Consider the following 57671-nt stretch of genomic DNA (forward strand, 5'->3'; position numbering starts at 1 on the left):
GTCGCCGTGGCGACGGACCAGAACAGCGCCTGGGCGAGGGCGGTCACCAGGCGGGTGCCGGCCAGTACGGCGTACGTCGGCGCGAGCGCGGCGGCGGCGTTCGCGGCGGCGAACAGGAGCATCGTGACGCCGAGCAGGTGCCGCCGGGGGATCCGCTGGGTCAGTCGGGTCAGCGGCACGGACGCCAGCACCACCACGATTGCGTACCCACTGACCAGCAGGCCCACCTGTGAGCGGGACCGGTCCAGATCGGGCGCGATGCGGGTCAGCAGACCGACGGGCAGCAGTTCGGTCGTGATGAACGCGAACGCGGCCAGGGAGAGCGTGACGAGCACGGCCCTTGCCCTTCGTGGCGACATCTCCGGTGCCATGATCCACCCCCCATTTCAGGGGGTCACCGTAATCGAGGGCCCGGCCCCGCTCCGCTCGCGGGTCTCGGCGGCCGGGCGAAATCGGCTGGCCGGGCCGGTCTCCGTGGTCGGCCGCCGGGCCCTTCGATCAGGATCGCGTCCGGAACGGGGCAAGGACGGCGCGGATCTGCTCGGCCGCGCCCCAGTCGTCGTCGAACTGAGCCAGCACGGCGAGGTGTTGTCGCAGCTGGATGACCGGCATCCGGGCCTCCCAGTCGGCGTCGAGCGAGGTCAGCTCCGCGTAGACGTCGAACATCCGTCGTGCCTCGGGCGGAGGCGAGGTGGACCACACGTGCGCGAGGTCGACCTCGGCCCACAGGTACGACACGGCCGGGTCGATCAGCGCAGGCTCTCCGTCCGTGGTGGCCAGGACGTTCTGTGCCCACAGGTCGCCGTGCGTCAGGCACGCCGGACGCTCCGGCAGCAGGTCGGGCAGCCGGTCGCAGAGCCGTTCCAGCGCCGACCGGTCCTCCGCGTCGAGCGCCGCCCCGACGCGGGGCTCGTCGAGCCAACGCAGCAGCCGGTGCTCGGCGAAGAAGGCGAAGCCGTCGTCGTTCCACGTGTTGACCTGACGGCGACGGCCCAGCCAGTTGTCGTGGTGCCAGCCGAAACGGGGATGGGTCGTGCTCAGGTGCAGGCGGGCGAGCAGGTGTGCGAACTGCTCCCAGAAGGTCTCGCTGCGCGGCCTCTCGCTCAACACCGACAACACCAGTACGTCCCGATCCGCCAGGATCACCTCGGGTGTCGCCACGCCGCCCAGGTCGCGCAGTGCGGTCAGCCCTTCGGCCTCGGCGACGAAGACGTCGTCCGCCGGCGGGTCGGCGAACGCCTTGACGAACACCGGCGGGGCATCCCGGCGGGTGGCGATGCCCGCGAGAGCCGCCAGCCCGCCGGTCACCGGCCGCACAGCGACGACCTCGCGCATACCGGCCAGGTGCAGACGTTCCAGCAGGGTCACGGGGACGCTCCTCATCTCCGGCGTACGAGGTCGCCCGATCCTATGTGGCTGATCACGGCTGGCCCGGCCGGCGGCCGGGGTGTTGGACACTGCTGGGCATGGGTGATGTGGCGGTGGATCAGCAACGGCTGGAGCGGACCCTCCAGGAGTTCGGTGTTCGGTGGACCAGAGACGCCGTCGACATCGAGACCTACCTGGCCGCACAGGTCGCCGACGCGAGCCACCGTGAGGTCGTCGGCCCGCTGCGGGCCGCCAGTGGGGCCAGTGGTGTCGTCCGGGTCGGCGGTCGGGAGGTCGCGGCCTGGGGCGACCCGGACGTCCCGGAGATGGCGTTCAGCGTCACCAAGTCGGTCGTGTCGGTGGTGGCCGGCCTGGCCTTCGACGACGGGCTGCTGGTGCCGGACCAACCGGTGCACCAGGTCGTCGACGTACCCGAGTTCCGGGGACCGCACAACGAGCGGATCACCTGGCGTCATCTGCTGCAACAGTCGAGCCAGTGGGAGGGCGAGCTGTGGGGTAAGCCGACGAGCGTCGACGCGCAGAGCTTCCGCGAGCGGACCGAGGTGCACGGCACACCCCCGGGCCAGGGGTGGGCGTACAACGACGTACGGATGAACCTGCTCGCGTACGCGCTGACGCTGCTGTTGCGCAGGGCGCTGCCGGAGGTGCTGCGGGAGCGGGTCATGGACCCGGTGGGCGCCTCGGACCGGTGGTCGTGGCACGGGTACCGGACGAGCGTCGTCGATCTCGACGGTCGCCGGGTCGAGGTGGTCTCCGGCGGCGCGCACTGGGGCGGGGGACTGATCGTCCCGGCCCGGGACCTGGCCCTGATCGGGCAGCTCTTCCTGGACCGCGGGACCCATGCGGGGACCCGGCTGCTCAGCGCCGAATGGGTCGACCAGTCCTGGGCCCCGTGCCCGGTGAAACGGGAGTACGGCTACCTGTGGTGGCTCAACGATGAGCAGGTGCCCTGGCCCGGAGCCCCGTCGACCGGCCGCAGTGCCCGGGGCAACGGCGGGCGACACCTGCTGTGGGTCGATCCGGCCCGGGAACTCGTCCTCGCCTCCCACTGGACCGAGGAACCGCTCGATCTGATCCGAGAAGTCTCTCGTACCGTCACGGTTGCGCAGCTTGACGAGGGTTGAACTGCGTGGGGACCGTATCGGTCAGGGTCGGTTGTGGACGAACCAGGCGTCACCGGCCGGCAGGGCGACGGCCACCTCCCATCGGCTCAGTTCGAGGTTCGGAGCGAGGGCCTTGAGCTGACCGGCGGCAGCCCACGCCTCGTCGCCCGGCGTCGGGCGACGACCCACGTGAAACTGAAGCATGGTGCCCCACGATGCGACCAGGCGGGCGTCCCACCGGTGCCGCCACTGGGCCAGCACCTCGGCGAGTTGCTGCTGATCCTCCTGGGTGAGCGCACCGTAGAAGTCCACCCAGTACGCCGAGCCGCGGACGTCGCTGGGGGGCAGCAACATGAGCAGGACGCTGTCCGGCGTGTACCAGTACTCGGCCTGCGTCACGAGCCGCACGTTGCCAAGCACCTCGGCGTGCAGGTCGGCGTCGGCGAGCAGCCGGTCGTACAGCGCCCGCTCCAGCACCGAGACTGGTGTCGGCAGCACCGCGTCCGGCACCAGGTCGGTCAGATCGACGCCGGTCGTACCCCGCGCGTAGAACCCGATCTCGTCCTCGTCGACCTGTTGGTCCTCGCTGTAGTGGCGGTAGGTCAGCCAGGGCTCGGAAGACGCCGCCGCCTCGACGAACGTGCGCAGCTCCGACTCCGACGGGCCCTGCTCGGGCTCGGACCGGATCGTCAGCGCGTCGTCGAAATCGTCGGTAACCAGGACGGGCCGGCGTCCGATGACCGGGACCAGCGCCTCAGCAGCCTGCCAGACCTCGTGCAGACGGTCGGGGTCGACGTCGGCGACGAGGATGGTGCCCGACGGGCCGTGCCCGATCGGCAGGCCGGCCAGGGGTGTGCCCCGGAAGGCCGCTTCGATCTGGTTGAGGTCGTCTCGCAGGCCGGCAGCTTTGCCGATCACCCGAACTGGTCGGCAAGCTTCGTCAGCTTGCTGACATACGCCGGCCAGTCGTAGTCGTCGGGGATGTTGCTGTTGTTCCGCCCGAGGCCGACCACCGTGTCGTGCTGTTCGCGCATGATGTCGGCGTGCCCGGCGTGGCGGGCGAGGTCGCAGGTCACGTGGATGATGATCCGCTGTAGCGTCACGTCCTGCCGACCTGGCTGCCACCACGGCACCTGCCCCGGCGCGTCGAGCGGCAGCTGCTCGATCGTCTGGTCGGCGAACGCCCCGACCCGGCGGTACAGGTCGATCAGCCCGTCCTTCGTCTCGTCCTCACGGGCGTACCAGTCGGCCTGCGGGTCCTCGTCGAACGCCGCCAGCGGGACCAGCTCGTCGGGCGTCGGGAACTCGCGGCCGAAGGTGGGCCCGAAGTAGCCGGCCTCGACGTTGAGGCAGTGCTTGGCCACGCCCAGCAGGTTGTTTCCGGTCGCCGTGCGGGGCAGCCTGACCTCCCGTTCGCTGAGCCCGTCGAGCTTCCAGATGAGGTCTTCGCGGTTGCCCCGGAGGTAGTGGTGCAGGGCGGCCTTCGCATCGCTCAGATCAGCCATGCGCGCCAGTCTTCCCTATCCGCTGAGCCTCGGCGGGCCGGTGCCGGTGCACCGGCACCGGCCCGCCGAACGACTCGACGTGTCCGGGTGTCAGCTTCCGGCGCAACTCGCTGTGGTTCCGCTGCCGCTGCCGGTGCCCTGGAAGCCGAAACTGGTGGCCTGACCTGCGGCCAGTCGCCCGTTGTAGCTCTGGTTGGCGACCGTGATGGTTCCGCTGGTGCCGCTGCTGACCCCGTTCCAGAGCGAGCTGACCGACGCGCCGCCCGGCAGGGTGAGTGTGACCCGCCAGCCGGTCAGTGGGGCGTTCCCCGCGGTGACGCTGACGTTGGCGACGAAGCCGCCGTTCCACTGGTCCTGGACAGCGAAGACAGCGGTGCAGCCAGGCGTGCCGGTCGGCGGCGGCGTCGTGGGCGGCGGCGTGGTGGGCGGGGGCGTGGTGGGTGGCGTGCCGTCGTCGAGCGTCAGGTTCTTCTGCTGGACGCTCCACTGGGTGCCGCACAGACCGCAGTCGGCGCCGACGAAGGTGCGGCCGGCGGTGGTGTCACCCTTCAGGCGCCACTTGAAGTAGAGGGTCGCCACCCGGCCGAACTCCCCGCCGTTGGCCTGGTCGTAGGTGCCGCCGTGCCCGACGTTCAGGTTGCCCATGAAGGCGGGCAGGCCGGCGGGCAGCTTGCCCCAGTCGTCCATGGCGTTCGGGTAGGCGATGTCGCTGGGCCCGCCGACGAAGTAGGCGATCGGCTTGGTCAGTCTCCTGAGCTGGTAGTCGTCGGCGTCGTTGAGCAGACCACTGCTGAAGATGCCGGTCGTGGTGACGCGCGGGTCGTTCGAGACGGCGTACGCCTCCACGCCTCCACAGGAGAAGCCCGCGACGGCGACCTTGCTCGTGTCGATCTTGTTGTAGTACTTGCTGCCCTGCCGGGAATTCTCCGTGACCGCCCAGTCGATGGACTGGGTGAGCATCTGGGAGTTGGTGGAGCCGGATCCGTTCGGGGCTCCGTTGGCGATGGCGAGGAAGCCGTGGGAGGCGATCTCGCGGAGGAAGTTGCCCTGGGAGAGCCCGTTGGCCGAGCAGCCGCCGTTGCCCCACACGACGATGGGCAGGCGTTCGGAGGGGAGGGTCTGCGGCCGGAAGATGGTGTGGTTGGCCAGGGTGGCTGAGGTTTCGTAGTCGGCAGGGTAGGGGCCGGAACCGCCGATGGCGGCGGACGCCGGTGTCCCGCCGAGCGCCATGATCACCGAGGTGACCGGGACGATGGCGGCCGCCAGTCCCGCGTAGATCTTTGCTCGCCTTCTCATTGAGTCCTCCAGGAACAGTCACGGTGGCGCTCCCTGCGGCGGCGGGTGTGTCACTCGCGCCCCGACGAGAGGTGGTCAGCGCTGGCCACGGGTCTGGTCGACGTGTGCGCGTCGCGGCCCGCGTGGCGGCCGTGCCCCCGGTCGCCACTGCCCGCTCATTCAGCGCCGGCGACCGCCCGGCCGCGGTCCCTACAGGCGCTCCGATGGGAGCTGTACGCAGTTACTATCACTGTCGCAGTGAAAGGTGTCAATTTCTGGTTGACTCTGATCAGACTGCCGCACCCGGATGGCCGAGGCTTGTCAGGTGAGGCGGGGCAAGGCGCTTTCCCGGGCGGGCGGAGGCACTATCGTTCTGGCGTGCAGATCCGTTTCGACGTCCCCGCCGATCCCGCCTACCCGAGCCGGGTGGCCGCGGCGCTCGGCAACGTCCGGCTACGCAGATTCGGCTACATCGGGGCGGTCCTGACGGCGGTCGGGGTCATCGGTCTCGTCGCCTCGCGAGGGCTCGGGTGGGGCGAGCGGAGTTCGCCGCTGTGGACCGCGCTCGTCGTGGGCGGCGTGCTGTCGATGCTGTACCGGCCGTGGGTGCTGGCCCGCGCCCGACGCCGTTCCGGTAACTACGCCGTCGAGGGCGCCTACGACATCACCGAAGACAACATCATGATGCGCAGCGGCTCGGAGTCCGGCGGCATCGCCTGGGACGGGGTCGCCCAGGTGCGCGAGGCCGGAGATTTCTGGGTCGTGTACGTCGGCCGAATGCCGGCGACCGTGATCCCCCGCTGGCTGATGTCCCCCGAGGATGCGGACACGTTGCGCGCGTACATGTCCGAACGAGGGCTGCTGCCCCGTCGGTGAACTCGGCTGCCGCCCCGTGTCGGCATCCCCGCCCCTGATCGCCCGTGGCTACCTATTCTCGACTGGGATGCACCAGTTCGAGTAATGGCCGTCGGTCCGGCGGCTCACAGGAGGCCGTCATGAGCACCAAGGACCGACCTGCGGGGATCAGCCCCACAGCGGTGGAGTCAGCACCAGGGCTGTGGCGGATCGATCTGCAACGGCACGACCTCAGCATCCCGGGGCGTGAGGTCATTCAGACTCGGGTGGAGTTCACGCCGGATTCGCCTCCGTTCAAGCATTTCCACCCCGGCGAGGAGATCATCTGCGTTCTTCAGGGAACGCTCGAATACCGGCTGGACGGGCAGCCACCCATGGTGTGCAATCCCGGCGACGCGCTCACGGTCCCGTACGGTGTGCACCACGAGGCCCGCAACGTTGGCGACGGAATCGCTGTCGAACTGGCCACGTACGTCGTCGAGAAGGGGAAACCACTTCTCACCAAGGTGGAGTGAGCACCCACGGTCGGTCATCGATCACCGCCGTTTGCGCGATCGGCGCGCTGGGCAGAAGGCACACCATGACGAGTGAACGGGTGAAGTCTGTCGGTCGTTACACGATGCGGATCCTCGGCGTACTGGCGATCGTCGTGGGTGTGCTGGGGGTCGTCTCCAGCCTGACCCAGAGCAACCTCGTCGGGGTGATCCTCGGCGTCATCTTCGTCGCCGGCGGAGCGGTCCTGGTCAAGCGCTCTGGCGCGGCGGCGACACCGAGGACGCGGAGCACGCACTGACGCCTGCGGGGTTCATGGTCGCCGTGGTCGTCGCGCGTATGACGTCGTCGGCGCCCCGGGTGTGATGCGCCCCCCTGGCGCCTGGGGTGAGAGCACAGCGGCGGCAGCGCGACTCATAAGGTGAGCGGATGTCGGTCAAGCAGGTACAAGTGACATTCGACTGCGCCGAGCCGGTGCGCGTCGGCCTCTTCTGGTGTGAGGTGCTGGGGTACGTCCCGCCACCGGCCCCGGAAGGGTCCGCCTCCTGGGAGGATGTCAATTCCGAGCAGGGTTCCTGGTTCGCGTGCAGTGACCCGTCCGGGGTGGGCCCGCGCCTGTACTTCCAGCGGGTGCCCGAGGGCAAGGTCGTCAAGAACCGGGTGCACCTCGACGTGCGGGTCGGCACCGGGCTGGTGGGCGAGGAGCGCCTGGCCGCCCTCGAGGCCGAATGCGCGCGGCTGATCCCGCTCGGCGCGGTACGCGGGCAGTTGTTGCTCGCCGACGGCGAGAACGAGTCGTGCCTCAACATGCAGGACGTCGAGGGCAACGAGTTCTGCCTCGACTAGTGCCGCCCGCCGCGCGTCTCCTGAGCGCGGCCGAGCCTGCCGGGGGCCGGGCGGTTCGCCCGGCCCCCACATTCGGGCTCGCTCAGCCCAGGTACTTCTCCCAAGGGCCGGTGATGGCCAGGGTGAGGCCCGGGTCCTGCATGTTGACGAAGAGCACCTTGCCGTCCGCGCTGAAGGTCGGCCCGCAGAACTCCGAGTCGTTGAGCTGGTTACGGGCGATCGCGTACGTGGGCCCGCCCGGGATCGTGCTGAGCACGTGCGACGCGCCGGACCCGTCCTCGGCGAGCACGAGGCTTCCCCACGGGGTGACCGTCACGTTGTCCGGGCCGTCGAAGGTGATGTCGGTGTACCTGACCGGCGTGCCCTCCTCGGACTGGGTCTGGTGCGGGAAGTACGTCACGAGCTGGATGGTCTGGTCCTTGAAGTTGTAGAACCAGACCATTCCGTCGTGCGGTGCCGCGTCCGCCGGCAGGTCACCCTCGTCCCAGGCGTACGAGTTGACCACGTACACGCCCTCGTCGGTGGCCCACACGCCCTCGAACTTGCGTCCGCGGGTGACCTGGCCGTCGGCGAACTGCTCGCGTACCGACCTGGTGCGCGCGTCGCGGTCCGGCACCTCGATCCAGCGGACCGGGAAGGGGCGGCCCAGCTGGGCGGAGGTCAGGTAGGCGACGTCCGGCAGCACCGAACCGTCATCCATGATGATCTGCATCGCGGCGAGGACGCCGGCGTTCGGTGCGAGGCGGGTGAGCACGCCCGGGCCCAGCTTGACGCCGTGCGGTGCCGTCCAGCGGTAGAAGAGGCCGTTGGGCTCGTCGGCGTCCTCGGAGAGGTAGACCCGGGTGCGGTCCTTATCGACGGCCACTGCCTCGTGGGAGTAGCGGCCCAGGCACTTGATCGGCTTCGGGTCGGCGCTGCCGTCGGCCCACACCTCGAAGACGTAGCCGTGGTCCTTCTGGTAGACGCCGGACCGGCTGCCCTCTTCCCACGTGTCGCCGGCGCGGTCCTCGGCCTCCTCGCAGGTCAGCCAGGTGCCCCAGGGGGTCGGCCCGCCGGCGCAGTTGGAGATGGTGCCGGAGAGCGCCACGAACTCGCCCAGGTTGCGGCCCGCGAAGTCCGTCTTGATCACGGTGCAACCGCCGGCGTCAACGGCGCCCGCGTCGTAGACAGTGCCCTTGACGTGCGGCACGCCGAACTCGGCGCCCGGGTCGATCTCGTGGTTCTGGATCAGGGTGTACCGGCCGTGACCGCCGTCGTAGACGGCCATGCCGTCATGGTCCGACGGGGTGGTGCCCTGGCCGCGGTCGAGCCGGGTGACACCGGTCCGGGTGACCACCGTGTAACGGAAGCCCTTGGGCAGGGCAAGAATCCCCTTGGGATCGTCCACGAGCGGCGGGAAGGGCACAGTGCCGGGCTTCACCGGCGGGTGCGGCCGGGCCGGGCTGGCCTGGGCCAGGGACGGCAGGCCGCCCGCGACGGCAATGCCGACGCCGGCGGCGGCGCCACTGGCGAGGAAGGTACGACGAGACGAAGGCACGTGGATCAACTCCTGGTCCAGACAAGTGCGACGACTGGCAGCCAACTCCTTCGGGTGGACAGCGACACGTCACCAGTGGGATCGGGTGGTGACATCGGAGTTAAGAGTCAGGGTCGCGCACGCGTCGCCGGGCCATCGGGCTTGACCTTGACGCTGCGTCAACCCTCCATGCTGCCGCCATGAGCAATTCGCACACAACAGCTCAGACCGAGCAGGCCGCGATCCACGTGCTTGGTCTGGAGAAGTCGTTCAAGCAGCTCAAAGTGCTGCGTGGCGTCGACATCGACGTCGCGCGGGGCAGCATCTTCGCCCTGCTCGGCTCGAACGGTGCCGGCAAGACCACGGTCGTGAGGATCCTGGCCACGCTCCTGCGGGCCGACGGCGGGACGGCCCGGGCCGCCGGCTTCGACGTGGCGACCCAGGCTGCCGAGGTACGGCAGTCGGTCAGTCTCACCGGGCAGTTCGCGGCGGTCGACGAGATCCTCACCGGGCGGGAGAACCTGATCCTGGTCGCCCGACTGCGCCACCTCAAGGAGCCCGGTTCGATCGCGGACGACCTGCTGAGGCGCTTCTCGCTGACCGAAGCGGGCACCCGGCGGGTACGGACCTACTCCGGCGGTATGCGTCGTCGCCTCGACATCGCGATGAGCCTGATCGGGAACCCGCCGGTCATCTTCCTCGACGAGCCGACGACCGGGCTGGACCCGGAGGCGCGCATCGAGGTGTGGCAGGCCGTGAAGGAACTCGCCAGTGGCGGCACGACGGTGCTGCTCACCACCCAGTACCTCGACGAGGCCGAACAACTCGCCGACCGGATCGGGATCCTCCACGAGGGACGGATCATCGTGAACGGCACCCTCGACGAGCTCAAGCAGCTCCTGCCACCCGCCGAGATCGAGTACGTCGAGAAGCAGCCGACCCTCGAGGACGTCTTCCTCACCCTCGTTGGCGCCAAGACCGAGAAGGAACAACGATGAACAGGCACTTCCTCGGCGACACCACGGTTCTGCTGGGACGCTCACTGCGCCACATCGCCCGCAGCCCGGACACCATCATCACCACCGCCGTCATGCCGATCGCCTTCATGTTGCTGTTCGTCTACGTCTTCGGCGGCGCGATCGAGACCGGCTCCGACTCGTACGTGAACTATCTGCTCCCCGGCATCCTGCTCATCACCGTCGCCTCGGGCATCTCGTACACCGCCTTCCGGCTCTTCCTGGACATGCAGGGCGGCATCTTCGAACGGTTCCAGTCCATGCCGATCGCACGATCCGCGGTGCTCTGGGCGCACGTGTTGACCTCACTGGTCGCCAACCTGATCTCGTTGGTCGTCGTCGTCCTCGTCGCCCTGCTCATGGGCTTCCGCACCGGGACGAGCGTGCTGGGGTGGCTCGCCGTGGCCGGCATCCTGGTGCTGTTCACCCTGGCGCTGACCTGGATCGCCATCATTCCCGGCCTGACCGCCCAGTCGGTGGACGGCGCGAGCGCCTTCTCGTACCCCCTGGTCTTCCTGCCGTTCGTCAGCTCGGCCTTCGTGCCCACCGCGTCGATGCCCGGCCCGGTGCGCGCCTTCGCGGAGCACCAGCCGGTGACCGCCATCGTCAACGCGATCCGCGACCTCTTCGCGCAGAAGCCTGTCGGATCGGGCATCTGGACCGCCCTCGCCTGGTGCGTCGGCATCCTCGTGGTGGCCTACCTCTTCGCCAACCTGACCTACCGTCGCAAGATCTCCTGAGCGCGATTCGAGGGGGCCGAGCGACTCGAGGGGCAGGATCAGGAGATGCTGACGATCAGCCAACTAGCGGCGTACGCCGGAGTCACGGTGCGGGCGGTACGGCACTACCACCAGATCGGCCTGCTGCCGGAGCCCGAGAGGGACGCCTCGGGCTACCGGCGGTACAGCGCAGGGGCGGTGGTGTCCCTCATCCGGATCCGAATTCTCGCCAACGCCGGCGTGCCGCTGTCCCAGATCGGTCAGATGCTGGAGGCCGACGCGTCGACCTTCGCGGCCGCGGTCGAGGAGATCGACAGGCAACTGGGCGACGAGATCGCACGACTGGAGACCAGCCGGAGGCAGATCGCGCACCTCGCCGCCGGGGATCGTCTGGCGCTCGCGCCGGAGGTGACCGCCTACCTCGACCGGCTCCGGGACATTGGCGTCTCCGAGCGGGTGGTGGCGGGTGAGCGGGACAGCTGGATCCTGATGTCGGCCCGCTGGCCCGATCGGGTCCGCGAATGGATGCCCAGCAAGATCGCGCAGCTCGACGACCCGCAACTCATTCGGCTCTATCGGATCCTGTCGGAGATCTTCGACAGCGACACCAGCGACGACGCGTCTCTGGTGGAGGCCGCCGACATCCTGGCGAGCCTCGCCGAGCAGGCATACCGCTCCGGCGAGATCGACCTCGGTGAGGTGGCGAAGGACGACCTGCCGTTCGACCTTCTGGACGCGCTGGCCGTCGAGGCGGACCCGCGGGTGAAGCGACTGCTGAGTCTGATGCGCGAGCGCGGCTGGGATGGTCTGGCGCGGCTGGAGCGGCTGGCAGAGCCGTCCACCTGATCGGCTGTCAGCGCTGTTGGTGGTTCACCGCGGGCGAACCCACAGGGCTGGTGCAGGTGTCGCGCCACCAGCGGCGGGACGCCAGCGCGGCCAGCCCAGCGCCGGCGGTAGTGCCGCCCCCGGCGGTTGGGCGGGGGCGGCACTGCCGATCAATCGTGCGATGGGTCAGCTACGGGTGGACCACTGCTGGTTGGTGCCGCCGTTGCAGGCCCAAAGAATGATTTTGGTGCCGTTGGCGGTGCCGGCGGCGTTGGCGTCGAGGCACAGCCCGGACAGCACACTGGTGATGGTGCCGTTGCTGTTGACGTTCCACTGCTGGTTGTTCTGACCGTTGCAGTCCCAGATGATCACCTGGGTGCCGTTGGTGGTGCCGCGGCCGGAGGCGTCCAGGCACTTGTTGCCGTACACCTGGAGTTGTTTGCCAGCGGTGTAGGTCCAGCGCTGCGCGGTGCTGTTGCCGATGCAGTCCCAGAGCTGGACCTGGGTGCCGTTCGTGGTGCTGGCGTTCGGCACGTCGATGCAGCGGCTGGACTGGCCGCCCACGACCTGGACGTTCTGTTGTGGGTTGCCGCCGCCGGTCGGCGCGTAGGCTGCGGCGTTGATGTTGGCCTGGACGGCGTTCTCGGTGGCCGCCGTCGGGTAGCCGGAGGTCAGTACGCCCTCGAAGAAGGTGCCGCGACCGGTGATGCTGTTGTCACCGCCGATGCCGAGCAGGATGGCGCCCTCCTTCTTCATCGGGTGGTAGCCGTTGGGGCGTGGCCCGTCGAAGTAGGTCGTCAGGCTGCCCGACTGGGCGTTGCCGCCCCGGATCGCCCAGTGGTTCGGCTCGCCCTTGACCATGGCGGTGACGAAGCGGTGGTTGATCGACGCGATGTTGTTGTAGCCAGCGTTGACGCCGGAGAACAGCCCCCACTCCAGGTCGGCCATGATCCAGGGGCCGGCCCCGGCCCCGTAGCCCCACTGCTTGTTGGCGCCGAAGTAGACGGTCTCCATGATGGCGCGTTCGTCGGCGAGGCTGTTGGTCTGCGCGTTGCCGTAGTCGAAGCAGCACCACTGGTTGTAGTGCGTGCCGTCGACGACCGCGTAGATGCCCTCGGGCTGGTCGCCGGTCGCGACACCGTTGGTGTTGTTGTTGCGGTAGCCGGTGCCGGGGGCGATGTAGACGCCGTACGCCTTCTGCCCGCCGACGGTGACCGGGGCCGCCTTCGCGTCGGCGAGGTTGTCCCAACCGCCGGGGGCGGGGCCGGCGAAGCCGCCGGGGGGCGCCTGGGTGAGGCGGTTGTTGCGGCCGGACTGGTCGTAGATGATCGTGATGACGCAGGTGGTGTTGGCGCAGAACGTGTCCTGGGTGGCGGCATTGGCGTAGCCGCCCTCGCTGAGCACGCCGACGTCCCGGGTGGTGTTGTCCGACGATCGCCGGACCTGGTAGAGCGGGCCGTTGTACGCGCCGTACAGCGCACGGGTGGTGCTGTGCGCGGCCACGCACGGCGTGCCGCCGGAGGCGTAGATGTCACACGGACCGGTGCCGGCGGCGTGGGCGACGCCAGGGGCGTCCGAGACCACATAGGCGCTGGCGCCGACGACGAGGACCAACAGGGTCCCGGCGGCGGCCATCAGGCGACCCAGCTTTCTCTGCACGTTCATCGGATCCTTTCGGGTGCGTGGTGGGGGTGGGGTGTGGCGATGGAATTGACGTCACACGTCATACCTGTGACATTAATGGTCGTCCATCTATTGACGCTAGTTGGCACACGTTGGTCATCGATCGATGAGGCTGAGGACGGATATGCTGGTCAGCGGAGCAAGGTGCGTCCCCGTGTCGGGGCAAAAGTCGATTCGAGGGCGATTGATGAACATCGGGGAGATCGCTCGCCGGGCGGGGGTGTCCCGCAGCACCGTTTCCTACGTGCTCAGCGGAAAACGCAGCGTGTCGGCGGCGACCCGGCAACGGATCCAGTCGGTCATCGACGAGTTGGACTACCGCCCGAACGCCAGCGCCCGTGCTCTCAAGGAGGGGCGCACCCGCACCCTCGGGCTGGTTATCCCGCCGGCGAGCCAGCGGTTGACCGACATGCAGCTCGGCTTCGTCGCCAGCGTCGTCGAAGCCGCCGCCCGCCACGACCTCGACGTGCTGCTGTCCCCCTCCGGTGGCGACCATGACCGGTCGTTCGAGCGGATCGTCACCGGGCGCCGGGTGGACGGCGTGGTCCTCATGGAGATCCGGTTGGCGGATGACCGGGTGACCCGGCTGACCAAGGCCGGGCTGCCGTTCGTCACCATCGGGCGGACCGCCGAGCCGCACGGGATGAGCTGGATCGACATCGACTACGCCGGGCTGATCGCCCGGTGCGTGCAGCACCTGGCCGACCTGGGGCACCGGCACGTGGCACTCGTGAACCGGTCCGCCGAGTTGGTGGCCGCCGGGTACGGCCCCAGTCATCGCGCGCTGACCGGCTTCCGTACTGCGGCGGCCGAGCGAGGGCTGACCGGCGTGGAGGTTTGCAGCGGCGACGACACCGCCTCCGGCGAGGCGTGTATGGAGCAACTGCTCGCGACGCACCCCGAGGTCACGGCGGTGGCCACCATCAACGAGGCCGCACTGCCCGGAATGCAGCGGGCGTTGACCGGCGCCGGGCTGTCCGTGCCACGCGACTTCTCCGTCACCGGAGTCGCCGCGCAGCACTGGGCGGAGGATTTCCGCCCGCCGCTGACCGCCGCCGACGTGCCGATGGTCGAGATGGGCGCCGAGGCGGTGTCGCTACTTCTGGAGATCATCGCGGCTCCCGGCGCCGTGCCACGACACCGCCTCTACAGCCCGCCCATCTCGTTGCGGTCCAGCACCGGCCCGGTCCGGGGCCGCTGATCCGACCCGGCTACCCGCCCCTGACACGCCGCTCCTCCTGGGCGGCGGCGAGGATGAGATAGCTGCTGGCGGTCCAGGTGTAGGCGCGGTCCCGCAGCCCGGTGCCGGTCTCGGCGTCGAAGTTCTCCGCGAAGCCGGACTTCTCACACAGCGCGAGGAACCGCCGACTGATGTCGTCGGCGATCCTGGTCTGCCCGGCCCGGCGCAGGCCGTCCTCGACCAGGACGGTGGAGGGCGCCCAGATTGGGCCCCGCCAGTAGCCGTCGGCGAGGTAGTGGGCCGAGTCGGTCGGCTCGGTGGCCAGACCGTGCGTGGTCAGGTGGGTCTCGACGCCGCGCGCCAGCGCGGCGGCGACCGGGGCCGGCAGGTCGGCCCCGAGCGCGACGGGCATCAGGTCGAGCAGGCTGCGGCTGGCTCGCCGGTGCCCGGTGTGGGGGTCCCGGGCGTGGAAGCGTTCGCCGTCCCACAGGTCGCGCAGCATGGCCCCGTGGATCCGGTCGGCCTCCTGCCACCAGCGGTCGGCGGGCTCACCCAGCTCGGTGGCGAGGTCGGCGAGGCAGCGAAGCTGCGAGACCAGGAACGCGGCGAGGTCGGCCGTCTCCAGGACCCGGTTCTCGTCGAAGGTGGTGGCGTTGTCCCAACCGCTGTCGTTGCCGTGCTGATAGTGCGGCAGGTCGTGGCCGGGGGCCCGCCGCGCGTCCAGCCAGAACTCGGTCCAGCGGGCGAGCCGGTCGTACGTCTGCGCCAGCGCCAGCCGGCTCGGCGGCTGGGGAAGGCGTCGGCGCAGGTGACGGAGGGCCCAGCCGTGGATGGGGGGCTTCACGTAGTTGTGCAGGACCTCGGAATGGGTGACCGAGTCGGGGAGCGCGCCGGTCTCGTCCTGGTGGTCGAAGGGCAATTGGAACTGGTGCCAGGCCAGCTCCGGCTCGCCGGCCGCCAGGGCGATCGCGTTGAAGCAGTGGTCCCAGCTCCACACCTTGTCCATCCAGTGCTTGGACATCAGGACGGCCGGCCGGGTGACGAAGCCCGCCGGGGCGACAGTGGCCGACCACAGGACGTACGCGGCCAGCTCGGCGGCCGGGGTCTCCGGGCCGCGCCAGGGCGCGATCGCGTCGACGAACGCGGTGAACTCCGCGAACCGGTCGCGGCGCAACTGCTCGAAGGTGACGGATCCGGCGTACGGGCGGCGGGCGGTGGCGTACTCCTCGATTGCGATCTCCCACGGCTGGTCGCCGGAAAGGTCAAGGGAGCGGTCGGCGGTGCCGAGCGCCTGCGCACCCCGGGTCCGCGACAGAGCGCCGGAGAGCACCGTGACCCGGTAGCGGCGACCGGTCTCGTACGAGGTGAACACATGTGATCCGTCGACCGGGTCGGCGTACAGGTAGGTGCCGCTGAACGGGGTGAGGGTGTGCGCGGCGGCGGCCACCCGCAGGCCGAGACGGTGGCCCCGGATCCGCAGGGTGTCCGGCCCGTCGTAGACGGCCTCGATCCGGTCGGCCCCGTTGTGCCAGGTCAGCAGCGCGGGCGTGGCGACGACGGTGGTGCCGGCGACAGTGGGGGTGAGTCGCAGCACGGGGTGCATCCCGGTCTGGTGGGAGACCAGGTGCAGGTCGTCGGCGTACGTCTTCTCGGCTACCACCGGGGAGATGTTGAACCAGGATCCGCGGTAGCTGAACGGGATGTCCTGGATTCCGAACTCCGGACCGGACGGGACGACGGTCATGGGTGGCGGGTGCCTTTCTGTGGTGCGGGTGGTCGGTCCTGGACCGCGGCGGTTGGTCAGTCCTTGACGGCGCCGGAGGTCACGCCCATCGAGACGTACCGCTGGGCCAGGATCAGCAGGACGGCGGCGGGGATCGAGGCGACGACGGCGGTGGCCATGATGGCGTTCCACTGCTGGTTGTTGTTGCCGATGTAGTGGTAGATGCCGAGGGTGATCGGCTGGTAGTCGCCGCCTCCGGCCAGGGTCGAGGCGAAGATGAAGTCCGACCAGGACCACAGGAACGCGAAGAGCGACACCGTGACGATCGAGTTGCGGCTGACCGGCAGCACGACCGACCAGAAGGTCCGCAGCCGACCGGCGCCGTCGACCACGGCGGCCTGGAGCAGCTCGTCGGGGATGCCGGACATGAAGGCCGTGAAGATCAGGACAGCGAACGGCACCGCGAGCGTCGTGTCGGCCAGGATCAGGCCGGGCAGCGTGTTGAGGACGCCGAGGGTGAGGTAGATGGCGTAGAAGCCCATCGCCATGATGATCCCCGGGATCATCTGCGCGATCAGCAGCAGGAAACTCAGCGCCGGGCCGCCGGGTGGCCGGAGCTTCGCCAGCGCGTAGCCGGCGGGGGCCGCCAGCGCCACGGTCAGCACCACGGTGCCGAGACCGACCAGGAAGCTGGTGCCGAGGTACGGCAGTTGCTGGTCGAGTACCGCCCGGTAGCCGTCCAGGGTGCCGTTGATGGGGAACAGGTGCGGAGGGCTGGCCCGCATGTCCTGGTCCCGGGTGAAGGACACATTGATCATCCAGTAGACGGGGAAGAGCATCAGCCCGGTCAGCACCAGGCCGACGCCGGTCTTCCACCAGGCCCGAGGCGTCGAGGTGGTCATCGCAGCTGCTGCCTCCGCTCGATCCGGATGTAGACCAGGCCGGCGATCAGCGCCAGCACGATGAGCAGGTTTCCGATGGCCGCGCCCGGGCCGAAGTCGGGCAGCAGGTTGCCGAAGCCGAGCCGGTACGACCAGGTGGCCAGCGTTGCCGAGGAGCCGGTCGGACCGCCCTTCGTCATGATCCAGATGATGTCGAAGACCTTCAGCGTGTAGATCAGCCCCAGCAGCAGCGTGATCAGGGAGACGGGACGCAGCAGCGGGAAGGTGATCCCCCAGAACCGCTGCCACCCCGTCGCGCCGTCGAGCGCGGACGCCTCGTACATCTCGGTCGGGATCGCCTGCAGGCCGCTGTAGAGCACCACCAGGTTGAACGGGATGCCGATCCAGACGTTCGCGATGATCACCGAGGTGAGTGACCAGCCCGGCGAGGTGAGCCAGTTGACCGGGTCGATCCCGACGACGCCGAGCGCCGCGTTGACCAGGCCCGAGTCGCTGTTGAGCAGCCACGACCAGGTCGACGCCGAGACGATCAGTGGCAGCAGCCACGGTACGAGGATCAGTGCCCGCAGCGTGCGTGACAGCGGGAAGTGCTGGTGGAAGAAGAGGGCCAGCGCCATGCCGATGGTGAACTGGAAGGCGAGCGAGGCCGCCGTGAAGACCACCGTGTGGGTCAGCGTCGGCCCGAAGGCCGGGTCGGTCAGGACCGTCCGGTAGTTGTCGAGGCCGGCGAAGGGCGCTCCGCCCTGCACGAACGAGCGGACTGTGTACTCGCGCAGGCTCAACTCGACGTTGCGGTAGAGCGGGTAGGCGTAGAAGGCCGCCAGGTAGATCGTCACGGGTGCCAGGAAGCCCCACGCCATCCATCGGTTGGGCCGGCGGGCACGGGACGGGGGAGGCCCGGATGGGGCGGCGGTCGCCGCCCCATCCTGGTCTCGTACGGCAGTGGTCTCGGTGGTGAAGGGCATGGTGTCGGTTCGGATCGCTTACCTGGAGGCGGCGGCGGTCTGCGCGGCGGCCAGGGCCTCCTGTGGCGACTTCCCGCCGCTGAGGGCCGACTGCACAGCGGTCCACAGCGCCTCGGAGATCTTCGGGTACTTGGTGCCGAGGTTGTCACCCGTGCGGCCCTTGGCTGCCCGGACCGCCTCCACCCAGACCTTGAGCTTGGGGTCCGCTGTGGCCTGTCGTTCCTGCACGGCGGCGACGGGTGCGACGTAGGACAGCGTGGTGTCCGTGGTGAGGAGGTTGTCAGCGTTGGTCAGGCAGGTCACGAGCTTCTGCGACGTCGCGTACCGGCCGGTCGTCTTCTGCACCGGAATGGAGACGAACTCACCGCCGGTGGGCGCCGGGGCCGGGCCGCCCGCGCTGGCCGGGATCGGGATCGTGCCGTACGAGAAGCCGAGCTTCTCCGCGTTGGCCAGCTGCCAGGTGCCGTTCTCGGCGAACGCGTAGTCGCCGGTGGCGAACTCCTGCCAACTCGTGGTCTGGGTGTTGTTGATGATGGAGTTCGGGGCGTGGCCCTGCTTGAGCCAGTCGGTCCAGAGCGTCAGCGCGGAGACCGCCTGCGGTGAGTCCAGACTCGTCAGTTGGGCGCCCGATCCCCAGAACCAGGGCAGGAACTGGAAGCTGCCCTCCTCGGTGCCGATCGCGGAGAAGGTGATGCCCTTCTTCCCCTTGGCCTTCACCTTGGTCAGTGCCGCGGTCAGTGAGGCCCAGTCCTTGACGGCGGCGGGATCGACGCCGGCGGCGGCGAGCAGATCCTTGTTGTAGTAGAGGGCGAGGGTGTTCGCCCCGATCGGCACCCCGTAGGTCTTTCCGTCGCTCTGGCCGGCGCCGAGCAGGTTCTTCTCCATCGCCGAGACGTCGAGCTTGTTGTCGTCGGTGGTGGTGAGCGCACCGGCTTCGGCCAGGGTGGAGATGACCGGGTTGTCGACGATCAGGACGTCCGGTGAGTTTCCCTGCTGGGCGGCGAGCAGCGCCTTGTTGGTCAGGTCGGTGGTGTCGTATCCGGTCCGCTCGACCGTCACCCCCGCGTCGGTGCCGCACTTCTTGAGCAGTGCCACCCACTCGGAGTCGTCGGCGAACTGTGGATACGGGTCCCAGACGAGGTAGGCGCCGCCGCTGTCGGCGGGGCCGTCGGCGGACGACGAGCAGGCGCTGCCTGTCACTGCGGCGAGAGCTATCACGGCGACGGCGGCCAGGCGCCGCCGACGACTGAATCCGGTCATGTGGTGCCTCACTTCAATCGATCGTCAGGTGGGGTGTGTCGGTTGATCGTCGCGGGTTGGAGCAGCCCAACCATGAGGCGAACCGATTCGACGAATCGGTTCGCCCGAAGATAGGTCTGGCTATGCCCGGGGGTCAAGGGCCAGTTGGGCGCGTCAGAGAGATCGCTGAGAAACACGGGCTTCACCGGGGCGTCACTTCATTGACATCGTTCAGTCCCCGGTCCTACGATCCGTGCGAATCGATTCGGAAGCGCTGCCCTCCGGAGAGCGTCCCCCGCGCCCCACCAAGGAGCCGCCCGTGAAAACCCCGTCCCCCGGCCGGTCACGACGAGCCCGCGTGTCCGTGGCCCGACTCGTCGTCGGCCTGCTCGCCGCCGCTGCCGCCGTCACCGTCGTCCCGTCCCCCGCCCAGGCCGCCGACGAGTCGATCAGCGTCAACTTCGCCACCACGAACGGTGCGCCGACCTACCGCGCCTCCGGCTGGATCTACGGCATGACCGAGAACGCCAGCGGTCCGGCCGACCACTTCTACCGGGACGTCAAGTTCCAGTACATGCGCGCCGGTGGCGCGCAGTTGCCGGGCAGTGGCTGGGTCGGTGGCACCTACGACCGTCGCTGGAACTCCACACTCGCCCAGGCACGTCGCACCACAGCCCTCGGCGGGAAGTTCATCATCCTGCCGCACGACCTCTGGGGTGCCGACGGCGCCGGGATCTCCCGCTTCCCCGGAGACAACGGCAACTGGACCGACTACGACAACTTCCTGACCCGCCTGATCAGCGACGTCCGGGCGTCCGGGCTGTCGGTGCAGTGGGACATCTGGAACGAACCCAACATCACCATCTTCTGGAACCGGCCGATCTCCCAGTACCTGGAGCTGTGGCGGCGCACCTACCAGCGCATCCGGGCGGAGTTCCCCAGTCAGCTCATCGTCGGGCCGAGCTGCGCCTGCGTACCGTCGACCAACCACGCCTTCTGGAACCAGTACCTGGACTTCGTCCGCTCGACGAACACGGTGCCGGACATCATCAGCTGGCACTCGCTGCCCGGTGACCCGGTCGCCAACGTTGCCGCCGCCAACGCCACCCTCGACCCGCGCGGCATCGCCCACCCGCGCCCGTACCAGATCAACGAGTACGGCGCGCCCGACGAGCAGAACCCGGCCGACGGCGCCTGGTACATCGCGCGCCTGGAACGGGCCCGGGCCGACGGTCTGCGGGCGAACTGGGCCAGCGGCGGCAGCCTGCACAACGACCTCGGCAACCTGCTGATCCGCAACTCGGCCGGCCAGCACCAGCCCAAGGGGGAGTGGTGGAACTACCGCTACTACGCCTCCCAGGTCGGGGAGATCGTCGCGGTGACCCCCAGTCAGTCGTACGACGCGTACGCCACGAAGACGGCCGGAGTGGCGAAGGTGCTGGTCGGCGCTGGTCGTACCACCGGGAACCTGACCGTCAACCTGCAACGCCTGGACACCACCAGCGGCATCGTGCAGAACAACCAGGTCCGGGTCGTCACCCAACGCATCCCGCACAACGGTGGCGGTGCCGTGGCGGGTCCGGTCACTGTCTCGAACAGCGTGGTCGGGGTGTCCAACAACAACGCCACGGTGACCGTGCCGTACTCCAACCAGACCGACACGTACACCGTCACGCTGCTGCCCCCCTCGGACGGTGGCTTCCAGTCGGTGGCGGTGGCCCAGCACTCGCAGCAGTGTTTGAACAACGCCGGTCTGAGCACCGCCGACGGCAACGTCCAACAGCAGAATTACTGCGACGGCGGTGACCAGCAGCTCTGGAACTTCGTCCCGGTCGCTGGCGTGGCCAACACCTACACAGTGGTCAACCAGCAGAGTGGCAAGTGTCTCGACGTCAGCGGTGTGTCCACCGCCGACGGCGCGGCGGTGCACCAGTGGACCTGCCTCAACAGCTCCAACCAGCAGTTTGCTCTGCGCAAGGTGACCTACTCGGGCAACGACTCGCACGACTACCAACTCGTCGCCCGGCACAGTGGCAAGTGCGTCGATGTCAACGCGGTCTCCACGGCGGCCGGCGCGCTGGTCCACCAGTGGACGTGCAGGGCGGTCAACCAGAACAGCCCGTTGAACCAGACCTGGCGGCTCCTGGGGCGGTAGTCGTCTCGGGGCAGGTGACGCGCTGGCTGTCGGCCCTGGCAGTCAGCGCGCCACCGGACACCACATTCATTGACATGAATTAAACAAAGGTCCTACCATTCGCAGCGATTCGCCATCGCCACCACCCGCCCGTGGCGCGTCGACGATCTCCCGCGCTTCCACGACTCCGAGGAGCCACCTCGTGCGAACCCCGTCCCGCAGTGGGTCAGGAACAGCCCGCGACCTCATCCCGAAACGCCAACGCGTCCGACGTCTGACCCTCCTGGCCGGTGCGCTGGCCGGGGTGCTCGTCGTCGTCGGCATCGGCGTCGGCACCACCCCCGCCAGTTCGCCCTTCGCCGCCAGGGCCGCCGCGGCGGCCACCATCCCACCCGGGCAGAGCACCCCCATCGTCGGCACGCCGTCCGGCCGCTGCCTCGAAGTGCCCAACTCCAGCACCACGAACGGCACCCAGACACAACTCTGGGACTGCAACGGTGCCGCCGGCCAGACCTGGACGTGGACGTCGAGCAAGCAGATCCAGGTGTACGGCAACAAGTGCCTGGACGCCTCCGGCCGCGGCACCACCAACGGCACCCAGGCGATCATCTGGGACTGCAACGGTCAGAACAACCAGCAGTGGAACGTCAACAGCAACGGCACCATCACCGGCGTGCAGTCCGGGCTGTGCCTCGACGCCAACGCCGCCGGCACCGCCAACGGCACCAAAATCATTCTTTGGGCCTGCAACGGCGGCACCAACCAGCAGTGGGCCTCGCCGACCACCACCACCCCGCCGCCGACCAACCCACCGACCGGCGCGCGCCCGTGCGACATCTACGCCTCCGGCGGCACCCCGTGCATCGCGGCGCACAGCACCACGCGGGCGCTCTACGAGGCGTACGCCGGCAACCTCTACCAGGTCCGACGCTCGTCGGACAACACGACCCGCAACATCGGGCTCACGGGCACCGGCGGCACTGCCAACGCGGCGACGCAGGACTCGTTCTGCACCGGCACGACCTGCGTGATCACGGTGGTCTTCGACCAGTCCGGGCGCGGCAACGACCTGTGGTACCAGGGGTCGAGCGTCGTTCCGGGCTCCCCGCAGAGCAAGCCGGCGATCGCCACCTCGGAGTCGCTGACAGTGGGCGGCGCGAAGGCGTACTCGCTCTACATCAACCCGGGCAACAGCTACTGGCGCGACGGGCACCTCACCGGAGTGCCGACCGGCGCGGCGCCCGAGGGCATGTACATGGTCACCAGCGGCACCCACGTCAACAGCGGGTGCTGCTTCGACTACGGCAACAGTGAGACCACCCGCAAGGCCGACGCCGCCGGGGCGATGGACGCCATCAACTTCAGCAAGCAGTGCTGGTTCGGCGGCTGCTCCGGCAGTGGTCCGTGGGTGCAGGCGGACCTGGAGTGGGGTCTCTTCCCGGGCGGCAGCAGCTCCTGGAACCCGAACCAACGCTCGTTCGCCAGCAAGTTCGTCACCGCGACGCTGAAGAACAACGGCACCACCCGGTTCGCCATCAAGGGCAGCGACGCGCAGGCCGGCAGCCTCTACACGCTGTACGACGGCTCGCTCCCGCCGGGATACAGCCCGATGAAGAAGCAGGGCGCGATCATCCTGGGCAGTGGTGGTGACTGCTGCAAGCCCGACGGCGGCGCCAACCTGAGCGCCGGCACCTTCTACGAGGGGGCGATGGTCGCCGGCTACCCGTCCGACGCGGTCGAGAACGCCGTGCAGGCCAGCGTGGTGACCGCCGGATACCGCTGATCCTGACCACGCCGTACGAGTCGTGCGCCGGTCACCACCTCGTGGTGACCGGCGCACGCTCGCGTGGACGTCGACCCGGTCTCAGGCGACGGTGCAGGTCGCGCCGTTGAGGGTGAACGAGGACGGGCGGGCGTTGTTACCGCTGTGGTTGGCCTGGAAGCCGAAGCTCACCGAGCCGTTGGCGGGGATGCCGCCGTTGTAGGCGACGTTGCGGGCTGTCACCTGCCCCGAGTTGGGCGAGTAGGTGGCGTTCCAACCCGAGGTGATGGTCTGACCGCTGGGCAGGGTGAAGACCACGGACCAGCCGTTGACGGCGCTGGTGCTGGTGTTCGTGACAGTGATGTTCTCGGTCAGGCCGGTGTTCCAGGCGTTGATGGCGACCGTCACCCGGCAGGCGCCGGAGGCCGGCGGCGGCGTGGTCGGGGGCGGCGTGGTGGGCGGCGGGGTGGTGGGCGGCGGGGTGGTCGGGGGCGGGGTCGTGGTGTTTGTCAGTCCGAAGAACGCGATGGCGGACGCGGCCATCCCTCCGGAGGGCAGGCTGTGCCCGGCACCCTGGATGCTGTACGCCTCCACCTGGACGGTGCCGCTGCTGTCGGCGTACCGCCGCCGGTTCCAGTTGGCCTGGGGCGTGTCGGTGGAGGTGGGTGTCTGGCTCAGCCCGAACACGTTGGTCCACTGCTCGATCGTCTCCTGCAACAGCGAGTACGGCACGAGCGTGTCGCTGGTGCCGTGCCACAGCTGCACCCGCGGCCGTGGCCCGGAGTAGCCGGGGTACGCCTGGCGCACCGCGTCACCCCACTGCTGGGGAGTCCGGTTCATGTTCCCGCCGGTGCACTGGCTGCTGCCGGGCGGGTAGTCCGCCGCGTTGGCGAAGCAGTTGTACGGCACGCCCATGAACGCGGCGCCGGCCTTGAACACGTCGGGATAGAGGGCCAGCATGTGGTTCGTCATCATGCCGCCGGATGAGCTGCCGGTCGCGTAGACCCGCTCCGGGTCGGCCGAGTACTGCTGTTGCACGTACCGGATCATGCTGATGATCGACACCGGGTCGCTGCCCCCACCACGCCGCTTGGCGGCGTCCGACCAGGTGTCGAAGCAGTTGCCGAAGCCGGCCTGCTGGGTCGCGGACGGGTAGATCACGATGTATCCGTACCGGTCGGCCTGGCTGGCGAACTCGCTTCCGGAGTAGAACCCGGGGCCGGACCCGCCGCAGCCGTGCATCGCCACCACGACCGCCGGCCGGGCGGGGCGGTTGTCCGGCACGTAGACGTGCATGCGCATCCGGCCCGGGTTGTCGCCGAAGCTGGTCACCTCGGTCAGTGACGCCGCGTACGCGGGCCCGACCGTGGGGGCCACCAGGCCGGCCGCGACCAGTGACGCGGCCAGCGTGAGTAGCAGTTTCCTTCTGATTTTCACCGCACGACTCCTTCGATTGCCTGTGCAGGCTGGATTGGTCGTGCGATCCGGTTGCGGGTCTGCCCGACTCCCGCGGTGATCGCACGATGCCCGCTACCTGTGGTTCGCCCAGCCCGGCTTCGGATGGCGTCGCGTGGCAATTAGTGTTCCCCCCGGACCAACAAGTGTCAATCGAGGAATCTCTATTTGCGGCGGGTCGCGCCCGTCCGTCTACAGTCGTCATACCGTCCCCGAGGAGCACGGAGCGCCTGTGGCAAGCCTCTTCGACATCGACGAGATCTATCCGGACGATGGCGACCACCCACTCCGGCTGCCCCGCCGGCAGGTCGGCAACTCACCCCAGGGCGTCGCGGTGACCCTGTTGGCCGACTACACGCTGCGGACCCGGGTCGCCCTCCCGTCCGCTGCCATCGTCGCGTTGCTCGCCGAGACCGGCGTGACGACGGCCGGAGCGCGGACCGCGATCAGCCGGTTGGCCCGCCGTGGCGTGTTGGAGGGCAGTCGACTGGGGCGACGCAGCTCCTACCGGCTCAGCCGCGCGGCCGCCGCCAATCTCTCCGCCGGAGGGCACTGGATTCTCGCCTCCACCACCTCGACGGGCCGGTGGGACGGTAGCTGGACGATCGTCGCCTTCTCGCTGCCGCAGGACCGCAGTACGCAGCGCCGGGCGCTGCGGGCGCAACTTCGGTGGCTCGGTTACGCGCCGCTGTACGACGGGCTGTGGATCTCGCCGCAGACGTTGACCCCTGCGGCTCGGGCCCAGCTCGACCAGCTCACCCTCGGCGCGGTCACGGTGTTTCGTGGGCGGCAGACCGCGATCGCCTCGACCATTCACCGTGCGCCGATCGAGGCCTGGGACATCGAGGCGATCAGCCGGAGCTACGACGCGTTCCTGCGTCGTTGGACGCCCCTGTTGCCCGCCGTGGCGTCCGGGCAGGTCGACGGTGCCGCAGCGGTGCGGGCCCGGACAGAGGTCATGGACACCTTCCGACGTTTCCCGGTCCTCGACCCGCAGCTGCCGGTGGAACTCCTTCCACGGGAGTGGCTCAGGCAGCCGGCGCGGGAGCTGTTCGAGGCCGTCTACGACGGCCTCGCCGCACCTGCCGAACGACACGTCCGGGCGGTCGTCGAGCGGTTCGCCGACGCCGCGCAGCCCGGCATCGAGGCGCACACCACCGCCGACCTCGTCGCCGGCATACGCGCCGATGCCGACCCGGCGCAGCCGTCTGCGAGTGCCACGGCCACCGGGTGTTCGTGAGCCGTTGGGCAGCCGCTGTCGGGTGACGACTGTGAGCGATAACAGGATCGCCCTCTGAAGCGGTCCCGGTGGCGCGGTGGTGAGACTCGTCAGCTGGTCGCGCGGCGGTTGAGCACTGTCACCCAGGGCGTTTGGTACCGGGCGAAACGCGGCGTTCCGGGAGATCGGCGTGAACGGCCCGTTACGTCTTGACGAACGGCATGTTATCGCTCACTCTCGATATAGAGGACGATCGCTGTCTCGGCTCACCGGGCGAGCCGCACCGATCGGCCCACCGATCACGACGTCCGCAAGGGCATGCGGACGTCACCTCGGGACCCGGCAGGCGCCGGCGACAGCCCTCTCGGACTGTGCGTGCTGATGCCGGGCGGCCAGGAGGACCGCCCCGATCAGCTGTTCCGAGCGAAGTGGCACATCACCACCACCGATGCAACCACTGAAAAGGAACGCCATGAAACCCATGAGAACGATGCTGGCGGCGGCGACCATGGCCGTCGCCCTCACCACCGGTATGACGGTGGCGCTGACCCCCGCGTCCGGTGCCGGCACGACCCTGAAGGCGGCCGCCGCCGAGAAGGGCCGCTACTTCGGCGCGGCTGTCGCCGTCGGCAAGCTGTCGACTAGCGCATACACGACGATTTTGAACCGTGAGTTCAACAGTGTCGTGGCCGAGAACGAGATGAAGTGGAGCTCCACCGAGCCGCAGCAGGGCACCTTCACCTACTCCAGTGGTGACCGCCTGGTCAGTCACGCGCAGGCCAACGGCATGAGCGTGCGGGGTCACACCCTGTTGTGGCACGCGCAGCAGCCGGGCTGGGCGCAGGGCATGTCGGGCAGCGCGTTGCGTAACGCGATGATCAACCACGTCACCCAGGTCGCCACGCACTACCGGGGAAAGATCTACGCCTGGGACGTGGTGAACGAGGCGTTCGCCGACGGTGGTTCCGGTGGGCGGCGTGACTCCAACATGCAGCGCACCGGCAACGACTGGATCGAGGCGGCGTTCCGGGCGGCGCGGGCGGCGGATCCGGGTGCGAAGTTGTGTTATAACGACTACAACACCGACGGGGTCAACGCGAAGTCGACCGGGATCTACAACATGGTGCGGGACTTCAAGTCCCGTGGCGTGCCGATCGACTGCGTGGGTTTCCAGTCGCACCTGGGCACCTCGCTGGCCGGTGACTACCAGGCCAACCTGCAGCGGTTCGCCGACCTCGGCGTGGACGTCCAGATCACCGAGCTGGACGTGATGACCGGCGGCAACCAGGCCAACATCTACGGTGCCGTCACCCGCGCTTGCCTGGCCGTCTCGCGCTGCACCGGCATCACCACCTGGGGTGTACGGGACTGCGACTCGTGGCGTGGCTCGGACAACGCGCTGCTGTTCGACTGCAACGGCAACAAGAAGGCCGCGTACACCGCCGTCCTGGACGCCCTCAACGGCGGCTCGACCCCGCCCACCACGCCCCCGCCGGGCTCCGGCGTGGACACCAGCGCCTGGTACGTGTTGTTGAACCGCAACAGCGGCAAGGCGCTGGACGTGTACGCCTCGGCCACGAACGACGGGGCGCGGATCAGCCAGTGGACGCGCAACAACGGCGTCAACCAGCAGTGGCAGTTCGTCGACTCGGGGAGTGGCTACTACCGGGTGAAGTCCCGCAACTCCAGCAAGGTGCTCGACGTCAGTGGTTTCTCCACCGCTGACGGCGGCGCGATCGTGCAGTGGTCCGACCTCAACGGCACGAACCAGCAGTTCCGACTCGCGAACTCGGCCGACGGCTACGTACGTCTGATCAACCGCAACAGCAACAAGGCGGTCGAGGTGCAGGGTTCCTCCACCGCCGACGGCGGAAACATCGTCCAGTACGCCGACTGGGGCGGCAACAACCAGCAGTGGCAACTGGTCCGGATCGGCTGACGACCGGCGCCATCGACCGGGGGAGCGGGAGCTGCCGGCTGCTCGGGATCCGGCCGGCGCCCGCCTCCGGCGAGGTGTGACCAGTGGCGGCCCGCCCCATCCGGGGCGGGCCGCCCTGACCGTCAGGTCGCCGCTTGGCGTGATCGCGCAGATCGATAGCAATCATTTGACGTATGACGTATCACCCGCTAATTTTCACCCCGCGGGCCACCCGGCCACCGGGAGCCAGGACGTCGTACCGCGCAGTTCGGCGCGGCCTGCCACGAAGCCCGGATCGTGGCATCGCCATCGACGTATGCCTTTGGCCGCGGGTTGCCCGCACACAACACCCAGACGTGCTGCCGCCACCACCAGGACGCCGGTACGCACGCCACGGCACGCGCGGGCGCCTCCGCTCGTGGGTGACCCCGATCGAAGGAGTGGACCATGAAAGCCCTCGTAGAGGCTCGTCCCGCCTCTCGGCACAGATCTCGCTGGCGCTCAGGGTTGGCCGCGGCGGCGGCCGCGGCCATGGCAGCCAGCGCACTCGTCGCGGTCAACGCGGCGCCGGCGGCCGCAGCCACAGTGGACACCAACGCCTCCTATGTGTTGGTGAACCGCAACAGCGGCAAGGCGCTGGACCTGTACGCCTCGGCCACGAACGACGGGGCGCGGATCAGCCAGTGGACGCGCAACAACGGCGTCAACCAGCAGTGGCAGTTCGTCGACTCCGGGGGTGGCTACTACCGGATCAAGTCGCGGCTCTCGGGCAAGGTGCTCGACGTCAGTGGTTTCTCCACCGCTGACGGCGGCGCGATCGTGCAGTGGTCCGACCTCAACGGGACGAACCAGCAGTTCAGGCTGGCCGACTCGGACGGCGGCTACGTTCGGCTGATCAACCGCAACAGCAACAAGGCAGTCGAGGTGCAGGGCTCTTCCACCGCCGACGGCGGAAACATCGTCCAGTACGCCGACTGGGGCGGCACCAACCAGCAGTGGCAGCTCGTCGCCGTCGGCGGTGGCACCACCCCTCCACCGTCGGGTGGCAGCGGGTGCGGCAAGGCACCGGCGCTGGCCAGCGGCACGCACACGATCCAGAGCAACGGCAAGAGCCGGACCTTCATCCTCCGGGTGCCCGCCAACTACAACAACAGCAACCCCTACCGGCTGATCTTCGCCTTCCACTGGCGGGGCGGCACCATGCAGGAGATCTCCTCCGGCGGCACCAGCGGGACCGCCTGGTCCTACTACGGGCAGCAGGAGCAGTCGAACAACAGCGCCATCCTGGTGGCGCCCCAGGGGTTCGGCAACGGCTGGGGCAACTCCGGCGGTGAGGACATCACCTTCGTCGACGACATGATCAGCCGGATCGAGAGCAGCCTCTGCGTCAACCCGAGGCAGCGGTTCGCGCTCGGCTTCAGTTGGGGTGGCGGCATGAGCTACGCCGTCGCCTGCGCCCGAGCCAACGTCTTCCGGGCCGTCGCGGTCATCTCCGGCGCGCAGATCAGCGGGTGCAGTGGCGGTACGCAGCCGATCGCGTACTTCGGGCTGCACGGCATCACTGACAACGTCCTGAACATCTCCCAGGGCAGGGCGCTGCGCGACACCTTCGTCCGCAACAACGGTTGCACCGCGCAGAGCCCGCGCGAGCCGACCGGCGGCAGCCGCACCCACATCACCACCGTCTACTCCGGCTGCAGGTCCGGGTACCCGGTGCAGTGGGCCGCGTACGACAACGGCCACATGCCCGGCCCGGTGGACGGCACCTACGCCGAGAGTGGCATCACGACCTGGACCAAGGGTGAGATCTGGAGGTTCTTCGCCCAGTTCTCGTGACTCGTGTCGGCCTCAGCTGGCGGCGCCTGCTCCCGTTCCTCGGGGGCGGGCGCCGTCCGTTGCCCGTGGCGATCAGCGTTCGAGGCGGTCGGGGCTCCCCGAGCCGCTGCGGCGGACCAGCCAGGCCTCGGTGATGTGGGTGAACATCGCCTCGGCGGCGCCGTTCGAGTCGTGGGCGGCGATGCGCTCGTAGATGCGTCGGTGACCCTGGTTGGACGCCACGCACAGCGCCCGCTCGGTCCGGCCCATGTAGCGGGCGGTGTTGATGACCTGGCTCTCCAGCGCCCGTACGACGCCCCGAGCGATGCGGTTGCCGGATGCCTGCATGATCGTGTCGTGGAAGGCCCGGTCGTGGTCGTGGTAGGTGACGTGGTCGTCGACGAGTTCGTCCATCCGGTCCACCATGGCCCGCAGCCGATCGACGGTCTCGGCGTCGGCGTGGCGGGCGGCGACGTTCGCCATGTCGGACTCCAGCACCCGCCGGGTGACGACCAGGTCGTCGAGGATGGCGAGGCTGTCGTCCACCGCGATGGTCGCCGCGAGGACCAGCTCGTCGAGCATGTCCCAGTGCGCCGGTGGGGTCACCATGGTGCCGGCGCCCTGGCGGACCTGCACCAGCCCCTTCTCCTGGAGGATCTTCACTGCTTCCCGGACGACGGTCCGGCTCACGCCGAAGGTCTCGCAGAGGATCGGCTCGGGGGGTAGGGACGACCCGGACGGGTGTACGCCGCGGACAATGCGCTCCACCAGTTCGGCGGTGACCGCCCTGGCGAGGTTGGTCGGCCGACGCACCCATGCCGGGGTCCCCGGGCTGTTCAGGGCTGTTTCCTGCGGTGGCGTCATGTCCCCCTCCGATGGCTCGCCGTGGCACGACGTCCGGATCAGTGTACGGCCGACCGTTGACGTAACACGTCATACGAGTTACCTTCCGGTCAACATTTGGCTAGCGGGGCACCCGCCGGCCACCCCCCATATAGAGGTGACAACTGATGAGACAGCGCGCAATGTGGTCGGCCGTCCTCGTTGTGGGCCTGGCCCTGGCCGGTTGTGGAAGTGCTAGCGATTCGGGCAAATCGACCAGCTCCGATGGCAAGTTGGTCGTGTGGGACTGGAAATCCGGCGAGCCATTCGCCAAATCCTATCTGGACAAGGCCAAGGCCGACTTCAAGAAGAAGCACGCCGACGTCGAGGTCGAGTTCGTCGCGCAGCCGTTCGACCAGTACTACACCCTGCTCGGCGCGGCAATTCAGTCCGGCAAGGGCCCCGACGTCATGATGTTCAACGGCGGTGGCCAGATCCGCGACCGGGTGGACGCGTTGGTGCCGATCACCGACTACGTCGCCGAGGACAAGCAGCGGCTGGCCGGATGGGACGCGTTCACCAAGGACGGCAAGGTCTACGGCAGCCCGGTGACGCTGCAGGGCTACCCGATCTACTACAACAAGGAGATCTACCGGAAGGCCGGCCTCGACCCGGCCAGCCCGGCCACCACCTGGGACAAGTTCGTCGCGGACTGCGCCGCCATCGCCAAGGCCAACTCCAAGTGCTTCGCCCTCGGCAACAAGGAAGGCGTCGGCATCCAGTTCTGGCTCTCCAGCATGGGGTCGGTGACCCTCACCGCCGCGGAGTACGACGCCTGGATCACCGGCAAGCGCGACTGGACCTCGCCCAACGTGAAGCGGATCTTCGAGCTCTGGAAGGAGACCGGAGTCAAGAAGATGAACACGGACGGGGCCAACTCGACCGCGATGTTCAACGACTCCTTCGCAGCCTTCCAGTCCGGCAAGGCCGCCCACGTCATGGGCCTCATGTCCGACGTCGGGCACTGGAAGTCCTTCAACGAGTTCCTCACCGCGGAGAAGCTCGGCGTCATGAAGGCCCCGGTCGTCACCGCCGGCACCACCCCGAGCCTGCCGTATGACGGTGGCATCGGCTACGCCGTGGCCAAGTGGACGAAGGACCCGAAGGTGGCCGCCGACCTGGTGCGCTCCCTGACCGCGGCCGACGCGTTGAAGGCGTTCTACGCTGACGCCGGCGCGATCGCCGCCGACATCACGATCGACGTCTCGCAGGCCGGCCCGGCTGCCTCCACGATCGTCGCCGAGCTGAAGACCGGCAAGCCGGCTCTGCACGTCGCGCTCGACTCGAAGACGATCGACCTGATGGGGCGCCTCTCCCAGCAGCTGCTCAGCGGTTCGATCACCGTCGACGAGGTGGTGAAGCAGTTGGCCGCTTCCGACCAGGCGGGCTGACCTCGTGCCGATCGGAAACACGCAACCGTCGGTCCGCCTGGCTTCGGCCGGGCGGGCCGGCGGCCCGGCGGCCACCTCCCCCGCGCACCGCGGTGGCACCCGTCCCCGTCGCACCCGTGGCGGCCTGGGGGCCGAACGCTACGCCCCCTACATACTGGTCGCTCCGGCCGTCCTGATCATCGTGGCGCTGCGGCTCTACCCGCTGATCCTCGGGGTCAACTTCTCCTTCACCGGCGACGGTGACCGGAACGGAGAAGCGGTCGGGTTCGGCAACTACCAGGAACTGTTCGCTGATCCGCTGTTCCGCACCGCGCTGGGCAACGTCGGCCTGTTGGTGTTGCTGCTTCCGGTGGCGGTGGCGATCCCCGGTCTCCTCGCCACGTTCATCTTCCTCCGCGTGCCGGGCCACCGCTTCTACCGCAGCGTCTACTTCTTCCCGGCGGTGCTCTCGCCGGTCATCGTCGGGGCGATCTTCAACCTGCTGCTCGCCTTCGACGGCCCCCTGAACGCCGTGCTCGGGTCGATCGGTGTCGGTCCGGTGGACTGGCTCGGGGACCCGGACGTCGCGATGTTCATGGTGGTGGGCGTGCACATCTGGGCCACCTTCGGGATGGCGCTGGTGGTGTTCCTCGCCGGCTTCGCCACGCTGGACGCCGCGCTGCTGGACGCCGCCCGGGTGGACGGCGCCTCGCTGCGCCAGGTCGTCTGGCACGTCATCATCCCGAGCCTCGCCCGGACGATCCAGTTCGTCTTCGTGACCACGATGATCGGGATGCTGACCTCGATGTTCGGGCTGCTCTTCGTGATGACCAGCGGCGGCCCGGAGGGCTCGACATACCTGCCGGAGTACTACATCTGGATCCAGCAGGGCCAGATGAACCGCCCGGCTCTCGCGTCCGCCGCGTCCACAATCCTCTTCGCGATCATGCTCGTGGTGGGAATGTTGCAGATCAAACTGCTCGAACGATCGGGAAAGGTGGACTGATGTCCCGCGTCCGACTGGGACGGTGGATGATCGCCATCCCGATGTCACTGCTCGCGGTGGCGACGATCTACCCCCTGCTCTTCACAGCGAACGTCGCGTTGAAGACCCGCCGGGACTACATCCTGGACCGGTTCGGCCTGACCAGCACTCTGCAATGGGAGAACATCAGCACGGCGTGGACCAGCGTCGGCATGGGCCGCTACTTCGTCAACTCGCTGGTCGTGGTGACGTCGTCGGTGTTGCTGCTGCTCCTGCTCGGGTCGATGGCCGGCTTCGCGCTGAGCCAGTTGCGGTTCCGTGGCTCGTCGGCGTTGTTCCTGGGCTGCCTCGCGGGGCTCTTCATCCCGTTCCAGGTCATCATGGTGCCGCTCGCCCGGATCATGGCCGACACCGCGCTGATCGACACGTACCCGGGTCTGATCCTCGTCTACGTGGCCCAGTTCCTGCCCTTCACCGTCTTCCTGATGACGAGCTACTACAAGGGCATCCCACCGGAGATCGTCGACGCCGCCCGGATCGACGGCAACACCGTGTACGGCGTGTATCGCCGGATCATGCTGCCACTGGGCACCCCGGCGCTGCTGTCGGTCGGCATCCTCAACGCCCTGTTCTGCTGGAACGACGTCCTCATGGCGTTGGTGATGATGCCCTCGGCGGAGAACCGGACGCTCATGATCGGGGTGACCTCGTTGCGAGGGCAGTACAGCGACAACATCCCCACCTTCGCGTCCGGGGTGCTGATCGCCGCCATACCCGTCCTATTGGTCTACCTGTTCCTCCAGCGCCAAATTGCCGACGGCGTCGCCGCCGGTTCCACGAAGGGTTGACATGCGGATCACGGGATATCGGACGCTCACCACGGTCCAGGAATGGGGGCGCCCCGTCGGCGACGCCAACGGCGTGTTTTCCGACGGGGTGGTCCCGGTCTCGATCGTCCTCGTCGACACCGACGAGGGCATCACGGGCGTCGGCCTCGGGCCGCACGTCGAGATCGAGCGGATCTTTCCAGCCATCGAGGGCGAAGACCCCCGTGCCGTGACGTCCCTGTATGACCGCATGTTGCGGCACACCTTCAAGGCCGGCCACGCCGGCCCGGTGTTCGGCACCATCGGCGCTCTGGACACCGCGCTGTGGGACATCAAGGCGCAGGCCGCCGGCGAGCCGCTGTGGCGACTGCTGGGCGGACGGGACCGGCGGGTCACCGCCTACGCCTCCGGCCTGGACATCGGGCTCACCGACGACGAACTCGTGGCCGAGTACGAGGTCTACGCGAGCCACGGCCTTCGGGCGGCAAAGCTCAAGGGCGGCCTCGACATCGAGCGCGACCGACACCGCCTCAGCCTGGTCAGGGAGGTTCTGACCGAGGCCGGGCACGGCCGGCGGCCCGGCCTGATGCTCGACGTCAACGAGGCGTGGACCCGCAAGCAGGCCGTCCGACACGTCTGCGAGCTGGAACGCACCCTGGACCTCATCTGGATCGAGGAGCCGGTCCGGCGCTGGGACGCCGAGGGTCTCGCCGCGGTCAGCCGAGGCGTCTCCGCGTCGGTCGCCACCGGTGAGAACCTGACCGGGCTCGAACAGTACCGTCCGCTGATCGCCGCCGGTGCTGTCGACATCGTCCAGATGGCGGCCGTCTGGGGGGTCACCCACTTCCTGCGGGCGTCCGCCCTGGCCCATGCCCACGACCTGCCGGTCAGCCCGATCGGCAACAGCCCCGTCGGGCTGCTGCACGCCGCGACCTCGGTGCCGAACCACCTGACCAGCGAGTTGCAGGACCTGCACACACCCGTTGGTGTCTCCATCGACCTGCACGTCGAGGATGGCGCCTTCATCCTCGGCGACGCACCCGGTCTCGGGGTCCGGGTGGACGAGGAGCGGATCCGGGCGGTCAACCGCCGCCCGCAGGCGCAGACGGCCGACAGCCCCAACGTCCGGCCGGAGCGGGCCGGACGACGGCTGCTGGCCGGAGTCGACGGGGTGATCCCCACCCGCCAGGTGCCTGTCGTGTCGCTGAACTCCCGCAACGAGGTGTCGCCGACCGTACGGCACTGAGCTGAGCACCAGAGAAGGAAGGGCGTGGGTGCATCGCGACGGCGATGCACCCACGACCATGCCCGGTCGGCACGACCGACGTACCGACCGTCGAGACGGAGGAACGATGAAGGCAGTCGTCTACCGGGGAGCGCGACACCTCGGAATCGAGAACCGCGACCCGGAGCCACCGGGCCCCGGCCAGGTACGGATCGAGGTGGCCTACACCGGCATCTGCGGTACGGATCTGCACATCTACCACGGGGACATGGACGCCCGGGTTGGTGACTCCGCGATCATCGGGCACGAGATGTCCGGGCGGATCGCGGCCGTCGGCGACGGCGTGACCGGCTGGAACATCGGTCAGGCCGTCACCGTGATGCCGACCCGGCCCTGCGGACGCTGCGCCGCCTGCCAGCGGGGCAACTCACACGTCTGCCACGCGATGAACTTCCTCGGCATCGACTCACCGGGTGCCATGCAGTCCTCCTGGACGGTGCCGGTGGAACTGGTCCTGCCGCTTCCCGAGGAGTTGCCCCTCGACCACGCGGCGCTCGTCGAGCCGGTGGCGGTCGCCGTGCACGACGTACGTCGGGGGAACGTGACCGCCGACGACCAGGTCGTCGTGGTCGGTGGTGGGCCGGTCGGTGTCCTCATCGCCACCGTCGCCCGGGGCCGTGGCGCGCGGGTGCTCCTCGTCGAGCCGGACCCGTTCCGACGCGAGGTGGCGGAGGGGGTCGGGATCGAGGCCGTCGACCCGCGAGCGACCGACGTCGTGGCGCTGGTCAACGAGCGTACCGATGGCGCGGGCGCCGACATCGCCTTCGAGGTGTCCGGCGCACCGGCCGGCGTCACCACTGCTGTCGACGTCCTGACCACCCGTGGGCGGCTGGTCATGGTGGCGATCCATCCTCAGCCCCGCGAGGTCAACCTGCACCGGTTCTTCTGGCGTGAGCTGGAACTCCTGGGTGCCCGGCTGTATCAGCGCGACGACATGGTGGAGGCGATCCGGTTGGTCGCCTCGGGTGCCATCCCGGCACAGCGGCTGATCTCCCGGGTCGAGCCGGTCGAGGCGGCCAGCGCGGCCTTCGAGGCGCTGGAGGGTGGCGGCGTCATGAAGGTGCTGCTCGATGTGCGGGAGGGGAACCAGTGACGGCGTTGTTCGACCTGTCCGGCCAGACCGCCGTCGTGACCGGGGCGCGGCGCGGTATCGGCCTCGCCATGGCCGAGGCACTGGCCCTGGCGGGCGCCGACATCGTGGGGGTCTCCGCCCAGCTCGAAGCGGAGGGCAGCGAGGTCGAACGCCGGGTGCGCGCCACCGGCCGCCGGTTCACCGGGCTGCGGGCGGACCTGGGCGACCGGGCGGCCGTGCACCGGTTGGCCAGTGACATCACCGCTCTCGGGCCGGTCGACATCCTGGTGAACAACGGTGGCACGATCGCCCGGACCCCGGCCGCCGAGCACCCGGACGAGATGTGGGACCAGGTGATCGAGGTCAACCTCAGCAGCCAGTTCGTCCTCAGCCGGGAGATCGGCCGGACGATGGTCGAGCGCGGCCGAGGAAAGATCATCTTCACCGCGTCGCTGTTGAGCTTCCAGGGCGGCATCACCGTCCCCGGTTACGCCGCCTCGAAGTCGGGCGTGGCCGGCCTGACCAAGGCGCTGGCGAACGAGTGGGCGGCCCACGGGGTGAACGTCAACGCCATCGCGCCCGGCTACATCGCCACCGACAACACCCAGGCGCTGCGCGACGACCCCGACCGCAACCAGGCGATCCTCGGCCGGATTCCGGCCGGGCGGTGGGGCCGGGCCGACGATCTCGGCGGTGCCACAGTGTTCCTGGCGTCGACAGCGTCGGACTACGTCAACGGCGTGGTGCTGCCCGTCGACGGCGGCTGGTTGGGCCGATGACGGGCGCGCAGGAGCACGGGCGGGCCGGGATCGTCGACGCACACCACCACCTCTGGGTCCGGGCACGGCACCCGCAGCCGTGGATCGACCCGGTGACCATGGCGGCCATCGACGCCGACTTCGAACCCACCGATCTCGCGCCGCCGGCCCGGGCGGCCGGGGTCACAGCGACAGTGGTGGTGCAGTCCATCGCCTCCGTCACGGAGACGGTCGACCTGCTGGGAGTGGCCGCCGAGGACACCCTGGTCCGTGGGGTCGTCGGCTGGGTGGACCTGACCGCGGCCGACGTCGCGGAGCACCTCGACGGTCTGCGGGCAGCCCGAGGTGGGGAACGCCTCGTCGGCATCCGCCACCTCGTGCAGTCCGAGACCGACCCGGCCTACCTGGACCGTCCCGACGTCCGTCGGGGGATCGCGGCGGTGGGCGCCGCCGGCCTCGTCTTCGACCTGCTGGTACGCCAGCACCAACTCCCCGTGGCCGCGCGTCTCACACGCGACCTGCCGGAGGTCAGCTTCGTCCTCGACCACCTCGGCAAGCCCGCGCTCGGCAGTCCGGACATGGCCGAGTGGAGCCGGGACCTGCGGTCGTTGGCGGCCTCGCCCAACACGACGGCGAAGCTCTCCGGGCTGGTGACCGAGGTGCCGCACTCGCACTGGACGCCGGCCGACCTTCGACCCGCCGTCGAGGACGCCCTCGACGCGTTCGGGCCGGAGCGACTGATGTTCGGCTCGGACTGGCCGGTCTGCCTGCTCGCCAGTTCGTACCAGCGGTGGGTCGACACCCTGGCCGAGTTGCTGGAGGGCAGGGACGGGGCCGACCAGGCGTCGGTCTGGGGTGGGACGGCACGCCGCGTCTACGGGTTGGAGCCCTCATGATGGCGCGCTCACTGCCACGCCGCCCGCAGCTACGGCTCACCGAGCTGGGCTTCGGCGCGGCCCAGGGGGGCAACCTGTACCGGGCGACGACGGACGAGGAGTTCGCCTCGGCGGTCGACGCCGCGTGGGAGGCGGGCGTCCGGTACTTCGACACCGCGCCGCACTACGGTCTCGGGCTGTCCGAACGCCGCCTCGGCGTCGCGTTGCGCCAACGGCCGCGCGACGAGTACGTGGTGTCGACGAAGGTCGGGCGACTTCTGGTGCCGTCGCCTGGGGACGCGCACCTGCGGGACTCCGACGGGTTCGACGTGCCCGCCACCCACCGGCGGGTGTGGGACTTCAGCCGCGACGGCGTGCTGCGCTCCATCGAGGCCAGCCTGGAGCGGACCGGGCTGGACCGGATCGACGTCGTCTACCTGCACGACCCGGACGACCACTGGGAGCAGGCCGCGCACGAGGCCGTACCCGCCCTGGTCGACCTGCGTGACCAGGGCGTCGTGGGCGCGATCGGCGCCGGGATGAACCAGTCGGCGATGCTGGCCCGGTTCGTCCGGGAGACCGACGTCGACGTGATGATGTGCGCCGGGCGGTACACCCTGCTCGAACAGGGCGCCGCCGCCGATCTGCTGCCGGCCGCCGAGAGCCGGGGGGTGGGCGTCGTCATCGCGGGCGTCTACAACTCGGGCCTGCTCTCGCGGGACCGGCCGCCGGCCGACGCCGTCTACAACTACGAGCAGGCCCCGGCGGCGATGATCGAGCGGGCGCGGCGGATCGCCACCGTCTGTGAGAAGTACGGGGTGACACTGCCGCAGGCGGCGCTCGTCTTCGTCCGCCGGCACCCGGCCGTGGTGTCGACGGTGGTCGGCGTCCGCACCGAGGCGCAGGTGACCGAGACGGTACGACGCTCCGATGTCGCCGTACCCGAGGAGCTGTGGGGCGCCCTGGCGGCGGCCGGGCTGCTGGACGTGCCGCCTGGTCTGCCTGCCTGATCGACGACGACGTCCCGGCCGGGACCGGCTCCGTTACTCGGATACCGGTCCCGACCGGGACGTCATCTGTTACCGCGACAGCCGCAGGTCAGAGCGCGGTGAAGCGCCACTGCTGGTTCGTCGCGTTGCTGCAGGTCCACTGCAACACCCGGGCGCCGTCGGCCGTGGACGCGCCGTTGACGTCCAGGCAGAGCCCGCTCAGCACACTCTTCACCGAGTACACGCCGGAGGTTCCGGTCGCGGTGGCGGTGAACTTCTGCTGGTTGCCGTTGTTGCAGGTGGCCTGCTGGAGGAAGGCACCCGCCGCGGTCGAGCTGCCAGTGACCTCGACGCACTTGCCGCTGTGCACCGCCTTGAGGTAGAGCGCGCCGTTACCGGCGTCGACGGCCTGCCACTTCTGGTTGTTGCCACCGGTGGACGCCCACTGGGTGATCTGGGCGCCGTCGGCGGTGGAGACACCGCTGACGTCCATCAGCTTGTTGCTGTGCTGCGCCGTGACCGTGTAGGTCTTGCCGGCCAGGCCGGTGCCGGTGCCGGTGCCGGGTGTCCCGACGCCGTTGCCGCCGAAGGTGTGCGCGTCCAGATCGAACGAGTTGTTGCTGTTCTTGAACACCATGTAGAGCGTGTGCGTACCGCCGAGGGCGGCGACGCTCACCGGCGTCGTGGACTGGTAGTTGTCCCAGCCACCCGTGCTGGGCACCGTGGTGGTGGCCAGCAGGGTGCCGGTCGGCGAGTCGGCCCGCAGCTCGATCGAGCCGCCGCCGGACGGCGACGACAGCCGGTAGCTGACCGTCGAGATCCCCGACAGGTTCATCGGGTTGAACGCGATCCAGTCGTTGCTGGAGATGTCACCGACGCGCTTGGTGCTCTCCGCGGCCGCCTGGTCGACCACCCGGATGCCGGACTGGCTGCTGAAGTACTCGGACTGCTTGTGCTTCGGTTGCAGGATCGCCTGTGCGGTGCCGGTGAGCGGGGACCCGCCACCCGAGCCGCCGTTGTCGGTGTACCGCGCGTTCAGCACGTAGAACAGGTTGGCGCCATCGGGGTGCCCACCGAGCAGGTCGGTGGAGATGGTGCCCGAGCAGCCCGGGTACTCGGTGGTCTCGTGGGCGTGGTCGTCGTGACCCAGCGCCGGGTTGAGGAACACCTTCGAGCAGTCGACGGTTCCGCCGTCCGGATCGGTCACTGTGATCTGGTACGACACCTTGTCACCGAAGGTCAGCATGCCGCCGTTGCCCGGTGTGGTGATGGTGACCACCGGGGCGCTGTTGCCGACGGTGATCGGAACGTTGGCGAAGCCGGTCTTGCCGGCGCTGTTGGTGACCTTCAACTGGGCGGTGTAGTTGCCGTTGGAGGTGTACACCTTCGACGGGTTGGCCGCCGTCGAGGTGGTGCCGTCGCCGAACGTCCACAGGTAGCTCAGCGCGTTGCCGTCCGGGTCGGACGTGCCAGCGCTGCTGAACTGGACGGTCAGCGGTGCGCTGCCGCTGGTGGGCGTGCCGGTGGCCTTGACGATCGGTGACCGGCCGCCCTGGTTGTAGTCGATCCGGTAGAGCCCGGAGTCGCTGTTGCCGCCGCCGAAGTTGGTGCCCCACTCCAGCAGGTAGAGCGAGCCGTCCTTGCCGAACTCCATGTCCATCGGCTTGTTGAACCGCACGTTGGGCAGGAACGGGTTGGTGCGGGTGACCGCCGAGGAGGAGTCGAAGTGCACCTCCTTGACGTAGTTGCGCGCCCACTCGTAGAAGAAGTGCACACCGTCGTAGTAGGGCGGGAACTTCGTCGCGGAGGGGTTCGACGCGTCGTACCGGTAGACCGGGCCACCCATCGGCGCCGAGCCGCCGGAGCCCAACTCTGTGAAGGTCGGCGAGGTGCCGTAGCCATACCAGATGTTGGGTGCGACTACCGGCTTCAGGCTGGTCAGACCGGTGTTGTTCGGCGAGTTGTTGACCGGCGAGCTGCAGTTGAACTTGGAGCCGACGACGCCGGTGTCCGGGTTGAACGGCGCGTAGGGCTGGTTGTCGCCGTGGCAGAACGGCCAGCCGTAGTTACCGGCCTGCTTGATGACGTTCAGCTCGACCAGGCCCTCGGGCCCGCGGTTGGTGGTGGGCGGGTTCCGGTCCGGGCCGTAGTCGGCCAGGTAGACCCAGCCGTTGGCCGGGTCGATGGAGAAGCGGAACGGGTTGCGGAAGCCCATCGCGTAGACCTCGGGCTTGGTCTGCGCGGTGCCCTGGGGGTAGAGGTTGCCCGACGGGATGGTGTAGCCACCGCTGGCCGAGGGCCGGATGCGCAGCAGCTTGCCGCGCAGGTCGTTGGTGTTACCGGCGCTGCGGGCGGCATCGAGGTTGGACTTGCCCGACCGCCAGTCCAGCGGGGCGTAGCCCTGCCAGTTCGGGTCCAGGTTCGGCGGTGTGTCGTCGCCGGTGCCGATGAAGAGGTTGCCGTCCGGGCCGAACTTGATGTACCCGCCGGTGTGGCCGGGCTCGGGGAACGTGCGGTCCCGGTACGCCGGAATGTCGATGATCGTCACGCCGCTCGACGTGTTCAGCGTGTCACCGCTGACCGTGTAGCGGGAGACCCGGTTGACGTCGGTGCTGCTGCTGGCCGGCGAGTGGTAGAGGTAGATGTAGCCGTTGGTGGCGAAGTTGGGGTCCAGCGCCATACCGGTGAGGCCGTCCTCACCGCCGGTGTAGACGCTGAGCGTGCCGGCGGTGACGGTGCTGTTGGTGGAGGGCTTGAAGATCTTCACCTGGCCGCCGCGCTGGACGTAGAAGACCCGGCCGTCCGGTGCCACACCCAGCGCCATCGGGTCGACTGTGTTGTCGTCGAGGGTGCGCTTCTCGAAGTTGCCCCAGACGGTGCCGCCGCAGTCACCGGCGGCGTTACCGGCCGCCCACTTGATGCCACCGAGCACGTGATTCTGGAAGTTCGCCTCGCTGTAGGAACCGATCGCGTGGCCCATCGCGGTGGCCCACACCCGCCCGCCATTGGTGTTGCGGCACCAGGAGATCGGATGATCCGGGCCCATCGCCCGGGATCCCGGGTTGTACGTGCGCTCGTCGGCGGTCACCAGCACGTGCACGTTGCCGCGCGGGTTGGCGTCGAAGTTGTACCACTCTTCGCTGCGGGTCCACCGATCCGGCAGGCTGGCCGTGGACGGGTGCTTCTTGTCGGCGACGATGGCGGTGCCCTGGAGCACGCCGGGGGAGTGCTCTGGCATGTGGGCGCCACCGTTGATGGTCTGGTCCCACCACGGGTATTCGCTCTCGATGCCCATGTCGAGGGCGTTGTGGATGCCCACGATGCCCTTGCCGCTGGCGAGGTAACCCTCCACCGCCTGGCGCTGCGCCGCCGAGGTCCAGACCATGCCGGAGGTCTGGAGCATGACGATCACGTCGAAGGTGGCCAGGTTGCTGGCCGTGAAGACGCTGGAGTCCTCGGTGGCCACCACCTCGAAGTTGTTCGCGGTGGCCTGCTGCTGGATCATGCTGATCCCGGCGGCGATCGAGTCGTGGCGGTAGCCGGTGGTCTTACTGAACACCAGGGCGCGGAAGGCGGGGGCCGCCGACGCGGGTGGGGCGAGGCCGAGCGCCAGTAACAGGCCGGCGATCACCGAGATGAGCAATGTGTTACGACGCATGCCGTCTCCTAGGTTGGGCGGGCGTAGGGATTGCGACCACGGGCCCTCCGACGCGTCAGGTTGACCCTGGACACGTGAGGGGACGCGGGCGCGCTTGTCTGCCTCATGCCGTTCGCCGCAACGGCAGTCAGACCTGCGAGACGTCACACAGCGTGATCGTGGCTGTGGTTCTCGTCCCGGGGTCCACGAGGTCAGGATGAGCTAGAGATCGATGGCTGTCAATCCGCAAAGTAACGTCCGACGTCCTGCCCGGTGGACGGCGTCCGTGCCCGGCTTCCTCACTGCGGTGCCGCCTGTCGATCCCGGCCCGACCTGGCAGTCAGGCTTGATCGAGGATTGCGGACCCGCATCCAAACATCTATCTTCATACGTGTGATGTTTCGTCGGTGTCAAGGGAATGTTTGCACCGCAAGAACGTAAGTCGTGGTTGTCGCCACGAAAGCTTGTTGTTCAGTGCCTCAAAGCCGCCGTAGTGTGGCATCTAAACGTGTCTATGACTACTGTCTGTGAGGGCTTTCGGGATGTCAGATCCGCCGCCGACGCCGCTTCTCACCCTCCGGGGCATCGGCAAGTCCTTCCTCGGAGTCCGCGTTCTCGACGGTGTCGACCTCGATGTCGCGCCGGGCGAGGTGCACGCCGTTGTCGGTGAGAACGGTGCCGGGAAGTCGACCCTCATGAAGATCGTCTCGGGCGGGCACGCCCCGGACGGTGGCACTGTCGAGTTCGCCGGTGCGACGCGTACGTTCCGTGGCCCGCGCGACGCGCAGCGGGCCGGCATCGGCATCATCCACCAGGAATTCAACCTGCTCCCGGAGCGCACCGTCGCGGAGAACGTCTACCTGGGGCACGAGCCGGTCCGACGCGGGCTCGTCGACCGTCGGGGGATGATCGACCGCACCACGCGGCTGCTCGCCTCGATCGGTGAGACCACGTTGCCGGCCGACGCCCGGGTGGGGCAGCTGGGCGTCGCGCAGCAGCAGGTCGTCGAGATCGCCAAGGCGCTCGCCCTGGACGCGCGGCTGCTCATCATGGACGAGCCGACCGCCGCGTTGGCCGACCACGAGGTCGAGCTGCTCTACGGGCTGGTGCGCCGACTCCAGGAGCGGGGCATCGGGCTGCTGTACGTCTCGCACCGGCTCGCCGAGGTCTTCGACCTGTCCGGGCGGATCACAGTGCTCAAGGACGGCCGTCACGTCACCACAGTGGACACCGCTGACACCACCGCCGACGAGTTGGTACGGCACATGGTCGGCCGGGAACTGTCCAGCTACTACCCGGACCGGGCCGCCCCCGAGGACCGGGGCCCGGTGCGGCTCAACCTTCGCGACGCGGGCAACCGGAAGCTGCGCGACATCAACCTCCAGTTGCGCGCCGGCGAGGTGCTCGGCATCGGCGGCCTCCAGGGTTCCGGGCGCTCGGCGCTGGCCCGCGCGATCTTCGGGGTGTCGCCGTTCACGACCGGCGACATCACACTCGACGACCGGCCGGTCCGCCTGCGCTCACCCCGCACCGCCATGCGGGCCGGCATCGCCTACGTCACCGAGGACCGCAAGGGCGAGGGGATCGTCCCCCGGCAGTCGGTGCTGGACAACGCGCTGCTCGCCAGCCGGGCCGTCTTCGCCGCCCGGTCCGGCCGGGCGGCGAGGACCGCCCGGGTACGCGAGTTGCTGGCCGCCGTGGAGATCCGCGGCGCCGGCGACGACCAGGAGATCCGTTTCCTGTCCGGGGGCAACCAGCAGAAGGTCGTGCTGGCCCGATGGCTCGCGCTCAACCCGCGGATCCTGCTCTTCGACGAGCCGACCCGGGGCATCGACGTGGGCGCGAAATCAGCCATCCACGATCTCGTCCGCCGCCTCGCCCGCGATGGCGCGGCCGTGCTGATGATCTCGTCCGATCTACCGGAGCTGCTGGGAATGAGTGACCGGATCGTCGTCATGCGGGACGGCCACGTCGCGGGTGAGCTGCCCGCCGGCGCGACCGAGGAGGAGGTCGTCGCGCTGGCGGTCGGCACGACACGTGAGGTTGCCGCATGAGCGCTCTGTCGCTGCTGCCGGCCCGGCGTTCCGTACCGGGCGTGTTCGTGGCCCTGACCCTGACCCTGACGATCGGTTGGCTGGTCGTCCTGCTCGACGGTGGTCAACTCTTCAACCAGTCCACGACCGTCAGTCTGCTGCATGTCGCGGCCGGCCTCGGGCTGGTCGCGGTGGGCCAGACCCTTGTCATCCTGGGAGGCTCGCTCGACCTCTCGGTGGCGTACGTGATCAGTCTCAGCACCCTCGTCGCGGCCGAGACGATGAACGGCAGCGACGGCGCGGTGCTGCCGGCGATCGGCCTGGTGCTCGTCGTCAGCGCCGGTGTCGGGTTGCTCAACGGGCTCCTCGTCACCAGGTTCCGGGTCAACGCGTTCATCGCGACCCTGGGCGTCGGGTTGCTGCTCAAGGGTTACCTCGACAACGGCTACGACGGCCCGGCCGGCACCACCGCACCCTCGCTCGTGCAGGCGCTCGGCTATCAGCGGGTCGGGCCCGTGCCGGTGTCGTTCCTGCTGTTGATAGCGGTCACCGCGGCGGCCTGGTTCGCGCTGTCGCGAACCCGCTTCGGCCACCACCTGGTCGCCGTCGGCGGGGACCCGGAGGTGGCACGGCTCTCCGGCGTCCGCAACGACCGGGTCCTCGTCACCGCCCACGTCCTGTGTTCGATGTGCGCGGGGCTGGCCGGCATCTACCTCGCCAGTCGGCTCGGCTCGGGCGCACCCCGGGTCGGCACCGAGGGCCTCTACGACCTGGAGTCGATCGCCGCGGTGGTGATCGGCGGAACCGCCCTCGCCGGTGGGCGCGGCGGCGTCATCGGCACGGTCGGCGGGGTGCTGCTGCTGGCCAGCATCGACGCCATCTTCAACCAGCTCGAGGTCGACGCCTTCTTCAAGCAGGTGATCCGGGGCGTCATCATCATCGCCGCGGTCGCCGTCTACGCCCGCCGGGCCATGCGAAAGGCGGCCTAGCCATGCAGACCGTCCAGCCCCGTTCCCTGCCACTGCGTCTGCCGCGGCTGCGTCCCGGTGGCGTCCTGCCGATCCTCGCGATCCTCGCGGTGCTGTTGGTGCTCGTCGGCATTCGTCAGCCCGACTTCCTGGCCCCGCAGTCGCTGATGTCCTTCCTCGGCCGTTCGGCCCCGATCATCCTGCTCGCCGCCGGCCAGTACTTCGTGATCGTGTCCGGCGAATTCGACCTGTCGGTCGGTTCCCTGGTCACCGCCCAGGTGGTGGTGGCCGCCCGGCTGATCGACAGCGACCCGTCGCGTACCTGGCCGGTGGTGCTGCTCCTGCTCGCCTTCGGCGCACTGGTCGGGCTGGTCAACGGCCTGATCACGACACGGCTGCGGGTGCCGTCTTTCATCACCACCCTCGGCATGTTCCTGATCCTCGTCGGCGCTGTCTACCTGTGGTCCGACGGCGCACCGAAGGGTGGGCTCTCCGAGGAGTTCCGGCGGTTCGGCCGGCGGGCCTTCGAGGACGTGCCGGTGCTGGGCCGCGTGCCGTACGCGCTGTTGGTCCTGGTGGTCCTGGCGGTGGCGGCCGTGCTGCTGATGCGCTCGGACTTCGGCCGGACGCTGGTCGCCGTCGGCGACAACCCGCGTACCGCCGAGCTCAGCGGCGTACGCGTCTGGCGTACCCGGACCTTCGCCTTCATCCTCAGCGGGCTCGCGGCGGCGGTGGCGGCAATCCTCCTGGGCGGCTACAGCGGCGTGTCGTTCCAGGCCGGCGCGGGCCTGGAGTTCGGTGCGATCACCGCTGTCGTCCTTGGTGGAGTGGCGCTCGGCGGAGGTCGCGGCGCGGTCGTCGGGGCGATGCTCGGCGCGCTGACCCTCGAACTGCTGTTCGCCCTCATGAATTTCTACGGCGTCTCCGGCGCCCTCAGGTCGACCGTCCAGGGCGCGATCATTCTGCTCGCCGTGGCGGTCTCGGCAACCCGTTCTTCGTCGAGATAAAGGGGAAACCATAGTGCGACGTTCCATGGCGGCCATTGCCGCTGTCACCCTGCTGTCCCTTGCCGCCTGTGCCACCGACGAGCCGGCCGCGAGCCCGTCGGGAAGCGCGTCCGCCGCCACTGGTTCCGGCACCGGAGACCAGTCGAAGTTCTTCGTGCAGGCCGACTACGACGCCGAGTTGGCGCTGCTCGACGCGGCACCGACGGGCCCGGCCGACAAGCCGTGGGAGCAGGTGCTCAACCCCACGATGGTCGACACCGCCAAGTTCAAGAAGAACGGCCCGCACAAGATCTGCTTCTCGAACGCGGCGCTGAACAACCCCTGGCGGCAGGTCGGGTTCAAGACCATGCAGGCCGAGGTCGAGGCGCAGAAGAGCCGCATCAAGGAGTTCGTGCACGTCGACGCCGAAGGTAAGGACCAGAAGCAGATCGCTGACATCAACGACCTGCTCGGCAAGGGCTGCGACGCGCTGATCGTCTCGCCGAACACCACCGCCACGCTCACCCCGGCCGTCGAGGCCGCCTGCAAGGCGGGGCTGCCGGTCGTCGTCTTCGACCGCGGTGTCAACACGAAGTGCCCGGTGACGTTCATCAACCCCATCGGCGGTTACGGGTTCGGCCACGTCGGGGCCGAGTTCGTCAGCCAGAAGATGAAGCCCGGTGGCAAGGTCCTCGCCCTGCGGATCCTGCCGGGCGTGGACGTCCTGGAGACCCGCTGGTCGGCGGCGAAGGTGGCGTTCGACAAGGCGAAGGTCGACGTCGTGGGCGTCGAGTTCACCGACGGTGACCCGGCCAAGACCAAGAAGATCGTCGACGACTACATCCAGCGGTACGGCACGATCGACGGTGTCTGGATGGACGCCGGGGCGACGGCCGTCGCGGCGGTCGAGGCGTTCCAGGACGCGGGCAAGCCCGTTCCGCCGATGAACGGCGAGGACCAGCTCGACTTCCTGAAGATCTGGAAGGACAAGAACCTCACCGCTATCGCACCGACCTACCCGACCTACCAGTGGCGGACGCCGATTCTGGCGGTGCTGCAGATCCTCGACGGCAAGCAGGTGTCCAGCCCGTGGAAGCTGCCACAGCCGACCGTCACGCAGGACAACCTCGACAAGTACCTCGACCCGAGCATGCCGCCGCTGCACTACGCGATGTGCGGCTGCACCGACCTGCCCGGCTACCCGCAGCGCTGGAAGTAGGAACCGATGTACGCCATCGGCGTCAACCCGTGGGTGTGGGCCTCGCCGGTCGACGACAAGGCCCTGGCCGAGCTGATCCCGCGGATCGCGTCGTTCGGCTTCGACGCGGTCGAGTTGCCGATCGAGCAGCCCGGTGACTGGGATCCGGTCCGCACCCGGGACCTGCTGGCCGAGCACGGTCTCGTCGCCGCCGGCGTCTGCGCGGTCACCCCGCCCGGACGGGACCTGGTGGACGCCGCGCCAGCGGTCGTCGAGTCGACGGTGGCGTACCTGATGAATTGTGTGGAGAACGCGGCGGCCGTCGGCGCTGGATGCGTCGGCGGCCCCGTGTACGCCTCGGTCGGCCGTACCTGGCGGATGTCGCCAACGGCCCGCGCGGCCTGCTACGCGGAATTCCGGCGGGCCCTGGCACCGGTGGCCGAGCAGGCCGGCGAGTTGGGCGTGAGCATCGGTGTCGAGGCGTTGAACCGCTACGAGACGAGCGTCGTCAACACGATCGAGCAGACGATCGAGTTGATCGACGGGCTACCGCCGAACGTCGGCATCATGATCGATACCTACCACATGAACATCGAGGAGGCCGACCCCTACGCGGCCCTCGCCGTCGCCGGCCGGCACATCAAGCACGTCCAGGTCAGCGGCACCAACCGGGGCGCTCCGGGTGCCGACCACTTCGACTGGCCCCGGTTCTTCACCGTCCTGCGGGACACCGGTTACCAGGGCTCGATCTGCATCGAGTCGTTCACCGCGGAGAACGAAACCATCGCCACCGCCGCGGCGATCTGGCGTCCGTTGGCCCCCTCGCAGGACCGTCTCGCCACGGACGGCCTGCGCTATCTCCGGGAGATCCTCGGATAACTGCCCGACCCGTCACCCCCGCGCTGGTCGAGGCCGCTCCGCCACCCCCACCCCGTTCTCATGTCAGGAGTACCGTCCCGTGTCCTCGTCCCTTTCGCCGCTGCGCCGACTGCTGGCCGGCGCCGCCGCGACAGCGGTGACCGCGCTGGTCGCGGTAACCGCCTCGGCGTCCCCGGCCTCCGCGGCCACCACCACCCTCTACGCGTCGCCCTCCGGCACCGGCACCGCGTGTTCCGCCAGCCAACCGTGTTCGCTGACCGCCGCCCAGACCGCGGTACGGGCGATCAACAGCGCGATGTCCGGTGACATCGTCGTGGAGTTGGCCAACGGGGCGTACCGGCTCTCGTCACCGCTGCGGTTCACCGCGGCCGACTCGGGCAACAACGGCTATCAGGTGATCTGGCGGGCGGCCTCCGGCGCGCGTCCGACGATCACCGGCGCCCGGGCGGTCACCGGCTGGTCGCTCGTCGACTCCGGAAAGAACATCTGGCGGGCCAACGTCGGCGCAGGGCTCGACTCCCGTCAGCTCTACGTCAACGGGACCGTCGCCACCCGGGCACGCACCGCCGTGAACCGCTCCGACTTCACCTTCACCACGTCCGGCATGCGGTTCACCAACACTGCGCTGAACTACCTGAACAACCTCGGCAACCAGAACCGGGTCGAGGTGGAGAGCGTCGGCTCGTTCACCGACCGGTACTCGCCGGTGCAGAGCATCAGCGGAAACTTCCTGACGATGCAGCAGCCAGCGTGGAACAACAACACCTTCGGGTTCGACACCCTCTCCAGCCCGCACCGCGCCGGTCCCTTCTACCTGACCAACGCGTACGAGTTCCTGGACTCGGCGGGGGAGTGGTACCTCAACCCGAGCAACGGCCAGCTCAACTACATCCCCCTCGCCGGGCAGAACATGAGCTCGGTCAGCGTCGAGTTGCCACAGCTACAGTCCCTGGTCAACGTCGGCGGCACCCTCAGCGCGCCGGCGCACCACATCTCGTTCAGCGGCATCACCTTCACCGGCACCAGCTGGCTCGGCCCGAGCAGCAGCAACGGTTTCGCCGACCAGCAGACCGGTGCCCACATCACCGGCACCTGGTCCCGGCCCTCCGACGCGCTGACCTCCTGCCAGGCCGGCTGCCCCCAGTTCGAGGCCACCCGGCCGAACTGGAACCAGATGCCCGCCGCCGTGCAGGTCTCCGCTGCCAACACCATCACCTTCAGCGACTCCCAGTTCGTCAACCTCGGGCAGACCGCGATCGGCATCGGCAACGACGCCAACGCCCACGCCAGCGGTGTCGGCCTGGGCGCCAGCGACATCACCGTCACCCGCTCCGAGATCGCCCGTAACTCCGCCGGTGGCGTCGTGGTCGGTGGCGTACGCGCCGACGCCCACCACCCCAGTGACCAGCGGATGGTCAACCGCAACATCACCATCAGCAACAACCGGGTGCACGATCTCGGCCTTGAGTACCGGGGCGTGGTCTCGATCCTGACCACCTATGTGAACACGGCGTCGGTCTCGTACAACGAGGTCTACAACATGCCGTACACCGGTCTGTCGGTCGGCTACGGCTGGGGCGCCAACGACGCCGGTGGCAGCCAGCACTACGCCAACCGGGGCCTCTACAACTACCAGCCGCGCTACACCACGGCGACCACCGCGGCCAACAACCAGGTCATCGGCAACTACGTGCACGACGTGATGCAGCAGATGACCGACGGCGGCTGCATCTACACGCTGTCGGCGAACCCGGGCGCGACCATCAACCAGAACTACTGCCTGCGGACCAACGGCTGGTTCGGGCTCTACTTCGACGAGGGCTCCCGCTACTACACCGCCCGCAACAACGTGTTCTCCTCCACCGGTACCTGGGCCACCGCCAACTACTGGTACGCGGAGAACATGGGCAACTTCACGGTCACCAACAACTGGTCGACGAACAACTCCACGAACGTGACGAACGGCGACCGCGGCAACGTGGTCAACGGCAACGTCACGGTCAGCAACGGCAGTTGGCCGTCGGGCGCGCAGACCGTGATCAACGCTGCTGGCGTGCAGAGCGGCGGCGGCACCAACCCGCAGAACGTGCAGATCGTGGGTGCACAGTCGGGCCGCTGCGCCGAGATCGGCAACTCCAGCACCACGAACGGCACGCAGGCCCAGATCTGGGACTGCATCAGTGCGGCCACCAACCAGCGGTGGACCCACACCGCCAGCCGTCAGCTCATGGTCTATGGCACCAAGTGCCTGGACGCCTCCGGCCAGGGCACCAGCAACGGCACCACGGTGGTTATCTGGGACTGCAACGGCCAGGTGAACCAGCAGTGGAACGTCAACGCCAACGGCACGATCACCGGTGTGCAGTCGGGTCTCTGCCTGGACGCCAACGGCGCCGCGACGGCGAACGGCACGAAGCTGATCCTCTGGGCCTGCTCCGGCGGCACCAACCAGCAGTGGCAGTTGCGCAGCTGATCCAGTAGCACGACACCGACAGGTCCGGGCCGGGGCGGGACGCCTCGGCCCGGACGGGTCCGGTCTACCCCGCCACGTTCGCCCGGTCCACTGTCAACCCGGTCGCGGCGTCGTAGCGGACCGGGATGGGATCGGTGAGTTCCCCGACGAATGTTCCGTCGACGTGGTCGAGGAAACCGATGAGGGACCAGTCGTCGGCGGGTCCGTGGACCAGCCGTGGCGCGTACAGGTGCGGGTGGGTGAACGGCCGGGCGGACACGATGTCCCACGGCCCGAGGGTGGTCTCGCCGGGTGCCACCCAGATCCGGTGGTCGTCGCGCCGGGCGCTACCGGTGGCGTCGGTGGAGAAGAGCAGCAGCGGCTGCCCGTCGAGCACCGCGACCTGGGGCACCTCCAGGTGACCGAAGCCGGCCGGAGTCGACAGCGGCGGCGCGACGGTCCAGGTGACGAGGTCGCTGGAGGTGGCGTGGCCGACGACGCCACGGGTGTTCGCCGGACCGGTGTTGGCGCGGGCGGTGATCAGCATGTGCCAACCCTCGCCGTCGGGGTCGGGGAAGACCCAGGGGTCACGCCACGCCTGCTCGTACCACAGCTCCTTGTCCAGCAGCTCGTACCAGGTGGGGTCGGCCTGGACGATCGGCTCGGTGCCGTGCCGGTGCCACGTCATGAGGTCGTCGGAGACGGCCAGTCCGATGCGTTGGACGAGCCCGTCCTCGGCGCGACCGACGCCGGTGTAGAACAGGTACCACCGTCCGTCCGGCCCGCGGACCGTGCAGCCCGTCCAGGTCGCCAGGTCGTCCCAGCCGGGTGCGTCGGAGGGGACCACGGCGTCGGCGACCAGGCGCCACGAGCGCAGGTCCGCCGAGACGGCGTGGCCGATGGTGGCCCGGCGGTGGCGGCGGTGCGGGTCGTGCAGGGCGCGGGACGCGCGCAGGAAGAACACGTGCCAGAGGCCGTTGTCGTCCCGCGCGTACCAGCTGTCCCACACCCAGTGGTCGGGTAGACGAAGCATGGTCGGAAACCTAGCACTAAACCGTTTTAGCGTCGGTCAGGGCCAGATCGTTGGTACGGATCGGAGGGCCGTTGCTCAGCCGGCCGGAGGCGCGAGGGACCGGCGTCGACGCAGGGGCATCGGCACCAGTGCGGGCTCGACGGCACCCCCGTCCAGGAGCAGTTCGACCGCTCGACGTCCCATCTGTTCGTGCGGCAGCGCCGTGGTGGCCAGGCTCGGACGCAACCAGGCGGCGATCGGGTCGTCGTCGAACGAGATGACCGAGATGTCCTCCGGGACGGTCAGCCCCGCCTCGCCGAGTGCCTGGTACGCGCCGAAGGCCAGCCGGTCGTTCATGCAGATGATCGCGCTGGGTCGCTCCGGCTTGCTGAGCAGGCTACGCGTGGCCGCGTACCCGTGCTCGGGCAACCACTCGGTGCAGAAACACTCGGCCAGGAGACCGACCTTCGCCTCGTCCAGCGTCTGCCGGATGCCGTGCAGGCGGGCGCGGGCGGCGAGCGAGACCTCGGGGTCGTCCTCCTTGAGCCGGTTGCGGCCGATGAGCGCGATCGCGTCGCGGTGGCCGAGCTCCAGCAGGGCGGTGGCGACGGAGCGCCCGGCCCCCTCGTCGTCGGGGACAACGCTGGGCAGGCCGTCGGGGCTGGTGGCGTTGAGCAGCACCACCGGACCGCCGAGGATGGCGGCGGGCACCGTCAGCCGTCTGGTCGCCATCGCCGCGTAGATCACCCCGTCGACCTGCCGGTCCAGGACGGCCTCGATGGCGTACTGCTCGAAGGTGGCGTCGCCCTGCGTCTCGGTGATGAGCAGGACGTGGTCCCGTTCGCGGGCCGCGTCGAGGGCGCCGCGGATGAGGTCGCCGGCGAACCGGGTGGTCGCCACGATGTCGGAGACGAACGCGATGGTGGCCGTCTTGCGGGTGCGCAGGCTGCGCGCGGCCAGGTTGGGCCGGTAGCCGAGTTCCTCGGCGGCGGCGAACACCCGCTGGTGCGCCTCGGCCGAGAGTCGGGTGCCCTCCCTGCCGTTGAGCACCATCGACGCGGCGGTCTTGGACAGCCCGGCCATCCGCGCGACGTCGGCGAGTGTTGCTCTGTTGCGGCCCATCAGTCCTCCGAATCAGGCGCGGTGCCACGGGCGCCGCTCCTGCCCATCATGATGCGTCGCCGTCCGGGATCGAGCGCCGGTCACGTCGGGTGTGGTGTGAACCCGGCGTTTCCGCACCGTTGCCAAGTTGTCCTTGACAGCTTCCCGTGCCGCGCGCATGCTCTGCTAAATCAGTTTAGCGACCACTTCTGGTGCATCCAGAGGCGCCTTCGGTGGCCGTGCCGGTTCCTTTTGTGCTGACGGTACGGGTGCCGCGCCCGCGCGACAGGTCACGACGTACGTGTCGTGGCCTCCGCCGGGTCGCGGTGGTCCCGGTGGAGCCGTCGCGTGGCCATGGGTCGCGCGACGCGTGGAGATGTCGAGGAGTCATGAAATGGCAGAATTGCTGACAAAGTTTTCGCGACGGAGAACTGTGCTCCTCGCCTCGCTGCTGGCCGTCGGGATGACCGCGACGGCCTGCAGCGCGCCGGGTGAGGACCGCTCGTCGACCCAGAAATCCGACGCCGCCGTCAAGACGGAGCTGGGCGCCGACCCGATCACCCTGGAGATGTACGCGGAGACCGGCTTCCCGCTGGCCAAGGCGTTGGCCGACGAGTTCTCCAAGCAGCACTCGAACGTCAAGTTCAACGTTCGCGAGGACCAGTTCACGGTGATCGTGGAGAACGCGCCCCGGGTGATGGCGTCGGACAACTCGCCCGACATCATCCGGCTCCCGACCATGGTCGACCTGGTCAAGGACGACCTGCTCAAGAACCTCGACCCGTACTTCACCGCGTACGGCTGGGACAAGTTCCCCGCCTCGCAGCTCATGCAGCTGCGCGTCGGCGAGAACACCCGGGGCACCGGCTCGCTGTACGGGATGGGTCTCGGCTACAGCGTCACCGGCGTCTTCTACAACAAGAAGCTGGCCACTCAGATCGGCATGACCCAGCCGCCGGCCACCGTCGCCGAGTTCGAGGAACTGCTGGCCAAGGCGAAGACCGGCGGGGTCCAGCCGATCATGCAGTTCAACAAGAACACCGCCGGCATCAACTTCCCGCACCAGGCGCTGCAGAACCAGTTCGGCGACCCGACCCAGGTCGCCGACTGGATCTTCCAGAAGCCGGGGGCCACGTTCGACACCCCGGCCGCCCTGAAGGCCACCCAGACCATTCAGAAGTGGGCCCAGGCCGGCTACTTCACCAAGGACGCCAACGCTCTGGACTATGCCGGCATGGTGGGGGAGTTCCAGAAGGGCAACGGCCTGTTCATGTTCAACGGAGACTGGGAGTCGGCCAACCTCGACAAGTCGATGCCCGGCAACGTGGGCTTCTTCCTCTTCCCCACCGAGTCCGCCGGTGGGAAGCACGTGGCGATGTCCGCCCCCAACACCTTCGGTGTCTCCGCCAAGGCCAAGAACCCGGACGCCGCCGCGTACTTCCTGAACTGGGTGCACACCAACGCCAAGGCCCGCGAGATCTCGGTGACCGTCGGCGGCTCCAGCCCCGGCGGCCCGAGTGACCTGCCGGTGCCGAGCGCCGCCCCGAACACCGTGCTGGCCGAGACCCTGAAGGCGTCACAGCAGCTCGGCGCGGAGAACGGCGCTGTGGACTTCACCGCGAACGCCACCGGCGGCATCTTCGCCGCCGCGATCACGCCGGAGATGCAGAAGCTGATCGCCGGTCAGCAGACGCCAGAGGGGTACGTGAAGGCGGTCCAGGCCGAGTACCAGAAGGAACTGTCCCGATGACGTCTGCCCTCGGCAGCGCACCAACCGGGCGCGACGATCGTCGCGCCCGCCCCACCCCCACGCGGGCCCACCGATTCCGGTGGGCCCGCGCGGCCGGGACCGGCTGGTTGTACGTCCTGCCCGCCCTGGTGATGTACGCGGTGTTCGTCCTGCGCCCGCTCGTCCTGACGCTCCAGTACTCGCTCTACGACTGGAACGGCATCGGGGTGGCCCGCTGGGTGGGCCTGGACAACTACCTCACCGTGTTCACCGACAGCGACCTGCTGAAAATCATCGGCAACGCGATCGTCCTGATCGTCTTCTTCAGCTTCATTCCCGTCGCGCTGGGGCTGTTGGTGGCGAGCATGGTCCGCCGGATCACCACCGGCGTGTTCGGCACCGTCGTCCGGACCATCCTGTTCCTGCCGCAGGTCATCCCCCTGGTGGCGGCGGGCATCGCGTGGAGCTGGCTGCTCTCGTCGAACGGTCTGGTCAACCAGGCGCTGCGCGCGGTCGGACTGGGTGGCGTCGCCCGCGCCTGGCTCGGCGACTTCGACACGGCGCTGCCAGCCGTCGGCGTCATCGGGGCCTGGGTCCTGCTCGGCCTCTGCACGATCCTGCTGGTCACCGGCATGAGCAAGATCGACCCGGCGCTGTACGAGGCCGCCCGCCTCGACGGTGCCGGTCCGGTCCGTGAGTTCCTCGCCGTGACCCTGCCCAGCCTGCGTCAGGAGATCGGCGTCTGCCTCACCGTGACGATCATCGCGGCGCTGGCGAGCTTCGACATCGTCTACATCTCCACCAGTGGCGGCCCCGGCCTCCAGACCACGGTGCCGGGCCTGGAGATCTACCGGCTGGCCTTCTCGCAGCGGCAGGTGGGGCTCGCCTCGGCGCTCGCTGTCGTACTCATGCTGCTCGTGCTGGTGTGTGTGCTGCCGATCCAGCGCCTGAGCCGAGGGGACAAGCAGTGAACTTGAGCCGTCGCGAACAGTTGACCGGACGGGTCTTCCTGATCGCCCTGATCGTCGTCACCCTGCTCCCGTTCGTGAGCATGCTCTCGGCGGCGTTGCAGCCCCGGGGCACAGTGCCCAGCGGACTCGAGTGGCCGTCCGACCCGCAGTGGGGCAACTTCGCCGACGCCTTCACCGCCGCGAACATGGGCGCCCTGCTCCGCTCCAGCCTGCTCATCGTGGCCGGTGTCGTACCGGTGTCGGTGCTGATCGCGACCATGGCCGGCTTCGGGCTCGGTCAGCTACGCGTCCCCGGTGGCCGGCTCGTCTTCGGTCTCTTCCTGCTGGGTCTGACCCTGCCGTTCGAGGCCGTGGTCACGCCGCTCTACTACCAGATGCAGGACCTCGGCCTGCTCAACACCCGCTGGGCCATCATCCTGCCGCTGATCGGGCTCTACATGCCGTTCGCGGTGTTCTGGATGCGGGCACACTTCACCAACGTGCCGGTCGAGTTGTCCGAGGCGGCCCGGGTGGACGGCAGCAGCACGTGGCAGTTGTTCTGGCGGGTCCAGGTGCCGCTCGCCCGGCCGGCGATCGCCTCGTTGACCATCCTGATGTTCCTCTGGACGTGGAACCAGTTCCTGCTCGCCATCGTCCTCGTGGACGACGCGACCAAACGCACGATGGCCGGGGCGCTCGGAGCGTTCCAGGGCCAGTGGGGCACCGATCTGGTGCTGCTGTGCGCCGGGTCGCTGCTGATCCTCACCCCGACCCTCATCGTGTTCCTGATCTTCCAGCGACAGTTCATCAAGGCCCTGATCCAAGGGTCAGTGAAGGGGTAGGCAGTGGTCACAGAGCCGCAGATCCACGGCGACGTCGACGATCGCTTCGGGCGCGTCGCCGACGTCTTCCGCGACAACTTCACCTCCCGGGGAGAGGTCGGCGCCGCGGTCACCGTCTACGTGCGGGGCCGCAAGGTCGTCGACCTGTACGGCGGGGTGGCCGACACCCGTACCGGGCGGCCCTGGGACGCGCACACGCCGGTCGTCGTCTTCTCCTGCACCAAGGGGATCCTGGCGATCTGCGCCTACCTGCTGGCCCAGCAGGGCCGGCTCGACCTCGACGCTCCCGTGACGCGCTACTGGCCGGAGTTCGGACAGCACGGCAAGGCGGACATCCCGGTGCGCTGGCTGCTCACGCACCAGGCAGGTCTGCCCGCGGTGGACCGACCGCTGACCCTCGACGAGGTGCTGGCGTGGGATCCGGTCATCAAGGCGATCGAGGCGCAGGCCCCGCTGTGGGAGCCGGGCACGGCGCACGGGTACCACTCGATGACCTACGGCTGGTTGGTCGGAGAGGTGATCCACCGCATCACCGGCCAACTACCCGGCGCGTTCTTCGCCGACACCGTCGCGGGCCCGCTCGGCCTGCGTACCTGGCTGGGGCTCCCGGCCGCCGAGAGCGACACCGTCGCCTGGGGCGTGGCACCGCCTCCGGACCCTGACCCGTTCGTGGACCCGGTCGCCGAACGGGGCATCACCATGGGCGGTGCTTTCGCCTTCCCCGCCGACGCCGACGGCCTGGTCAGCTTCAACGACGACGCCATCCGGGCCGCCGGTGTTCCCGGCGCGGGCGCGGTGAGCACCGCCGAGGGCCTCGCGCGCCTCTACGCCGCCTGTGTGTCGGAACTCCAGGGTGGGCCGCTGCTCACGGCGGCGTCGGTGGACGACGCGGTGGTGGTTCGCTCGCGTGGTCAGCAGCGGCACGGCCCGCCGGACACCGGGCAGCGCTGGGGCACCGGCTTCCTGCTGCACTCGCCACCGGCCCGGCCCCTGCTGGGTGAGCGCAGCTTCGGCCACGACGGCGCGGGCGGCAACCTGGCCTTCGCCGACGCCGAGCATCAGGTGGGCTTCGGCTATGTGGTCAACCAGATGCGCGGGATGGGCGACGAGCGCGCCAATCTGCTCACCGCCGCCCTCCGAACCTGCCTCCAGGACTGACCCCCCCGGGTTCCGCCCCCTGGGGGTGCCTCGGTCGATCATGAAGTTGTTGCCACCGTCCACGCCGTGGACGGTGGCAACAACTTCATGATCACCGGGGTGGGGCCGTCGGATCGCGGCGAGGGCGTCGCCCGGCCCCAGCCTCAG

The 57671-nt window shown here is 69.0% G+C and carries 48 protein-coding genes and 1 pseudogene (2 of these 49 running past the window's edge); 32 read left to right on the forward strand and 17 right to left on the reverse strand.

Going from position 1 to position 57671, the window contains the following annotated elements; translation table 11 throughout:
* A protein-coding gene (locus ACLQ3F_RS03150) for an MFS transporter (protein WP_425845801.1) crosses the window boundary here: on the reverse strand, window positions 1-335 show its 5' end (the start). The gene continues 832 nt to the left of window position 1, outside the view; only the first 335 of its 1167 coding nucleotides appear in the window; its start codon is at window positions 333-335; its stop codon lies beyond the left edge, outside the window.
* 163 nt (window positions 336-498) lie between these two features.
* Window positions 499-1368: a fructosamine kinase family protein gene (locus tag ACLQ3F_RS03155; RefSeq protein ID WP_425845804.1), complete on the reverse strand. Its 870-nt coding sequence runs from the start codon at window positions 1366-1368 to the stop codon at window positions 499-501.
* Between the two features lie 98 nt (window positions 1369-1466).
* Between ACLQ3F_RS03155 and ACLQ3F_RS03160 the strand changes: the two genes are divergently transcribed.
* A complete protein-coding gene (locus ACLQ3F_RS03160) occupies window positions 1467-2513 on the forward strand; it encodes a serine hydrolase domain-containing protein (protein ID WP_425845807.1) in 1047 nt (348 codons plus the stop codon).
* 21 nt (window positions 2514-2534) lie between these two features.
* On the opposite strand, the gene ACLQ3F_RS03165 is transcribed toward ACLQ3F_RS03160, so the two are convergent.
* The 3 genes from ACLQ3F_RS03165 to ACLQ3F_RS03175 all read right to left on the reverse strand — a co-directional run bounded on the left by ACLQ3F_RS03165 (window position 2535) and on the right by ACLQ3F_RS03175 (window position 5293).
* Window positions 2535-3410, reverse strand: coding sequence for a DUF4253 domain-containing protein (locus ACLQ3F_RS03165; protein WP_425845811.1), 876 nt, complete (start codon window positions 3408-3410; stop codon window positions 2535-2537).
* Window positions 3407-3997: a DinB family protein gene (locus tag ACLQ3F_RS03170; protein WP_355006956.1), complete on the reverse strand. Its 591-nt coding sequence runs from the start codon at window positions 3995-3997 to the stop codon at window positions 3407-3409. Before ACLQ3F_RS03170 ends, ACLQ3F_RS03165 begins: the two co-directional genes overlap by 4 nt.
* Before the next feature lie 90 nt (window positions 3998-4087).
* Window positions 4088-5293 carry a cellulose binding domain-containing protein gene (locus tag ACLQ3F_RS03175; RefSeq protein WP_425845815.1) on the reverse strand — a complete coding sequence of 402 codons (1206 nt, stop codon included), beginning with the start codon at window positions 5291-5293 and terminating at the stop codon, window positions 4088-4090.
* 357 nt (window positions 5294-5650) lie between these two features.
* Between ACLQ3F_RS03175 and ACLQ3F_RS03180 the strand changes: the two genes are divergently transcribed.
* From ACLQ3F_RS03180 to ACLQ3F_RS03195, 4 genes are all read left to right on the forward strand, one after another.
* The gene (locus ACLQ3F_RS03180; RefSeq protein ID WP_357262087.1) at window positions 5651-6148 is read left to right on the forward strand and encodes a YcxB family protein; all 498 of its coding nucleotides are present in this window, start codon (window positions 5651-5653) and stop codon (window positions 6146-6148) included.
* Window positions 6149-6267: 119 nt separating this feature from the next.
* Window positions 6268-6642: a cupin domain-containing protein gene (locus tag ACLQ3F_RS03185; protein ID WP_357204432.1), complete on the forward strand. Its 375-nt coding sequence runs from the start codon at window positions 6268-6270 to the stop codon at window positions 6640-6642.
* An 80-nt stretch (window positions 6643-6722) separates the two neighbouring features.
* Entirely contained in the window at window positions 6723-6920 is a 198-nt protein-coding gene (locus ACLQ3F_RS03190) for a hypothetical protein (RefSeq protein ID WP_425845820.1), read from the forward strand.
* A 128-nt stretch (window positions 6921-7048) separates the two neighbouring features.
* A complete protein-coding gene (locus tag ACLQ3F_RS03195; RefSeq protein WP_425845823.1) occupies window positions 7049-7465 on the forward strand; it encodes a VOC family protein in 417 nt (138 codons plus the stop codon).
* 82 nt (window positions 7466-7547) lie between these two features.
* On the opposite strand, the gene ACLQ3F_RS03200 is transcribed toward ACLQ3F_RS03195, so the two are convergent.
* Entirely contained in the window at window positions 7548-9002 is a 1455-nt protein-coding gene (locus ACLQ3F_RS03200) for an alkaline phosphatase PhoX (protein ID WP_425845826.1), read from the reverse strand.
* Window positions 9003-9181: 179 nt separating this feature from the next.
* Between ACLQ3F_RS03200 and ACLQ3F_RS03205 the strand changes: the two genes are divergently transcribed.
* The 3 genes from ACLQ3F_RS03205 to ACLQ3F_RS03215 are packed head-to-tail and all read left to right on the forward strand — an operon-like array spanning window position 9182 to window position 11562.
* On the forward strand, window positions 9182-9979 hold the full coding sequence (locus ACLQ3F_RS03205) for an ABC transporter ATP-binding protein (RefSeq protein WP_425845829.1): 798 nt from the start codon (window positions 9182-9184) through the stop codon (window positions 9977-9979).
* Window positions 9976-10737 carry an ABC transporter permease gene (locus ACLQ3F_RS03210; RefSeq protein ID WP_357222035.1) on the forward strand — a complete coding sequence of 254 codons (762 nt, stop codon included), beginning with the start codon at window positions 9976-9978 and terminating at the stop codon, window positions 10735-10737. Before ACLQ3F_RS03205 ends, ACLQ3F_RS03210 begins: the two co-directional genes overlap by 4 nt.
* Window positions 10738-10782: 45 nt before the next feature.
* The gene (locus tag ACLQ3F_RS03215) at window positions 10783-11562 is read left to right on the forward strand and encodes a MerR family transcriptional regulator (RefSeq protein WP_425845832.1); all 780 of its coding nucleotides are present in this window, start codon (window positions 10783-10785) and stop codon (window positions 11560-11562) included.
* A gap of 165 nt (window positions 11563-11727) precedes the next feature.
* On the opposite strand, the gene ACLQ3F_RS03220 is transcribed toward ACLQ3F_RS03215, so the two are convergent.
* A complete protein-coding gene (locus tag ACLQ3F_RS03220; RefSeq protein WP_425845834.1) occupies window positions 11728-13206 on the reverse strand; it encodes an arabinofuranosidase catalytic domain-containing protein in 1479 nt (492 codons plus the stop codon).
* A 205-nt stretch (window positions 13207-13411) separates the two neighbouring features.
* On the opposite strand from ACLQ3F_RS03220, the gene ACLQ3F_RS03225 reads away from it, so the two are divergent.
* Window positions 13412-14425 carry a LacI family DNA-binding transcriptional regulator gene (locus ACLQ3F_RS03225; protein ID WP_355006944.1) on the forward strand — a complete coding sequence of 338 codons (1014 nt, stop codon included), beginning with the start codon at window positions 13412-13414 and terminating at the stop codon, window positions 14423-14425.
* A gap of 10 nt (window positions 14426-14435) precedes the next feature.
* Here the strand turns inward: ACLQ3F_RS03225 and ACLQ3F_RS03230 are convergent, their stop codons facing one another.
* The 4 genes from ACLQ3F_RS03230 to ACLQ3F_RS03245 form a co-directional block, all read right to left on the reverse strand.
* Complete coding sequence (locus tag ACLQ3F_RS03230) at window positions 14436-16148, reverse strand: amylo-alpha-1,6-glucosidase (protein WP_425845839.1); 1713 nt, start codon at window positions 16146-16148, stop codon at window positions 14436-14438.
* Window positions 16149-16204: 56 nt separating this feature from the next.
* Window positions 16205-17029: a carbohydrate ABC transporter permease gene (locus tag ACLQ3F_RS03235; RefSeq protein ID WP_425845842.1), complete on the reverse strand. Its 825-nt coding sequence runs from the start codon at window positions 17027-17029 to the stop codon at window positions 16205-16207.
* Window positions 17026-17865, reverse strand: coding sequence for a carbohydrate ABC transporter permease (locus ACLQ3F_RS03240; RefSeq protein WP_355006941.1), 840 nt, complete (start codon window positions 17863-17865; stop codon window positions 17026-17028). The genes ACLQ3F_RS03235 and ACLQ3F_RS03240 overlap by 4 nt, the downstream gene beginning before the upstream one ends.
* A 147-nt stretch (window positions 17866-18012) precedes the next feature.
* Window positions 18013-19254, reverse strand: coding sequence for a sugar ABC transporter substrate-binding protein (locus tag ACLQ3F_RS03245; RefSeq protein ID WP_425845846.1), 1242 nt, complete (start codon window positions 19252-19254; stop codon window positions 18013-18015).
* Between the two features lie 337 nt (window positions 19255-19591).
* On the opposite strand from ACLQ3F_RS03245, the gene ACLQ3F_RS03250 reads away from it, so the two are divergent.
* Together ACLQ3F_RS03250 and ACLQ3F_RS03255 are read left to right on the forward strand one after the other, a co-directional pair.
* Window positions 19592-21388 carry an RICIN domain-containing protein gene (locus ACLQ3F_RS03250; protein WP_425845848.1) on the forward strand — a complete coding sequence of 599 codons (1797 nt, stop codon included), beginning with the start codon at window positions 19592-19594 and terminating at the stop codon, window positions 21386-21388.
* 181 nt (window positions 21389-21569) lie between these two features.
* Window positions 21570-23150 carry an arabinofuranosidase catalytic domain-containing protein gene (locus ACLQ3F_RS03255; RefSeq protein ID WP_357262109.1) on the forward strand — a complete coding sequence of 527 codons (1581 nt, stop codon included), beginning with the start codon at window positions 21570-21572 and terminating at the stop codon, window positions 23148-23150.
* Window positions 23151-23231: 81 nt separating this feature from the next.
* Here ACLQ3F_RS03255 and ACLQ3F_RS03260 read toward each other — a convergent pair whose 3' ends face one another.
* Complete coding sequence (locus ACLQ3F_RS03260; protein WP_425845852.1) at window positions 23232-24566, reverse strand: extracellular catalytic domain type 1 short-chain-length polyhydroxyalkanoate depolymerase; 1335 nt, start codon at window positions 24564-24566, stop codon at window positions 23232-23234.
* A 250-nt stretch (window positions 24567-24816) separates the two neighbouring features.
* On the opposite strand from ACLQ3F_RS03260, the gene ACLQ3F_RS03265 reads away from it, so the two are divergent.
* The 3 genes from ACLQ3F_RS03265 (at window position 24817) to ACLQ3F_RS03275 (ending at window position 29557) form a co-directional block, all read left to right on the forward strand.
* Window positions 24817-25824: a PaaX family transcriptional regulator C-terminal domain-containing protein gene (locus ACLQ3F_RS03265; RefSeq protein ID WP_425845855.1), complete on the forward strand. Its 1008-nt coding sequence runs from the start codon at window positions 24817-24819 to the stop codon at window positions 25822-25824.
* Between the two features lie 451 nt (window positions 25825-26275).
* Complete coding sequence (locus ACLQ3F_RS03270; protein WP_355006935.1) at window positions 26276-27742, forward strand: endo-1,4-beta-xylanase; 1467 nt, start codon at window positions 26276-26278, stop codon at window positions 27740-27742.
* A 426-nt stretch (window positions 27743-28168) separates the two neighbouring features.
* Window positions 28169-29557 (forward strand): RICIN domain-containing protein, encoded by a 1389-nt coding sequence (locus tag ACLQ3F_RS03275; RefSeq protein WP_425845858.1) that lies wholly within the window; start codon window positions 28169-28171, stop codon window positions 29555-29557.
* A gap of 72 nt (window positions 29558-29629) precedes the next feature.
* Here the strand turns inward: ACLQ3F_RS03275 and ACLQ3F_RS03280 are convergent, their stop codons facing one another.
* The gene (locus ACLQ3F_RS03280; RefSeq protein WP_357232325.1) at window positions 29630-30400 is read right to left on the reverse strand and encodes a FadR/GntR family transcriptional regulator; all 771 of its coding nucleotides are present in this window, start codon (window positions 30398-30400) and stop codon (window positions 29630-29632) included.
* 146 nt (window positions 30401-30546) lie between these two features.
* Between ACLQ3F_RS03280 and ACLQ3F_RS03285 the strand changes: the two genes are divergently transcribed.
* The 8 genes from ACLQ3F_RS03285 to ACLQ3F_RS03320 all read left to right on the forward strand — a co-directional run bounded on the left by ACLQ3F_RS03285 (window position 30547) and on the right by ACLQ3F_RS03320 (window position 38600).
* Window positions 30547-31809 carry an ABC transporter substrate-binding protein gene (locus ACLQ3F_RS03285; protein WP_425845860.1) on the forward strand — a complete coding sequence of 421 codons (1263 nt, stop codon included), beginning with the start codon at window positions 30547-30549 and terminating at the stop codon, window positions 31807-31809.
* A gap of 4 nt (window positions 31810-31813) precedes the next feature.
* The gene (locus ACLQ3F_RS03290) at window positions 31814-32794 is read left to right on the forward strand and encodes a carbohydrate ABC transporter permease (RefSeq protein WP_357232328.1); all 981 of its coding nucleotides are present in this window, start codon (window positions 31814-31816) and stop codon (window positions 32792-32794) included.
* On the forward strand, window positions 32794-33621 hold the full coding sequence (locus tag ACLQ3F_RS03295; protein ID WP_355006931.1) for a carbohydrate ABC transporter permease: 828 nt from the start codon (window positions 32794-32796) through the stop codon (window positions 33619-33621). The genes ACLQ3F_RS03290 and ACLQ3F_RS03295 overlap by 1 nt, the downstream gene beginning before the upstream one ends.
* A 1-nt stretch (window position 33622) precedes the next feature.
* On the forward strand, window positions 33623-34846 hold the full coding sequence (locus ACLQ3F_RS03300) for a mandelate racemase/muconate lactonizing enzyme family protein (RefSeq protein ID WP_355006930.1): 1224 nt from the start codon (window positions 33623-33625) through the stop codon (window positions 34844-34846).
* A 106-nt stretch (window positions 34847-34952) separates the two neighbouring features.
* Window positions 34953-35978: a zinc-dependent alcohol dehydrogenase gene (locus tag ACLQ3F_RS03305; RefSeq protein ID WP_425845864.1), complete on the forward strand. Its 1026-nt coding sequence runs from the start codon at window positions 34953-34955 to the stop codon at window positions 35976-35978.
* Complete coding sequence (locus ACLQ3F_RS03310) at window positions 35975-36736, forward strand: SDR family NAD(P)-dependent oxidoreductase (RefSeq protein WP_357207226.1); 762 nt, start codon at window positions 35975-35977, stop codon at window positions 36734-36736. The genes ACLQ3F_RS03305 and ACLQ3F_RS03310 overlap by 4 nt, the downstream gene beginning before the upstream one ends.
* Window positions 36733-37611, forward strand: a complete 879-nt coding sequence (locus ACLQ3F_RS03315) for an amidohydrolase family protein (RefSeq protein WP_425845867.1) — start codon at window positions 36733-36735, stop codon at window positions 37609-37611. Before ACLQ3F_RS03310 ends, ACLQ3F_RS03315 begins: the two co-directional genes overlap by 4 nt.
* Window positions 37608-38600 carry an aldo/keto reductase gene (locus tag ACLQ3F_RS03320; RefSeq protein WP_425845869.1) on the forward strand — a complete coding sequence of 331 codons (993 nt, stop codon included), beginning with the start codon at window positions 37608-37610 and terminating at the stop codon, window positions 38598-38600. The genes ACLQ3F_RS03315 and ACLQ3F_RS03320 overlap by 4 nt, the downstream gene beginning before the upstream one ends.
* A gap of 88 nt (window positions 38601-38688) precedes the next feature.
* Here the strand turns inward: ACLQ3F_RS03320 and ACLQ3F_RS03325 are convergent, their stop codons facing one another.
* On the reverse strand, window positions 38689-42237 hold the full coding sequence (locus ACLQ3F_RS03325) for a ThuA domain-containing protein (RefSeq protein ID WP_357262134.1): 3549 nt from the start codon (window positions 42235-42237) through the stop codon (window positions 38689-38691).
* A 521-nt stretch (window positions 42238-42758) separates the two neighbouring features.
* Here ACLQ3F_RS03325 and ACLQ3F_RS03330 point away from each other — a divergent pair.
* The 6 genes from ACLQ3F_RS03330 (at window position 42759) to ACLQ3F_RS03355 (ending at window position 50753) form a co-directional block, all read left to right on the forward strand.
* Complete coding sequence (locus ACLQ3F_RS03330) at window positions 42759-44270, forward strand: sugar ABC transporter ATP-binding protein (protein ID WP_425845873.1); 1512 nt, start codon at window positions 42759-42761, stop codon at window positions 44268-44270.
* Window positions 44267-45238 carry an ABC transporter permease gene (locus ACLQ3F_RS03335; RefSeq protein ID WP_112585260.1) on the forward strand — a complete coding sequence of 324 codons (972 nt, stop codon included), beginning with the start codon at window positions 44267-44269 and terminating at the stop codon, window positions 45236-45238. The genes ACLQ3F_RS03330 and ACLQ3F_RS03335 overlap by 4 nt, the downstream gene beginning before the upstream one ends.
* 2 nt (window positions 45239-45240) lie before the next feature.
* Window positions 45241-46224: an ABC transporter permease gene (locus ACLQ3F_RS03340; protein WP_425845877.1), complete on the forward strand. Its 984-nt coding sequence runs from the start codon at window positions 45241-45243 to the stop codon at window positions 46222-46224.
* Window positions 46225-46237: 13 nt separating this feature from the next.
* The gene (locus ACLQ3F_RS03345; protein ID WP_307857817.1) at window positions 46238-47422 is read left to right on the forward strand and encodes an ABC transporter substrate-binding protein; all 1185 of its coding nucleotides are present in this window, start codon (window positions 46238-46240) and stop codon (window positions 47420-47422) included.
* Window positions 47423-47428: 6 nt separating this feature from the next.
* A complete protein-coding gene (locus ACLQ3F_RS03350; protein WP_357262143.1) occupies window positions 47429-48280 on the forward strand; it encodes a sugar phosphate isomerase/epimerase family protein in 852 nt (283 codons plus the stop codon).
* A gap of 79 nt (window positions 48281-48359) precedes the next feature.
* The gene (locus ACLQ3F_RS03355; RefSeq protein ID WP_425845881.1) at window positions 48360-50753 is read left to right on the forward strand and encodes an RICIN domain-containing protein; all 2394 of its coding nucleotides are present in this window, start codon (window positions 48360-48362) and stop codon (window positions 50751-50753) included.
* Window positions 50754-50817: 64 nt separating this feature from the next.
* Here the strand turns inward: ACLQ3F_RS03355 and ACLQ3F_RS03360 are convergent.
* A pseudogene (locus ACLQ3F_RS03360) lies at window positions 50818-51786 on the reverse strand (family 43 glycosylhydrolase); the annotation flags it as partial.
* 54 nt (window positions 51787-51840) lie between these two features.
* Entirely contained in the window at window positions 51841-52866 is a 1026-nt protein-coding gene (locus tag ACLQ3F_RS03365; RefSeq protein WP_425845883.1) for a LacI family DNA-binding transcriptional regulator, read from the reverse strand.
* Between the two features lie 373 nt (window positions 52867-53239).
* Between ACLQ3F_RS03365 and ACLQ3F_RS03370 the strand changes: the two genes are divergently transcribed.
* Genes ACLQ3F_RS03370 through ACLQ3F_RS03385 form a run of 4 tightly spaced genes read left to right on the forward strand, consistent with a single transcriptional unit; the run spans window position 53240 to window position 57524 of the window.
* On the forward strand, window positions 53240-54595 hold the full coding sequence (locus tag ACLQ3F_RS03370) for an ABC transporter substrate-binding protein (protein WP_355006918.1): 1356 nt from the start codon (window positions 53240-53242) through the stop codon (window positions 54593-54595).
* Window positions 54592-55545, forward strand: a complete 954-nt coding sequence (locus ACLQ3F_RS03375) for a carbohydrate ABC transporter permease (protein ID WP_393221110.1) — start codon at window positions 54592-54594, stop codon at window positions 55543-55545. The genes ACLQ3F_RS03370 and ACLQ3F_RS03375 overlap by 4 nt, the downstream gene beginning before the upstream one ends.
* Window positions 55542-56366, forward strand: coding sequence for a carbohydrate ABC transporter permease (locus ACLQ3F_RS03380; protein ID WP_124860646.1), 825 nt, complete (start codon window positions 55542-55544; stop codon window positions 56364-56366). Before ACLQ3F_RS03375 ends, ACLQ3F_RS03380 begins: the two co-directional genes overlap by 4 nt.
* A gap of 3 nt (window positions 56367-56369) precedes the next feature.
* On the forward strand, window positions 56370-57524 hold the full coding sequence (locus tag ACLQ3F_RS03385; protein ID WP_425845886.1) for a serine hydrolase domain-containing protein: 1155 nt from the start codon (window positions 56370-56372) through the stop codon (window positions 57522-57524).
* A 143-nt stretch (window positions 57525-57667) separates the two neighbouring features.
* On the opposite strand, the gene ACLQ3F_RS03390 is transcribed toward ACLQ3F_RS03385, so the two are convergent.
* Window positions 57668-57671, reverse strand: the 3' end of a protein-coding gene (locus ACLQ3F_RS03390) for a hypothetical protein (protein WP_425845888.1). It continues 1310 nt past the right edge of the window; only the last 4 of its 1314 coding nucleotides appear in the window; the start codon falls outside the window, past its right edge; its stop codon occupies window positions 57668-57670.

This window comes from Micromonospora sp. DT15 (genome assembly GCF_049841475.1).
Taxonomy (GTDB): Bacteria; Actinomycetota; Actinomycetes; order Mycobacteriales; family Micromonosporaceae; genus Micromonospora.

Coding starts and splice junctions, on each gene's coding strand:
- ACLQ3F_RS03160 (WP_425845807.1), top strand. CDS start 1,467: ATGGGTGATGTGGCGGTGGATCAGCAACGGCTGGAGCGGACCCTCCAG.
- ACLQ3F_RS03170 (WP_355006956.1), bottom strand. CDS start 3,997: ATGGCTGATCTGAGCGATGCGAAGGCCGCCCTGCACCACTACCTCCGG.
- ACLQ3F_RS03175 (WP_425845815.1), bottom strand. CDS start 5,293: ATGAGAAGGCGAGCAAAGATCTACGCGGGACTGGCGGCCGCCATCGTC.
- ACLQ3F_RS03185 (WP_357204432.1), top strand. CDS start 6,268: ATGAGCACCAAGGACCGACCTGCGGGGATCAGCCCCACAGCGGTGGAG.
- ACLQ3F_RS03195 (WP_425845823.1), top strand. CDS start 7,049: ATGTCGGTCAAGCAGGTACAAGTGACATTCGACTGCGCCGAGCCGGTG.
- ACLQ3F_RS03205 (WP_425845829.1), top strand. CDS start 9,182: ATGAGCAATTCGCACACAACAGCTCAGACCGAGCAGGCCGCGATCCAC.
- ACLQ3F_RS03210 (WP_357222035.1), top strand. CDS start 9,976: ATGAACAGGCACTTCCTCGGCGACACCACGGTTCTGCTGGGACGCTCA.
- ACLQ3F_RS03215 (WP_425845832.1), top strand. CDS start 10,783: ATGCTGACGATCAGCCAACTAGCGGCGTACGCCGGAGTCACGGTGCGG.
- ACLQ3F_RS03220 (WP_425845834.1), bottom strand. CDS start 13,206: ATGAACGTGCAGAGAAAGCTGGGTCGCCTGATGGCCGCCGCCGGGACC.
- ACLQ3F_RS03225 (WP_355006944.1), top strand. CDS start 13,412: ATGAACATCGGGGAGATCGCTCGCCGGGCGGGGGTGTCCCGCAGCACC.
- ACLQ3F_RS03230 (WP_425845839.1), bottom strand. CDS start 16,148: ATGACCGTCGTCCCGTCCGGTCCGGAGTTCGGAATCCAGGACATCCCG.
- ACLQ3F_RS03235 (WP_425845842.1), bottom strand. CDS start 17,029: ATGACCACCTCGACGCCTCGGGCCTGGTGGAAGACCGGCGTCGGCCTG.
- ACLQ3F_RS03245 (WP_425845846.1), bottom strand. CDS start 19,254: ATGACCGGATTCAGTCGTCGGCGGCGCCTGGCCGCCGTCGCCGTGATA.
- ACLQ3F_RS03270 (WP_355006935.1), top strand. CDS start 26,276: ATGAAACCCATGAGAACGATGCTGGCGGCGGCGACCATGGCCGTCGCC.
- ACLQ3F_RS03275 (WP_425845858.1), top strand. CDS start 28,169: ATGAAAGCCCTCGTAGAGGCTCGTCCCGCCTCTCGGCACAGATCTCGC.
- ACLQ3F_RS03280 (WP_357232325.1), bottom strand. CDS start 30,400: ATGACGCCACCGCAGGAAACAGCCCTGAACAGCCCGGGGACCCCGGCA.
- ACLQ3F_RS03285 (WP_425845860.1), top strand. CDS start 30,547: ATGAGACAGCGCGCAATGTGGTCGGCCGTCCTCGTTGTGGGCCTGGCC.
- ACLQ3F_RS03295 (WP_355006931.1), top strand. CDS start 32,794: ATGTCCCGCGTCCGACTGGGACGGTGGATGATCGCCATCCCGATGTCA.
- ACLQ3F_RS03300 (WP_355006930.1), top strand. CDS start 33,623: ATGCGGATCACGGGATATCGGACGCTCACCACGGTCCAGGAATGGGGG.
- ACLQ3F_RS03305 (WP_425845864.1), top strand. CDS start 34,953: ATGAAGGCAGTCGTCTACCGGGGAGCGCGACACCTCGGAATCGAGAAC.
- ACLQ3F_RS03315 (WP_425845867.1), top strand. CDS start 36,733: ATGACGGGCGCGCAGGAGCACGGGCGGGCCGGGATCGTCGACGCACAC.
- ACLQ3F_RS03320 (WP_425845869.1), top strand. CDS start 37,608: ATGATGGCGCGCTCACTGCCACGCCGCCCGCAGCTACGGCTCACCGAG.
- ACLQ3F_RS03325 (WP_357262134.1), bottom strand. CDS start 42,237: ATGCGTCGTAACACATTGCTCATCTCGGTGATCGCCGGCCTGTTACTG.
- ACLQ3F_RS03330 (WP_425845873.1), top strand. CDS start 42,759: ATGTCAGATCCGCCGCCGACGCCGCTTCTCACCCTCCGGGGCATCGGC.
- ACLQ3F_RS03335 (WP_112585260.1), top strand. CDS start 44,267: ATGAGCGCTCTGTCGCTGCTGCCGGCCCGGCGTTCCGTACCGGGCGTG.
- ACLQ3F_RS03340 (WP_425845877.1), top strand. CDS start 45,241: ATGCAGACCGTCCAGCCCCGTTCCCTGCCACTGCGTCTGCCGCGGCTG.
- ACLQ3F_RS03350 (WP_357262143.1), top strand. CDS start 47,429: ATGTACGCCATCGGCGTCAACCCGTGGGTGTGGGCCTCGCCGGTCGAC.
- ACLQ3F_RS03365 (WP_425845883.1), bottom strand. CDS start 52,866: ATGGGCCGCAACAGAGCAACACTCGCCGACGTCGCGCGGATGGCCGGG.
- ACLQ3F_RS03370 (WP_355006918.1), top strand. CDS start 53,240: ATGGCAGAATTGCTGACAAAGTTTTCGCGACGGAGAACTGTGCTCCTC.
- ACLQ3F_RS03375 (WP_393221110.1), top strand. CDS start 54,592: ATGACGTCTGCCCTCGGCAGCGCACCAACCGGGCGCGACGATCGTCGC.